Origin of the sequence: Azospirillum canadense, from assembly GCF_025961225.1 — a bacterium.
Lineage (GTDB): Bacteria > Pseudomonadota > Alphaproteobacteria > Azospirillales > Azospirillaceae > Azospirillum > Azospirillum canadense.
On record NZ_JAOQNG010000001.1, the window covers coordinates 1,120,750 to 1,175,975 of the forward strand.

At 68.0% G+C, this 55,226-nt stretch carries 55 protein-coding genes, 1 other RNA gene, 1 pseudogene and 1 riboswitch (2 of these 58 only partly in view); of the genes and pseudogenes, 34 read left to right on the plus strand and 23 right to left on the minus strand.

Annotated features, from left to right (window positions below; genetic code table 11):
- The 3 genes from M2351_RS45055 to tldD all read right to left on the minus strand — a co-directional run.
- On the minus strand, positions 1-1,138 hold the 5' portion of the coding sequence (locus M2351_RS45055; RefSeq protein ID WP_406567362.1) for a CAP domain-containing protein. It extends 263 nt beyond the left edge of the window; 1,138 of the gene's 1,401 nt are visible here — the first part of the coding sequence; it begins with the start codon at positions 1,136-1,138; its stop codon lies beyond the left edge, outside the window.
- A gap of 217 nt (positions 1,139-1,355) precedes the next feature.
- Entirely contained in the window at positions 1,356-1,883 is a 528-nt protein-coding gene (locus M2351_RS05295; RefSeq protein ID WP_319801869.1) for a glycine cleavage system protein R, read from the minus strand.
- A gap of 107 nt (positions 1,884-1,990) precedes the next feature.
- Positions 1,991-3,424, minus strand: coding sequence for a metalloprotease TldD (gene tldD / locus M2351_RS05300; protein WP_264655085.1), 1,434 nt, complete (start codon positions 3,422-3,424; stop codon positions 1,991-1,993).
- 171 nt (positions 3,425-3,595) lie between these two features.
- On the opposite strand from tldD, the gene M2351_RS05305 reads away from it, so the two are divergent.
- The 10 genes from M2351_RS05305 (at position 3,596) to M2351_RS05350 (ending at position 13,335) form a co-directional block, all read left to right on the plus strand.
- Entirely contained in the window at positions 3,596-4,939 is a 1,344-nt protein-coding gene (locus M2351_RS05305; RefSeq protein ID WP_264655086.1) for a DUF3422 family protein, read from the plus strand.
- 478 nt (positions 4,940-5,417) lie between these two features.
- Positions 5,418-6,260, plus strand: a complete 843-nt coding sequence (gene coxB, locus M2351_RS05310) for a cytochrome c oxidase subunit II (RefSeq protein ID WP_264655087.1) — start codon at positions 5,418-5,420, stop codon at positions 6,258-6,260.
- A 69-nt stretch (positions 6,261-6,329) separates the two neighbouring features.
- Positions 6,330-7,952 carry a cytochrome c oxidase subunit I gene (gene ctaD / locus M2351_RS05315; protein ID WP_264655088.1) on the plus strand — a complete coding sequence of 541 codons (1,623 nt, stop codon included), beginning with the start codon at positions 6,330-6,332 and terminating at the stop codon, positions 7,950-7,952.
- Between the two features lie 63 nt (positions 7,953-8,015).
- Complete coding sequence (cyoE, locus tag M2351_RS05320; protein WP_264655089.1) at positions 8,016-8,945, plus strand: heme o synthase; 930 nt, start codon at positions 8,016-8,018, stop codon at positions 8,943-8,945.
- Positions 8,942-9,079 (plus strand): hypothetical protein, encoded by a 138-nt coding sequence (locus M2351_RS05325; RefSeq protein WP_264655090.1) that lies wholly within the window; start codon positions 8,942-8,944, stop codon positions 9,077-9,079. Before cyoE ends, M2351_RS05325 begins: the two co-directional genes overlap by 4 nt.
- 24 nt (positions 9,080-9,103) lie before the next feature.
- A complete protein-coding gene (locus M2351_RS05330) occupies positions 9,104-9,706 on the plus strand; it encodes a cytochrome c oxidase assembly protein (protein ID WP_264655091.1) in 603 nt (200 codons plus the stop codon).
- Between the two features lie 90 nt (positions 9,707-9,796).
- Entirely contained in the window at positions 9,797-10,666 is an 870-nt protein-coding gene (locus tag M2351_RS05335; protein ID WP_264655092.1) for a cytochrome c oxidase subunit 3, read from the plus strand.
- 58 nt (positions 10,667-10,724) lie between these two features.
- A complete protein-coding gene (locus tag M2351_RS05340) occupies positions 10,725-11,108 on the plus strand; it encodes a DUF983 domain-containing protein (RefSeq protein WP_264655093.1) in 384 nt (127 codons plus the stop codon).
- A 2-nt stretch (positions 11,109-11,110) separates the two neighbouring features.
- Positions 11,111-11,845 carry an SURF1 family protein gene (locus M2351_RS05345; protein ID WP_264656840.1) on the plus strand — a complete coding sequence of 245 codons (735 nt, stop codon included), beginning with the start codon at positions 11,111-11,113 and terminating at the stop codon, positions 11,843-11,845.
- Complete coding sequence (locus M2351_RS05350; protein WP_264655094.1) at positions 11,842-13,335, plus strand: carboxypeptidase M32; 1,494 nt, start codon at positions 11,842-11,844, stop codon at positions 13,333-13,335. Before M2351_RS05345 ends, M2351_RS05350 begins: the two co-directional genes overlap by 4 nt.
- 34 nt (positions 13,336-13,369) lie before the next feature.
- On the opposite strand, the gene M2351_RS05355 is transcribed toward M2351_RS05350, so the two are convergent.
- Positions 13,370-14,050: a regulator of G-protein signaling domain-containing protein gene (locus tag M2351_RS05355; RefSeq protein ID WP_264655095.1), complete on the minus strand. Its 681-nt coding sequence runs from the start codon at positions 14,048-14,050 to the stop codon at positions 13,370-13,372.
- 426 nt (positions 14,051-14,476) lie between these two features.
- On the opposite strand from M2351_RS05355, the gene M2351_RS05360 reads away from it, so the two are divergent.
- The 5 genes from M2351_RS05360 to M2351_RS05380 all read left to right on the plus strand — a co-directional run bounded on the left by M2351_RS05360 (position 14,477) and on the right by M2351_RS05380 (position 19,667).
- Positions 14,477-15,856 carry a glycoside hydrolase family 5 protein gene (locus tag M2351_RS05360; protein ID WP_264655096.1) on the plus strand — a complete coding sequence of 460 codons (1,380 nt, stop codon included), beginning with the start codon at positions 14,477-14,479 and terminating at the stop codon, positions 15,854-15,856.
- A 195-nt stretch (positions 15,857-16,051) separates the two neighbouring features.
- Positions 16,052-17,461, plus strand: a complete 1,410-nt coding sequence (gene thrC / locus M2351_RS05365) for a threonine synthase (protein ID WP_264655097.1) — start codon at positions 16,052-16,054, stop codon at positions 17,459-17,461.
- Positions 17,458-18,714, plus strand: a complete 1,257-nt coding sequence (locus M2351_RS05370) for a M16 family metallopeptidase (RefSeq protein WP_264655098.1) — start codon at positions 17,458-17,460, stop codon at positions 18,712-18,714. Before thrC ends, M2351_RS05370 begins: the two co-directional genes overlap by 4 nt.
- A gap of 30 nt (positions 18,715-18,744) precedes the next feature.
- Complete coding sequence (locus tag M2351_RS05375; RefSeq protein WP_209765699.1) at positions 18,745-19,335, plus strand: GNAT family N-acetyltransferase; 591 nt, start codon at positions 18,745-18,747, stop codon at positions 19,333-19,335.
- Positions 19,336-19,463: 128 nt separating this feature from the next.
- Positions 19,464-19,667: a hypothetical protein gene (locus M2351_RS05380; protein WP_264655099.1), complete on the plus strand. Its 204-nt coding sequence runs from the start codon at positions 19,464-19,466 to the stop codon at positions 19,665-19,667.
- A gap of 214 nt (positions 19,668-19,881) precedes the next feature.
- Here M2351_RS05380 and M2351_RS05385 read toward each other — a convergent pair whose 3' ends face one another.
- Complete coding sequence (locus M2351_RS05385) at positions 19,882-20,457, minus strand: YqgE/AlgH family protein (RefSeq protein ID WP_264655100.1); 576 nt, start codon at positions 20,455-20,457, stop codon at positions 19,882-19,884.
- Positions 20,458-20,613: 156 nt separating this feature from the next.
- Between M2351_RS05385 and M2351_RS05390 the strand changes: the two genes are divergently transcribed.
- Together M2351_RS05390 and M2351_RS05395 are read left to right on the plus strand one after the other, a co-directional pair.
- Positions 20,614-22,719 carry a protein-disulfide reductase DsbD family protein gene (locus M2351_RS05390; protein ID WP_264655101.1) on the plus strand — a complete coding sequence of 702 codons (2,106 nt, stop codon included), beginning with the start codon at positions 20,614-20,616 and terminating at the stop codon, positions 22,717-22,719.
- 62 nt (positions 22,720-22,781) lie between these two features.
- Complete coding sequence (locus M2351_RS05395; protein WP_264655102.1) at positions 22,782-23,264, plus strand: peroxiredoxin; 483 nt, start codon at positions 22,782-22,784, stop codon at positions 23,262-23,264.
- Between the two features lie 109 nt (positions 23,265-23,373).
- Here the strand turns inward: M2351_RS05395 and rnhA are convergent, their stop codons facing one another.
- The 3 genes from rnhA to ispH form a co-directional block, all read right to left on the minus strand.
- Entirely contained in the window at positions 23,374-23,865 is a 492-nt protein-coding gene (rnhA, locus tag M2351_RS05400; protein WP_264655103.1) for a ribonuclease HI, read from the minus strand.
- Between the two features lie 4 nt (positions 23,866-23,869).
- Complete coding sequence (locus M2351_RS05405) at positions 23,870-24,853, minus strand: homoserine kinase (RefSeq protein WP_264655104.1); 984 nt, start codon at positions 24,851-24,853, stop codon at positions 23,870-23,872.
- A gap of 86 nt (positions 24,854-24,939) precedes the next feature.
- Positions 24,940-25,920 (minus strand): 4-hydroxy-3-methylbut-2-enyl diphosphate reductase, encoded by a 981-nt coding sequence (gene ispH, locus M2351_RS05410; protein WP_264655105.1) that lies wholly within the window; start codon positions 25,918-25,920, stop codon positions 24,940-24,942.
- A gap of 237 nt (positions 25,921-26,157) precedes the next feature.
- Here ispH and M2351_RS05415 point away from each other — a divergent pair, with 237 nt between their 5' ends.
- Positions 26,158-26,643, plus strand: a complete 486-nt coding sequence (locus M2351_RS05415; protein ID WP_264655106.1) for a hypothetical protein — start codon at positions 26,158-26,160, stop codon at positions 26,641-26,643.
- 71 nt (positions 26,644-26,714) lie between these two features.
- Here M2351_RS05415 and M2351_RS05420 read toward each other — a convergent pair whose 3' ends face one another.
- On the minus strand, positions 26,715-27,548 hold the full coding sequence (locus M2351_RS05420; RefSeq protein WP_264655107.1) for a hypothetical protein: 834 nt from the start codon (positions 27,546-27,548) through the stop codon (positions 26,715-26,717).
- A 265-nt stretch (positions 27,549-27,813) separates the two neighbouring features.
- A riboswitch (glycine riboswitch) is annotated at positions 27,814-27,927 on the plus strand.
- Positions 27,928-28,108: 181 nt separating this feature from the next.
- On the opposite strand from M2351_RS05420, the gene gcvT reads away from it, so the two are divergent.
- The 4 genes from gcvT to gcvPB are packed head-to-tail and all read left to right on the plus strand — an operon-like array spanning position 28,109 to position 32,555.
- Positions 28,109-29,221, plus strand: a complete 1,113-nt coding sequence (gcvT, locus tag M2351_RS05425; RefSeq protein ID WP_264655108.1) for a glycine cleavage system aminomethyltransferase GcvT — start codon at positions 28,109-28,111, stop codon at positions 29,219-29,221.
- A gap of 49 nt (positions 29,222-29,270) precedes the next feature.
- Positions 29,271-29,645, plus strand: coding sequence for a glycine cleavage system protein GcvH (gene gcvH / locus M2351_RS05430; protein ID WP_264655109.1), 375 nt, complete (start codon positions 29,271-29,273; stop codon positions 29,643-29,645).
- 1 nt (position 29,646) lies between these two features.
- Complete coding sequence (gene gcvPA, locus M2351_RS05435) at positions 29,647-30,990, plus strand: aminomethyl-transferring glycine dehydrogenase subunit GcvPA (protein ID WP_264655110.1); 1,344 nt, start codon at positions 29,647-29,649, stop codon at positions 30,988-30,990.
- 2 nt (positions 30,991-30,992) lie between these two features.
- Positions 30,993-32,555 carry an aminomethyl-transferring glycine dehydrogenase subunit GcvPB gene (gene gcvPB / locus M2351_RS05440; protein WP_406567390.1) on the plus strand — a complete coding sequence of 521 codons (1,563 nt, stop codon included), beginning with the start codon at positions 30,993-30,995 and terminating at the stop codon, positions 32,553-32,555.
- 62 nt (positions 32,556-32,617) lie between these two features.
- Here the strand turns inward: gcvPB and M2351_RS05445 are convergent, their stop codons facing one another.
- The 5 genes from M2351_RS05445 to efp all read right to left on the minus strand — a co-directional run bounded on the left by M2351_RS05445 (position 32,618) and on the right by efp (position 37,928).
- Complete coding sequence (locus M2351_RS05445) at positions 32,618-34,021, minus strand: peptidoglycan -binding protein (RefSeq protein WP_264655112.1); 1,404 nt, start codon at positions 34,019-34,021, stop codon at positions 32,618-32,620.
- Between the two features lie 181 nt (positions 34,022-34,202).
- Complete coding sequence (locus tag M2351_RS05450) at positions 34,203-35,402, minus strand: DNA repair protein RecN (protein WP_264655113.1); 1,200 nt, start codon at positions 35,400-35,402, stop codon at positions 34,203-34,205.
- A gap of 36 nt (positions 35,403-35,438) precedes the next feature.
- Entirely contained in the window at positions 35,439-36,194 is a 756-nt protein-coding gene (locus tag M2351_RS05455; RefSeq protein ID WP_264655114.1) for an OmpA family protein, read from the minus strand.
- Positions 36,195-36,428: 234 nt separating this feature from the next.
- Positions 36,429-37,271 carry an inositol monophosphatase family protein gene (locus M2351_RS05460; protein WP_264655115.1) on the minus strand — a complete coding sequence of 281 codons (843 nt, stop codon included), beginning with the start codon at positions 37,269-37,271 and terminating at the stop codon, positions 36,429-36,431.
- 90 nt (positions 37,272-37,361) lie between these two features.
- On the minus strand, positions 37,362-37,928 hold the full coding sequence (gene efp, locus M2351_RS05465) for an elongation factor P (RefSeq protein ID WP_264655116.1): 567 nt from the start codon (positions 37,926-37,928) through the stop codon (positions 37,362-37,364).
- A 232-nt stretch (positions 37,929-38,160) separates the two neighbouring features.
- Between efp and epmA the strand changes: the two genes are divergently transcribed.
- Positions 38,161-39,222 carry an EF-P lysine aminoacylase EpmA gene (gene epmA / locus M2351_RS05470; RefSeq protein WP_264655117.1) on the plus strand — a complete coding sequence of 354 codons (1,062 nt, stop codon included), beginning with the start codon at positions 38,161-38,163 and terminating at the stop codon, positions 39,220-39,222.
- Between the two features lie 63 nt (positions 39,223-39,285).
- Here epmA and M2351_RS05475 read toward each other — a convergent pair whose 3' ends face one another.
- Complete coding sequence (locus M2351_RS05475) at positions 39,286-40,632, minus strand: OmpP1/FadL family transporter (RefSeq protein ID WP_264655118.1); 1,347 nt, start codon at positions 40,630-40,632, stop codon at positions 39,286-39,288.
- A 258-nt stretch (positions 40,633-40,890) separates the two neighbouring features.
- Here M2351_RS05475 and M2351_RS05480 point away from each other — a divergent pair, with 258 nt between their 5' ends.
- Positions 40,891-41,895, plus strand: a complete 1,005-nt coding sequence (locus M2351_RS05480) for a hypothetical protein (RefSeq protein ID WP_264655119.1) — start codon at positions 40,891-40,893, stop codon at positions 41,893-41,895.
- A 25-nt stretch (positions 41,896-41,920) separates the two neighbouring features.
- Here M2351_RS05480 and M2351_RS05485 read toward each other — a convergent pair whose 3' ends face one another.
- The 5 genes from M2351_RS05485 to M2351_RS05505 form a co-directional block, all read right to left on the minus strand.
- Positions 41,921-42,742, minus strand: coding sequence for a TSUP family transporter (locus M2351_RS05485; protein WP_264655120.1), 822 nt, complete (start codon positions 42,740-42,742; stop codon positions 41,921-41,923).
- A 10-nt stretch (positions 42,743-42,752) separates the two neighbouring features.
- Positions 42,753-43,403, minus strand: coding sequence for a thiamine phosphate synthase (thiE, locus tag M2351_RS05490; protein WP_264655121.1), 651 nt, complete (start codon positions 43,401-43,403; stop codon positions 42,753-42,755).
- Positions 43,404-43,406: 3 nt separating this feature from the next.
- On the minus strand, positions 43,407-44,336 hold the full coding sequence (locus M2351_RS05495; protein ID WP_264655122.1) for a class I fructose-bisphosphate aldolase: 930 nt from the start codon (positions 44,334-44,336) through the stop codon (positions 43,407-43,409).
- A 354-nt stretch (positions 44,337-44,690) separates the two neighbouring features.
- Positions 44,691-44,918 carry a hypothetical protein gene (locus M2351_RS05500; protein WP_264655123.1) on the minus strand — a complete coding sequence of 76 codons (228 nt, stop codon included), beginning with the start codon at positions 44,916-44,918 and terminating at the stop codon, positions 44,691-44,693.
- A gap of 125 nt (positions 44,919-45,043) precedes the next feature.
- Positions 45,044-45,481: a hypothetical protein gene (locus M2351_RS05505; protein ID WP_264655124.1), complete on the minus strand. Its 438-nt coding sequence runs from the start codon at positions 45,479-45,481 to the stop codon at positions 45,044-45,046.
- 109 nt (positions 45,482-45,590) lie between these two features.
- Here M2351_RS05505 and M2351_RS05510 point away from each other — a divergent pair, with 109 nt between their 5' ends.
- A complete protein-coding gene (locus M2351_RS05510; RefSeq protein WP_264655125.1) occupies positions 45,591-45,950 on the plus strand; it encodes a type II toxin-antitoxin system HicB family antitoxin in 360 nt (119 codons plus the stop codon).
- Here the strand turns inward: M2351_RS05510 and M2351_RS05515 are convergent.
- The 3 genes from M2351_RS05515 to tkt all read right to left on the minus strand — a co-directional run bounded on the left by M2351_RS05515 (position 45,937) and on the right by tkt (position 50,206).
- Positions 45,937-46,956: a glycosyltransferase gene (locus M2351_RS05515; RefSeq protein WP_264655126.1), complete on the minus strand. Its 1,020-nt coding sequence runs from the start codon at positions 46,954-46,956 to the stop codon at positions 45,937-45,939. The genes M2351_RS05510 and M2351_RS05515 overlap by 14 nt on opposite strands.
- Before the next feature lie 115 nt (positions 46,957-47,071).
- Positions 47,072-48,079: a type I glyceraldehyde-3-phosphate dehydrogenase gene (gene gap, locus M2351_RS05520; protein WP_264655127.1), complete on the minus strand. Its 1,008-nt coding sequence runs from the start codon at positions 48,077-48,079 to the stop codon at positions 47,072-47,074.
- A 111-nt stretch (positions 48,080-48,190) separates the two neighbouring features.
- Positions 48,191-50,206: a transketolase gene (tkt, locus tag M2351_RS05525; RefSeq protein ID WP_264655128.1), complete on the minus strand. Its 2,016-nt coding sequence runs from the start codon at positions 50,204-50,206 to the stop codon at positions 48,191-48,193.
- Positions 50,207-50,489: 283 nt separating this feature from the next.
- Between tkt and M2351_RS05530 the strand changes: the two genes are divergently transcribed.
- The 9 genes and pseudogenes from M2351_RS05530 to ruvA all read left to right on the plus strand — a co-directional run.
- A complete protein-coding gene (locus tag M2351_RS05530; RefSeq protein WP_264655129.1) occupies positions 50,490-50,714 on the plus strand; it encodes a hypothetical protein in 225 nt (74 codons plus the stop codon).
- A gap of 4 nt (positions 50,715-50,718) precedes the next feature.
- Entirely contained in the window at positions 50,719-51,033 is a 315-nt protein-coding gene (locus tag M2351_RS05535; protein WP_264655130.1) for a cell division protein ZapA, read from the plus strand.
- 13 nt (positions 51,034-51,046) lie between these two features.
- Positions 51,047-51,206, plus strand: a non-coding RNA gene (gene ssrS, locus M2351_RS05540) — 6S RNA.
- Between the two features lie 34 nt (positions 51,207-51,240).
- Positions 51,241-51,822: a 5-formyltetrahydrofolate cyclo-ligase gene (locus M2351_RS05545; RefSeq protein ID WP_264655131.1), complete on the plus strand. Its 582-nt coding sequence runs from the start codon at positions 51,241-51,243 to the stop codon at positions 51,820-51,822.
- Between the two features lie 11 nt (positions 51,823-51,833).
- Positions 51,834-52,655, plus strand: a complete 822-nt coding sequence (locus M2351_RS05550; RefSeq protein ID WP_264655132.1) for a TIGR00282 family metallophosphoesterase — start codon at positions 51,834-51,836, stop codon at positions 52,653-52,655.
- Positions 52,656-52,901: 246 nt separating this feature from the next.
- A complete protein-coding gene (locus M2351_RS05555; protein WP_264655133.1) occupies positions 52,902-53,654 on the plus strand; it encodes a YebC/PmpR family DNA-binding transcriptional regulator in 753 nt (250 codons plus the stop codon).
- A 31-nt stretch (positions 53,655-53,685) separates the two neighbouring features.
- A pseudogene (gene ruvC / locus M2351_RS05560) lies at positions 53,686-54,195 on the plus strand (crossover junction endodeoxyribonuclease RuvC); the annotation flags it as partial.
- Between the two features lie 9 nt (positions 54,196-54,204).
- The gene (locus M2351_RS05565; protein ID WP_264656841.1) at positions 54,205-54,771 is read left to right on the plus strand and encodes an endonuclease domain-containing protein; all 567 of its coding nucleotides are present in this window, start codon (positions 54,205-54,207) and stop codon (positions 54,769-54,771) included.
- Positions 54,768-55,226 carry the 5' portion of a Holliday junction branch migration protein RuvA gene (gene ruvA / locus M2351_RS05570; protein WP_264655134.1) on the plus strand. The gene runs 174 nt beyond the window's last position, so only the first 459 of its 633 coding nucleotides appear in the window; its start codon is at positions 54,768-54,770; its stop codon lies beyond the right edge, outside the window. The genes M2351_RS05565 and ruvA overlap by 4 nt, the downstream gene beginning before the upstream one ends.

Consider the following 55,226-nt stretch of genomic DNA (forward strand, 5'->3'; position numbering starts at 1 on the left):
TCCACCACATGCCCGACTGGCCCTTCACCACGTCCTTCCCGTCCAGCGCGCCCTTGTCGTAGGTGACGATGCTGTCGGTGGGGGACACGGCGTGGCCGTTGATCATCACCTTGTTGACGTACAGCGTTCGGTCCTGGCCGTTGATCAGGGCGTCGTTGTCGTACTGGATCTGCACCTTGTGCGCGGCGTCCGGCAGCACGTTGGCATTGAAGGCGAAGTCCTTGGCCGTGGTGCCCGCGACGCCCTCGCCGATCTTCTTGCCGTCCATCAGCAGGTTGAAGTGCGCGTTCACGCCGCCGGCCGCCGTGCCCGACGCGTTGACGACGATCGTCGCACCCGTGGTGGACGGAAGTTCCATCGGCGGCGGTAGCGTGCTGGTCGGGGTGGCGACGTCCTGGTTCAGGTCCAGCTTGACGTTGCCGGTGCCGATGGTCGCCGTCTTGGTGATCGTGCTGGGCAGCCCGGCCCCGGAGAAGGAGACGGTGTAGGTGCCCGTCGGCAGATCCATCTGATAGCCGCCGGCGTCCCAGCTGGTGGTCTGGTAGGTGGTGCCGGTCGCGGACACGGCCTTGATCGTCACGCCGCCGAGGCCTTCGCCCGGATCGTAGAAGTTGTCGCCGTCCTTGTCGTCGAAGGTGACGCCGGTCAGGAACGGGTTGCCGGCCGTCTTGGCGAAGTCCTGGGTGCCGGTCATGCCGGTGGAGCCCTGGTACTCGCCGGTCTTCAGGCCGACGCCAACCTCGCGGAAGCCGTCGTTCAGGATGTTGGTGCGGTGCCCGGCCGACTTGAACAGGCCGCTCTCCATCGCCTCGACGGTGGAGGCGTTGATGGCTGTGCCCGAGCCCCAGCGGATGGCGATGTTCTCGCCCCAGCTCCAGCTGCCGGAGAAGCCGTAGCCGGCATCGGTCATGCGGTCGCCGGGCGAGCTGCCATTGACGCCGGTGTGGCTGAAGGTGTCGGTGTCGAGCATCCACTGCGAATGGGCGCGGGCCGCGTCGATCAGGGCGGGATCCCAGGCCAGCGCCGCCTTGGCGGCCGTGGAGATGGTGCCGGCCGTCAGCCCCTGGTTCAGGTCGATCCCCTGGCGCGCCGCCTCCGCCGTCGGGTTGGCGCGGGCCCGGTTGATCAGTTCCAGCATATATTGTTCGTATGCGGTCGGCGTAGCCATCGCGCGATCCTTCCCCTATCCATGGTCATATTGCCTTCTCCTTACACGGGAGGAAGGGGATGGGATTGGGTGAAGAATGGAGGCAAAAAGAGGCGCGGCGGATGGAACGAAAGTCTTCGTTTTGCCAAACAAAAAGCCGGTTGAGTCGGGGTGACCCAGCCGGCTTTTATTCACACTTGTCGGACGGTCAGTCCTCTTCGACCTCGCAGATCAGACCCATGGTCTCGGCCGTGTTGGTGACGGCGGACATACAGGTGGCGGAGCGTTCCGGCGGGATGGAGACGGCGAAGCGAATGGTGTAGCGCCCGCCCTCACGGTCCGGCAGGGTCTGTGCGTCCAGGCGGACGATGTTCGCCTCGAACTGGGTGAAGATCTCCGACAGGCGGGCGATCAGGCCGGGCTGGTCCCCGCCCGACACTTCGATCCGGTGGGTGATGCGCGCCAGCGGGCCGGGTTCCGGATCGAAGTCGAAGCGCGTGACCTTGATCTGCGCGCCGGCCAGCTCCGGCAGGCTGGCCAGTCCGTCCTGCACCTCGTCAACCGTGACGCCCGCCGGCAGTTCGCACACCGCCGAGAACTCGGCGCCCGAGCCCATGACGGCGAAGGTCGCGTCGCGCAGGTTGGCGCCCAGCGCGAACAGATGGCCGGTGACGGCGGACACCAGCCCGACCCGGTCCGGGCAGAAGGTCGAAACGAGCGCGAGCGTCGCCATCATCAAGCTCCCTGGAATTTCGTCACCACAGAGGCACGGAGACACGGAGTTTGGATCAACGCCAACTCCGTGTCTCCGTGCCTCTGTGGTTCCAATGTTTTTTCTTGCGATCAGGCCGCCGTGCCGCCCACCGTCAGCCCGTCGAGCCGCAGCGTCGGCTGGCCGACGCCCACCGGGACGCCCTGGCCCTCCTTGCCGCAGGTGCCGACGCCGGGGTCGAGCTTCGTGTCGTTGCCGATCATCGACACGCGGGTCAGGCTGTCCGGACCGTTGCCGATCAGGGTGGCGCCCTTCACCGCGGGGCCGAGCTTGCCGTCCTCGATCAGGTAGGCCTCGTTGGCGGAGAAGACGAACTTGCCGTTGGTGATGTCCACCTGCCCGCCGCCGAAGTTCTTGGCGTAGAGGCCCTTCTTGACCGACTTGATGATCTCCTCCGGCGAATGGTTGCCGGGGCGCATCACGGTGTTGGTCATGCGCGGCATGGGGTGGTAGGCGAAGCTCTGGCGGCGGCCGTTGCCGGTCGGGCGCACGCCCATCAGACGGGCGTTCATACGGTCCTGCATGAAGCCGACCAGGACGCCGTCCTCGATCAGCGTGGTGCACTGGCCGGGCGTGCCCTCGTCGTCCACGGTGATGGAGCCGCGGCTGTTCTCGATGGTGCCGTCGTCCACGATGGTCACGCCGGGGGCGGCGATGCGCTGGCCCATCAGCCCGGCGAAGGCGGAAGTCTTCTTGCGGTTGAAGTCGCCCTCCAGCCCGTGGCCGATGGCCTCGTGCAGCAGGATGCCCGGCCAGCCGTTGCCCAGCACCACGGTCATCTCGCCGGCCGGGGCGGGGATGGAGGACAGGTTGACCAGCGCGGTGCGCAGCGCCTCGTCGACGAAGGCGCGCCAGGTGTCCGGCTGCATGTAGTGCTCGTAGGTCACGCGGCCGCCGCCGCCGTGGCCGCCGGTCTCCATGCGGTCGCCCTCGGCCACCACGACGGAGACGTTCAGCCGCACCAGCGGGCGCAGGTCGGCGACGCGCACGCCGTCGGCGCGGATGATCTGCACCGCCTGCCACTCGCCGCTGATGGAGCAGGAGACCTGCCGGACGCGCGGGTCCTTGGCGCGGGCGTAGGCGTCGATCTCCGCCAGCAGCTTCACCTTCGCCTCGAACGGCACGATGGGCAGCGGGTTGTCGGGGATGTAGAGCGCGCGGTTGGTGCCGCCCGGCGGCTCCGCCACCGTCCCGGCGTGGCCGGCCTGCACGGCGCGCACGGTCGCGGCGGCGCGGCGGATGGCGTCCTCCGACAGGTTGGAGGCGTGGGCGTAGCCCGCCGCCTCGCCCGCGATGGCGCGCAGGCCGAAGCCCTGGGTCGTGTCGAAGCTGGCCGACTTCAGCTTGCCGTCGTCCCAGCCCAGCGATTCGCTCTGCGAATATTCCAGGTAAAGCTCCCCGTCATCGGACCCGCGGAGGGCTTCCGCGACGATCCCTTCGACGCGGGACCGGTCCAGGCCGGCGCGGTTGAAGAACAGGTCGTCGGTGGTGGCGAGCGCGCTCATGAGGACTCCGGGGTATCGGACTTTTGACGGAGGGCGAAGGATGCCGGCGCTCTCGCGCCCACACCCGGGATGTGGTCTAAGATCGACTCAATAGTGTGGCGACGGGCGGGGCATCCGGCAAGGCTCCTCACCCTCGTCGCCAGGGCCTTTTGACGAGGAAAGGGTGACGCCATGACCGGGGATACCGCAGCGCTCGGCCAGAGCCTGGAGGCCGCCGCCCGCCCGCTGAAGGATCATGCCCTGCGCGTGGCCCTGACCAACGAGGTGCACACCCGCCCGCCGGAGGTGCTGGCCGCCCCGGTGCGCGCCACCATGCTCGCCATGCTCTCGGGCGAAGGGGCGGCCGACGCCGACCGGAAACAGCTGGAAAAGCTGTGCGACTGGGCGGGCGTGCCGCGGCCGCCGGGCGGGGCGACGCACTACAGCGGCTCCTTCGGCAGCTTCCGCCTGAAGTGGGAGCGGCACACCGAATTCTCCACCTGGACCATCTTCCGGCCCAGCGCCGCCGTGCCCGGCGTGCTGGCCGACCCGTTCCAGGAGCCGGCGCTGAACGCCGTGCCGCGGGAATGGCTGGCCGGGCTGCCGGGCGAACTGATGGTCGGCGTTCATGTCGCCCTTCTGGACGCCGATTCGCCGGAGCCGTCGGCCAACATGCTCGCCGCCATGTTCGGGTCGCAGGGCTACATCGGCACGCGGGTGTCCGGACGCGCGGCCACGGCCTGGACCGACTTCCGCATCCATGGCGACGGCTTCTCCCGCATCCTGATCGCCGACCACAGCATGACCCCGAACCAGGCCGGCCGCACCGTGCAGCGGCTGCTGGAGATCGAAACCTACCGGGTCATGGCCCTGCTGGCCCTGCCGGTGGCGCGCGGGGTGCTGCCGCGGATCGGCCCGATCGAGGCGGATCTGGCCGACCTGACCGCCCGGATCGCCACGCTGGGCGGGCTGGACGACGAGCGCGACCTGCTCGACCGCCTGACCCTGCTGGCCGCCCAGACGGAGCAGATCGCCGCCGAGACGGCCTACCGCTTCGACGCGGCGCGCGCCTACTACAAGCTGGTGGAGAAGCGCATCGAGGAGCTGCGGGAGGTCCGCATCGAGGGCCTGCCCACGGTGGGCGAGTTCATGGACCGCCGCCTCGCCCCGGCGATCCGCACCTGCGAGGCGGCCCACGCGCGGCTCCAGGCCCTGTCGCAGCGGGTGGCCCGCGCCAGCAACCTGCTGCGCACCCGCGTCGAGATAGCCGTGGAAGGGCAGAACGCGGAGCTGCTGGCCTCCATGGACAAGCGCGCGCAGATGCAGCTCCGCCTCCAGGAAACGGTGGAGGGCTTCTCGGTCGTGGCGATCAGCTACTATCTGGTGGGCATCGTCGGCTACGCGGCGAAGGGGATGAAGGGCTTTGGCATGAAGGTCGATCCGGACCTGATCGTCGGGCTGATGATTCCCGTCGTCATCGCCTTCGTCTGGTCCGGCGTGCGCCGAGTCCGCAAGGCCATCACCGGCGGGCACTGATCGAGCACTGATTCCGAGGATGGGGCGAGTCGCCGGTCGGAGCCGGCGGTAAGCCTCGTCTTGACCGTGTCGGCGGCCCCGACGGGGCGCGCCGCGCCGGCGCCGGACTGGCGCTAGGCCCTTGTTCTGTCGATACAATTCGCAGCACGAACAAAGTGCGACAGGATGTCGCAGTGCTAAACCCCTCCGTGGGCTCAACCTCTAGCGATGACTGAGCTTCAACGCCGCACGGCGCCTATGTCCTTCGTGTGAGGACGGCGTGCTTGTTCCCAAGCGCAATGCAGGGTTAAGCTCGGGCTGCAGCGAAGTGTCGCGCCACGAACGGCATGATCTCTGCAGTATCCGGCCCTCGCCGGAACGCCCGACTGTGCGCCGCGCTGATAGTTCGGTACACAAACAATATGGGCGACGGAGGGGCCGGCGGGAAGGGTAAACCGCGGCCTATGACCACCGGTTGCGGCCAACGAGAGGGTTGGGGATGAAGACGCAGACCCTGAACGCCGCCACTTTGGCGGCGCTGACATCTTTGTGCGGTTTTTCCGGGGCCGGCTCTGCCGCCGAACCCCATCCCTGGCAGCTTGGGCTCCAGGAGGCGGCGACGCCGGTCAAGCACGCCATGGACTCGTTCCACAGCCTGCTGACCGTCATCATCTTCGCCATCGTCCTGTTCGTGGCGGCCCTGCTGATCCTGTGCGTCGTGCGCTTCAGCGCGAAGAAGAACCCGGTGCCGTCCAAGACCTCGCATCACACGCTGCTGGAGGTCGCTTGGACCGTCGTCCCGGTCATCGTCCTGATCGTCATCGCGGTGCCGTCCTTCAAGCTGCTGTACCAAGCGGAACGGACGCCCGAAGCGGAGATGACCATCAAGGTCACTGGACGGCAGTGGTACTGGGACTATGAGTATCCCGACCACGGCAACATCACCTTCTCCAGCTACATGATTCCGGAAAGCGACCTGAAGCCCGGCCAGCGCCGCCTTCTCGAGGTGGACAACCGCGTGGTCCTTCCGGTCGACACCACGGTCCGCGTGCTGGTCACCGGCGGCGACGTCATCCACTCCTGGGCGGTTCCGTCCTTCGGCGTGAAGAAGGACGCCGTGCCCGGCCGCACCAACGAGACCTGGGTGAAGATCGAAAAGGAAGGCACCTACTACGGCCAGTGCTCCGAGATCTGCGGCGTCAACCACGGCTTCATGCCGATCGCGGTCGAGGCCGTCTCGAAGGAGAAGTTCGCCGAGTGGGTCGCCAAGGCCAAGGTCGCCTACGGCACGCCGGAGAAGCGCGACGTCGCCCAGGTGCCGGCCAACGGCACGGTTCAGTAAGTCGCAGCACGTTCCTGAAGACGATATTCGGCCAAGAAAAAACCATTCCGCCGACGCGAGGTTAGAGACATGGCAAACGCCAATCCGGGGGAGGCGCAGGGACACGGCGCCCATGGACATGAGCACGGGCACGACCACCACGTGCCGGGCTTCGTCCATCGCTGGTTCTACTCCACCAACCACAAGGACATCGGCACGCTCTACCTGATCTTCTCGGTCATCGCCGGGCTGATCGGCGGCCTGTTCTCCGTCATCATGCGCCTGGAGCTGCAGTCTCCGGGCATGCAGATCGTGGCGGACGGGCAGGTCTGGAACGTGCTGATCACGGCGCACGGCCTGATCATGGTGTTCTTCGTGGTCATGCCGGCGCTGATCGGCGGCTTCGGCAACTGGTTCGTGCCGCTCATGATCGGGTCGCCCGACATGGCCTTCCCGCGCATGAACAACATCAGCTTCTGGCTGATCGTCCCGGCCTTTCTGCTCCTGCTGGGCTCCGCCTTCGTGGGGCAGGGCGCCGGCACGGGCTGGACGATCTACCCGCCGCTGTCCTCGCCGCTCGGCCACAGCGGCCCATCGGTGGACATGGCCATTTTCGCGCTGCACCTCGCCGGCGCGTCGTCGATCCTGGGCGCGGTGAACTTCATCACCACGATCTTCAACATGCGCGCGCCGGGCATGACGCTGCACAAGATGCCGCTGTTCGTGTGGGCGATGCTGGTGACGGCCTTCCTGCTGCTGCTGGCCGTGCCGGTCCTGGGCGGCGCCATCACCATGCTGCTGACCGACCGCAACTTCGGCACCACCTTCTTCAATCCGGAAGGCGGCGGCGACCCGATCCTGTTCCAGCACCTGTTCTGGTTCTTCGGCCACCCCGAAGTCTACATCATGATCCTGCCGGCCTTCGGGATCATCAGCCACATCGTCTCGACCTTCTCCAAGAAGCCGGTGTTCGGCTACCTGGGCATGGCCTACGCGATGGTGGCGATCGGCGTGGTCGGCTTCGTCGTGTGGGCGCACCACATGTACACGGTCGGCCTGGACGTGAACACGAAGGCCTACTTCACGGCGGCGACGATGATCATCGCGGTGCCGACGGGCGTGAAGATCTTCTCCTGGATCGCCACGATGTGGGGCGGCTCCATCGAGTTCAAGACGCCGATGCTCTGGGCGCTCGGCTTCATCTTCCTGTTCACGGTCGGCGGCGTCACCGGCGTGGTGTTGGCCAATGGCGGCATGGACATCGTGCTGCACGACACCTACTACGTCGTGGCGCACTTCCACTATGTGCTGTCGCTGGGCGCCGTCTTCTCGATCTTCGCAGGCTGGTACTACTGGATCGGCAAGATGTCGGGCCGGCAGTATCCGGAGTTCTGGGGCAAGGTCCACTTCTGGACGACCTTCGTTGGCGTGAACCTGATCTTCTTCCCGCAGCACTTCCTGGGGCTGGCCGGCATGCCGCGCCGCATCCCCGACTACCCGGACGCCTTCGCCGGCTGGAACATGATTTCCTCGCTCGGCGCCTACATCTCCTTCGCGTCCACGCTGTTGTTCGTGTGGATCGCGATCAAGACGCTGCGCAGCGGCGAGAAGGTGGACGCCGCCTATTGGGGCCCGGAGGCCGGCACGTTGGAGTGGACCGTCAGCTCCCCGCCGCCGTTCCACGCCTTCGAGACGCTTCCCCGGGTGAAATAATTAGTACACGTGAGTATGTAGGCCGGGGGCTATGAGCAGGCCCCCGGTTGGAGGGCAGAGAGAATGACGGACCTGAGCCTGGAACGGGTCGCGGACGGGCGGTTTGCCGACAGTGGGTTGGGCGGATCGACGGCGGGCGACTACATCGAGCTGCTGAAGCCGCGCGTGATGTCGCTGGTGGTGTTCACCGGCCTCGCCGGAATCGTGGTGGCGCCGGGGCATATGCACCCGGTGCTGGCGGCGGTGGCGGTGCTGTGCATCGCGGTCGGGGCGGGCGCGTCCGGTGCCATCAACATGTGGTACGACCGCGACATCGACGCGATCATGTCCCGCACGATGAAGCGCCCGATCCCGTCCGGCCGGGTGGAGCCGGACAATGCGCTGGCCTTCGGCGTGATCCTGGCCTCGGCCTCGGTCGTGGTCATGGGGCTGGCCGTCAATTGGGTGGCCGCGGCGCTGCTGGCGCTCACCGTCGGCTTCTACGTCTTCGTCTACACCATGTGGCTGAAGCGCCGCACGCCGCAGAACATCGTAATCGGTGGTGCCGCCGGCGCCTTCCCGCCGATGATCGGCTGGGCGGCGGTGACGGGCGGCGTCGAATTGCCCTCCATCCTGCTGTTCCTGCTGATTTTCCTGTGGACGCCGCCACACTTCTGGGCGTTGGCGCTGTTCCGCAATGGGGACTACACCCGCGCCGGCGTCCCGATGATGCCGGTCGTCGCGGGGCCGGAATCGACGAAGCGCCAGATGCTGCTCTACACGCTGGTGCTTCTGCCGGTGGCCGCGGCGCCCTACGCCGTCGGGATCGGCGGGCTCGCCTACCTGATCGGGTCGAGCCTGCTGGGCCTGCTGTTCGTGCTGTGCGCCGTCCGCGTCCTGCGGGCGACGGACGACAAGCCGGCCAAGCAGATGTTCGGCTTCTCGATCCTCTACCTGTTCCTGCTGTTCGCCCTGCTGGTGGGCGAGCACCTCGTCACCGGAGGTGGGGCATGACCGTCATGGACGATTCTGAACTGGAACGGCGCCGGCGTCTGCGCGGCCGCAATTACGCGGTGCTGGCGGCGCTGATCGCGCTCGTCGTGCTGTTCTACATCATCACCGTCGTCCGCATGAGCGGCGCGCATTAGGCGAAAAGCAGGGGAGGGGCTGCCATGAACGACAAGATCCGGCGGCGCAACCGTCTGTTCGGCATCGCCCTGTTCGGGCTGGTGGCGGGCATGGTCGGGCTGGCCTTCGCGTCGGCCCCGCTCTATTCGCTGTTCTGCCGGGTCACCGGCTTCGGCGGGACCACCCAGCGGGCGGAGGCCGCCTCCACGCGGATCGTCGACCGCACCATCACCATCCGCTTCAACTCGGACGTCAACGACGCGCTCCCCTGGAATTTCCGGCCGGAGCAGCGCGAGGTGAAGGTGAAGCTGGGCGAGACGGGGCTGGCCAACTACCGGGCGGAGAACCGCTCGGCCAAGCCCACGGTCGGCACGGCGGTCTACAACGTCACGCCGGACAAGGCCGGCATCTACTTCAATAAAATCCAGTGCTTCTGCTTCAACGAGCAGGTGCTGGAGCCGGGGCAGCAGGTGGACATGCCGGTCGCCTTCTTCGTCGATCCGGCGCTGGCCGACGACCCGAACATGGAGGACGTCAGCACCATCACGCTGTCCTACACCTTCTTCCGCGCGAACGACGAAAAGCAGGTTCTGGCGCAGCATACGGCAAAGCCGGAGGGCGCGAAGCCGCAAGGCACAACCAATTGAGCAACGAAAACACATAAAAAGCGACGGGTGGCGGGCAACCGCGAACCAAGAGACAAGATCGGCGAAACAAATCGGGGTTGGAAAGAGACGATGGCCGACATCACGCACGCGCAAGTGCCGCATCCGCCTGCCTCCGCGCATGGCGCCGGGGCCGGCATTCCGCATCCCTACCATCTGGTGAAGCCAAGCCCCTGGCCGCTGCTGGGCGCCTTCGCGGGCGGCCTGTTCGCGCTGGGCATGGTCATCTACATGCACGGGGGCACAAAGCTGGTGGCCATCCTGGGCTTCGCGTCCATCCTGGGCGTGATGTTCGGCTGGTGGCGCGACGTCATCAAGGAGGCCGTGCGCGAGAAGGCGCACACCCCGGTGGTGAAGATCGGCCTGCGCTACGGCATGTCGCTGTTCATCGCGTCAGAGGTGATGTTCTTCGCGGCCTTCTTCTGGGCCTTCTACGACGCCGCCCTGTTCCCGAAGGTCTTCGCCGAGAATCCGCAGGGCGTCTGGCCGCCGCCGAACATCGAGCCGCTGGAAACCTTCCACCTGCCGCTGATGATGACGCTGATCCTGCTGCTGTCGGGCGTCACCGTCACCTGGGCGCACCATTCCATCATTGAGGGCAAGAACGGCGAGGCCGCCAAGGCGCTGGGCCTGACAGTCCTGCTGGGCGTGATGTTCACCTTCTTCCAGGGCTGGGAATACGCCCACGCCGCCTTCGGCTTCAAGGGGGGCATCTACCCGTCCACCTTCTTCATGGCGACGGGCTTCCACGGCTTCCACGTCATCGTCGGCACGATCTTCCTGGCCGTCTGCTGGTTCCGCACGATGAAGGGCCACTTCACCCCGCAGAGCCACTTCGGCTTCGAGGCGGCGGCCTGGTACTGGCACTTCGTCGACGTGGTCTGGCTGTTCCTGTTCGTGTCGGTCTACTGGTGGGGCTCGCACGGCGGCGGCGCCCACTGATCCGCGCCTTTTCCCCTCTCCCTGCTCCGCAGGGCGAGGGGGAGTCGTCCACGAAAGGATGGGTGTGGTGAGCACCTATTATCCGAACGTCTCGCCGATGACCGCGGGCATGCGTTGTGCCTGCCCGCGCTGCGGCCGGGGGAAGCTGTTCAAGGGCTTCCTGACCATCAACGAGCGCTGCTCCGTCTGCGGGCTGAACCTCGCCCGGCAGGACAGCGGGGATGGCCCGGCCGTGTTCCTGATCTTCATCCTGGGTTTCCTGGTCGTTCCCGTCGCGCTGTGGGTGTCGATGACCGTGGACTGGCCGCTCTGGCTTCACGCCATCGTCTGGAGCATCGTGATCCTCGGCCTGGCGTTGGGCATGCTGCGGCCGGCCAAGGCCTATGTGGTGGCGCTGCAATACCGCCACCGGCGCGACGAGCTTGAGGACACCGACGCGTGACGATGACGGCGACCGCCGAACCCCGCCGCTTCCGCCCGTCGCTGTGGGCGACGCTGACCACCGTGCCTGCGGTGCTGGTCATGCTGGCGCTCGGCACGTGGCAGGTGCAGCGGCTGCACTGGAAGGACGACCTGATCCACCGGGTGGAGCAGCGCCTGCACGCCGCCCCGGTGCCTTTGCCCGCCACGTTCACGGACCCCGCCGACTTCGAATTCCGCCCCGTGACGCTGTCCGGCCGCTTTCTGAACGACAAGGAGATGCGGCTGATCGCCCGGCCCCACCAGGGGCAGGTCGGTTACGAGGTGCTGACCCCGCTGGAGCGCGCCGATAATGGTGGCGTGGTGCTGGTGAACCGCGGCTTCGTCCCCATGGACAAGCGCGACCCAGCCACCCGCCCGGACAGCCGCGTCGAGGGTCCGGTCACGCTGACCGGCATGGTCCGCCTGCCGCAGCCCGCCGGCTGGCTCCAGCCCGACAATAGGCCGGGCGCCGACGCCTGGATGCGCATTGACCCGCCGGCCATGGCGGCCTCCGTCGGGCTGAGCAACATCGCCCCACTGGTGGTGGAGGCGTTGCCGGACCCGTCCCGCGGCTCCGCCCCGCTCAACGGCATTCAGCCGCAGGTGGAGCTTCCGAACAATCACCTGCAATACGCGATCACGTGGTATAGCCTCGCCGCGACGCTGATCGCCGTCTATGTCCTGTCGCAACGCCGCCGGATCGGGACCCGCTCATGACCGCATACCAGGACCTGGAACGCCGCTTCGCCCGCATCGCCGCCATCGGGGATGCGCTGGGCATCCTGAGCTGGGACACCCAGACCACCATGCCCGACGGGTCCAACGACGCGCGCGCAGAGCAGACGGCGACGCTGACCGTCCTGGCCCACGAGCTGGAAACCGACCCGCGCGTCGCCGACTGGCTGGCGGAGGCGGAGGGCGACGCCGGCCTCGACGACTGGCAGCGCGCCAACCTGCGGGAGATGCGGCGCAGCCACCGGCACGCCACCGCTGTTCCCACGGACCTCGTGGAGGCGACCAGCAAGGCGATCTCCGCCTGCGACATGATCTGGCGCACCGCGCGGGCGGAAAGCGACTACGCCATGCTGCTGCCCTCCCTGACGGAGGTGCTGCGCCGGGTGCGGGAGTGCGGGGAGGCCAAGGCCGCGGTCATGGGGCTGTCGCCCTACGACACCATGCTGGACGAGCACGACCCCGGTGCGCGGGCCGAACGCATCGACGCGCTGTTCGACGACCTCGCCGGCTTCCTGCCCAGCCTGATCGAGCGCGTGCTGGAGAAACAGGCCCGCGACCCGGACCCGATCCGGCCGGAGGGCCCGTTCGCCGTCGAGGCGCAGAAGGCGCTGGGCGTGCGGCTGATGGAGCAGGCGGGGTTCGACTTCAACCGCGGGCGGCTCGACGTCTCGCTGCACCCCTTCTGCGGCGGCGCCACCGACGACGTGCGCATCACCACCCGCTACGACGAGGCCGACTTCACCAAGGCCTTGATGGGCGTGATGCACGAGACCGGCCACGCCCTGTATGAGCAGGGCCGCCCGCGCCCCTGGATCCACCAGCCGGTCGGTTCGGCGCGCGGCATGGCCGTGCACGAGAGCCAGTCGCTGATCGTGGAGATGCAGGCCTGCCGCTCCGCGGAGTTCCTGTCCTACCTCGGCCCCGTGGCCCGCGAGGCCTTCGGCGGCTCCGGTCCGGCCTGGGAGCCGGAGAACCTGCGGCGTCTCTACACGCGCGTGGAACGCGGCTTCATCCGCGTCGACGCCGACGAGGTCACCTATCCGGCGCACGTCATCCTGCGCTTCCGGTTGGAAAAGGCGCTGGTCGGCGGCGACCTCGACTTGCAGGACCTGCCCGGCGCCTGGAACGAGGGCATGCGGGCCCTGCTTGGGGTGGAGCCGCCCAACGACCGGCTGGGCTGCCTCCAGGACATCCACTGGCCGTCAGGCGGCTGGGGCTATTTCCCCAGCTACACGCTGGGCGCCATGACGGCCGCGCAGCTGTTCGACGCGGCGACCCGCGCTGACGCGTCGATCAAACCGGCGCTCGCCCGCGGCGACCTCGGCCCGCTCGTGGCGTGGCTGCGCGCGAATGTGCACGGCAAGGGCTGCCGCTACGCCTCCGGCGACGAACTGCTGACAGCGGCCACCGGCCGGCCGCTGGACGTGTCGGTCTTCAAGCGGCACCTGGAGACGCGCTACCTGGGGGCATGAGTGGGGGCATGAGGTCCCCGGCGGCGTCCCGGCGTCACAGCGCCGATTTGACCTTCGGGACCTTCAGCGTCGCCGAATAGCGGATCAAGATGTCCGCCATGTTCACCCGCGCCTTGTGCTCCAGCTTTTCCAGGGCCTTCTTCAGGTCGTACTCGCCCCGGATGGCCTCCAGGTAGATTTTGCGGGTGGCGGAGTCCAGGTTCACCTCCTTGGAGCCGCCCTTCGCGATGTAGTCGTCGAGCAGCGCGCGCAGATCGGTGACCTTCTTGACCTTCTGGATCGCCTCCAGGAAGTCCAGGTTCTCCGTATTGAACTCGCCTTCGCAGAATTTCCGGACGGATTTCAGTTTGCCGGCCTTGACCAGCTGGTCCAGGGTCGCGACGGTCTCCTTGGTTTCCACCACGATCCGGTTGGAAATCGCCTCGATCCCGTCGGCCATGGCCTTCAGGGCCTTGAGGTAGTCCGCATCGTCCTTCTTGTCGCAAGCATCGGCCTCGGCCTTCAGTGCCTTCATGTAGGCGGTCGCCTGGGCGACGAACAAATGAACGGCGACGTTCTTGGTCTTGTAGCCGCCCGCCTTTTCGAACAGCGAAAGCGATTTCGACAGGCCGGTCGCCTTGACCGAGACGCCGAAAATCTTCGTCTTCGGTTTGTGTTTGCCCGTGGCCTTCTCGAATTTCTTCTTTTCCGTCTGCCAGTCGGCAAGGGCGCCCATGATCCACCTTCGTCGTCGCTCTGTTTTCCGCTGATTAGCATGACGCCGAACGTTGCCAAAGATCCGGATGGTTCAATTTGAAGTGGGTGCAGCGAGCCGCGGCGGTGCCGGCAGCCCCCGGGCCGAGAGGATGATTGCCGGTGGGCCGCGCGAAAAATTATTCAGCGCAAAAGGCTAATGCCTAATCCAACTTTGCTCCCGGCAAGCTTTGTACGTGTCCGATCCATCATCCTGCAAAATACCGTTCAAAACAGCGCAAACTCTCGCATCGCGCTTATTGCTGAAAAAGCTGGATAAATTCTATGGACCGCATTTGGTCACAACCCCGAACAAATGCGGCAAAAGCTCGGCGCAATTGGCAATGTTTCGTTAACTATAAACGACCAGCCTCGGGACCAACGCGAACGGCAACCGAGGTTCTGAACAATGACCATCGCCAACGGCTTCCTGCACACGGACGGCAACCAGATCGTCGACTCGTCGGGCCAGAACATCAAGCTGACCGGCGTGAACTGGTTCGGTGGCGAGGGCTTCGTCTTCAACCCCAACGGCATGGACATGCGCGGTTACTGGGGGATGATGGACCAGATGAAGTCCCTCGGCTTCAACACCATCCGCCTTCCGTGGAGCGATGCGGGCCTTGACGCGGACCGTGCGACGGGCATCGACACCTCCAAGAACCCCGACCTCGAGAACAAGACCCCGCTCGAGGTGATGGACAAGGTGATCGACTATGCCGGCCGCATCGGGCTGAAGGTCATCCTGGACCACCATCGCTCCAGCGACGGTGCGTCCGCCAACGAGAACGGCCTGTGGTACGACGACAAGTACCCCGAGTCGAAGATGATCGAAAACTGGAAGATGCTCGCCGAGCGCTACAAGGGCAACGACACCGTCATCGGTGCCGACCTGCACAACGAGCCGCACGGCGACGCGACCTGGGGCGGCGGCGACCACGCCACCGACTGGGCCTGGGCCGCGGAGCGCATCGGCAACGCCATCCAGTCCGTGAACAAGGACTGGCTGCTGATGGTCGAGGGCGTGGAGGTCCAGGACAACAAGTGGGATTGGTGGGGCGGCAACCTCGCCGGCGCCAAGGACCGCCCGATCGAGTTCGACACGCCGAACAAGCTGGTCTACTCGGTCCATTCCTACGGCCCGTCGGTCAACGAGATGTCCTGGTTCAAGGACTCGAACTTCCCGAACAACATGCCGCAGCAGTACACCGACAACTGGGGCTGGGCGCTGAAGGACAACAAGGCGCCGGTACTGGTGGGCGAGTTCGGCGGCAAGCTGGACACGGACCAGGACAAGGCCTACATGGCCAAGCTCGTCCAGTACATGAACGGCGACTTCGACGGCAACGGCACCAACGACCTGGGTGCGGGCAAGCAGGGCGCCAGCTGGACCTACTGGTCGTGGAACCCGAACTCGGGCGATACGGGCGGCATCCTGAAGGACGACTGGCAGTCCGTCGACCAGACCAAGATGAACGCCATCAAGGCCGGCCTGTACGCCGGCGGCGCCAGCGCCGGCAAGGCCGCCTGGGCTCCGGCTTCCGCCCAGTCCCTGTCGGAAGGCGTCCATCAGGTCGACGGCCAGCAGGATGCAGGCCATGACAACGTCAACGTCTGGACCCACGCCGCCATCCAGGCGCAGCCGGCCGCTGCCGCGGCCGTTGTCGCCCCAACGGCCGACGTGGCTGCCGCGCTGCACGATCTGACGGTCACCGGCCTGGGGCATGTGGACGCCGCGCACGACCCGTCGCAGATCCACTACACCGCGCTGGACCACTCCGCCGGCTGAACGGCGGCCTGATCGGGCGAACCTCGGGAGGGGCCGGCGTTCCATCGCCGGCCCCTTTCGCCCGTTCAAAAGGGTCCGTTGCGGGGATCCGTTGCTGCATCCTTGCGCGGATGGGGGGCAGCGGCTAACTATGCCGCTTCCATGATTGTTGTCGGCCTTGCGTGGGCGTCGGCTTTAAGCGTCGGAGTGTGTGCGGTGCAGTACGTCAGCACGCGGGGCCAGGCCCCGGTCCTCGGTTTCGAAGATGTCCTCCTGGCCGGTCTGGCGCGCGACGGCGGCCTGTATGTGCCGCAGAGTTGGCCGCAGTTCACCCACGACGACATCCGTGCCATGCGCGGCCTGCCGTACAGCGAGATCGCCATCCGCGTGATGCTGCCCTTCCTGGGCGGCGCCATCGCGGAGGACGAGTTCCGCGCCATCGTCAAGGACGCCTACGCCACCTTCGACCACGCCGCCGTGACCCCGCTCGTCCAGCTGGACCAGAGCAACTGGGTGCTGGAGCTGTTCCATGGCCCCACGCTGGCCTTCAAGGACGTGGCGCTTCAGCTGCTCGGCCGCCTGTTCGACCATGTGCTGGCCAAGCGTGGGGAGCGGGTGACCATCGTCGGCGCGACCTCCGGCGACACCGGCTCGGCCGCCATCGAGGCCTGCCGCGACCGCCAGAACGTCGACATCTTCATCATGCACCCAAAGGGCCGTACGTCGGAGGTCCAACGCCGGCAGATGACCAGCGTGCTGTCCGACAACGTGCACAACATCGCCCTGCACGGCACCTTCGACGACTGCCAGGATCTGGTGAAGGCGATGTTCAACGACGTGTCCTTCCGCGACCGGATGGGCCTGTCGGCGGTGAACTCCATCAACTGGGCGCGCATCATGGCCCAGATCGTCTATTACTTCACGGCCGCGGTGGCGCTGGGCGCGCCGGACCGCAAGGTGGCCTTCACCGTGCCGACCGGCAACTTCGGCAACGTCTACGCCGCCTACGGCGCGCGGGCGATGGGGCTGCCGATCGAGAAGCTGGTCGTAGGCTCCAACTCCAACGACATCCTGGCGCGCTTTTTTGCCAGCGGGACCATGTCCGCGGCTCCGGTCGTGCCTACTTTGAGTCCCAGTATGGACATCCAGATTTCCTCCAACTTCGAGCGGCTTCTGTTCGACCTGTTGGGACGCGACGGCGCGGCCGTGACCGCGTCCATGAACCGTTTCCGGGCAGAGGGCAAGTTCGAGGTGACCGAGGCCCAGTTGGCCGAGGCTCTGGCCATCTTCTCCGGCCACCGCGTGGACGAGGCCGGCACCATGGGGACCATCGAGGCGGTCTGGACGGGCTGCGGCTACCTGCTCGACCCGCACACCGCGGTGGGCGTGGCCTCGGCGAAGGCCGCCGGGCTGCCGGCCGACGTCGCCACGGTTATCCTGGCGACCGCGCATCCCGCCAAGTTCCCCGACGCCGTGGAAAAGGCGACCGGCCACCGGCCGGACCTGCCGCCGCGCCTGTCCGACCTGTATGTGCGCGAGGAGCGCCTGTCGGAGCTGCCCAACGAACTGGGCGCCGTGCAGGCCTTCGTCGCCGAGCGCGCCCGCGCCGCCAAGGAGGCCGCATGAGCATCCGCGTGACCACGCTGCCGAACGGGCTGCGCGTCGCGACCGACACCATGCCCGATGTGCAGTCCGTGTCGCTCGGCTGCTGGGTCGGCGTGGGGACGCGCAACGAGCAGGCCGACGTCAACGGCGTGGCGCACCTCGTGGAGCACATGCTGTTCAAGGGGACGGCGCGCCGCTCGGCCTTCCGCATCTCCGAAGAGATCGAGAATGTCGGCGGGCAACTGAACGCCTACACCACGCGTGAGCAGACGGCCTATTACGCGAAGGTGCTGCACGAGGACGCGCCGCTGGCGCTGGACCTGATCGCCGACATGCTCCAGCACTCCACCCTGGACGAGGAGGAGCTGGCGCGCGAGCGGACAGTGGTCCTGCAGGAGATCGGGCAGGCGGCCGACACGCCCGACGACATCATCTTCGACCATTTCCAGGCGACCGCTTATCCTGGGCAGGCGCTGGGCCGGTCGGTGCTGGGCTCGTCGGAGATCGTCGGGGCGCTGTCGCGGTCCGCGCTGGTGGACTACATCGGCGGCCACTACAGCGCGCCGGGCATCGTGCTGTCCGCCGCCGGACGTCTTGACCACGACCGGCTGGTGGACATGGCGCTGAAGGCGTTCGGGCAGCTGTCCGACCGGCCGGTGCCGGAGTCGGAGGACTCGCGCTACGCCGGCGGCGATTACCGCGAGGCGCGCGATTTGGAGCAGATGCACCTCGTGCTCGGCTTCGACGGCGTCGGCGTCCACGACCCGGACTATTACGCGCACTCCGTCTTCTCGACCCTGCTCGGCGGCGGCATGTCGTCGCGCCTGTTCCAGGAGGTGCGGGAGAAGCGCGGGCTCGTCTATTCCATCTACACCTTCGCGGGGGCCTATCGCGACGGCGGCCTGTTCGGCGTCTACGCCGGCACCGGCGAGGACGAAGTGGCGGAGTTGGTCCCCGTCGTCTGCGACGAGCTGATGAAGGTTGCCGAGGACGTCACCGATGAAGAGGTCGCCCGCGCGGCGGCGCAGCTGCGGGCCGGCACGCTGATGGCCATGGAAAGCACCATGTCGCGCTGCGAGCAGCTCGGCCAGCAGCTGCTCGTCTACGGACGGCCGGTGCCGGTTGAGGAGATCGTGCAGAAGATCGGGGCGGTGGACCGCGACGCCGTGGTCCGCGTGGCGCAGCGTCTGCGCCAGAGCCGCCCCACCGTGGCCGCGCTCGGCCCCATCAGCCGGCTGGAGGAGTATGACCGGATCGTCGCCCGCCTGCAGTAACGCAGCCGTCCTCGACAGCGGAGCCGGGGCATGATCCGCCTCCTGGGCAGCGGTCTCATCAGCCCGCCGGCCGTGCGGCTTGACGGTCCGAAATGCTACATCCGCCCGCCCTTGCCCCGCGACTGGCGGGAATGGGCGGATTTGCGGGCGGAATCCCGCGACTTCCTGACTCCCTGGGAACCGACCTGGCCGACCGACGCGCTGACCCGCGCTGCCTTCGGCCGGCGCCTGCGGCGGCAGGCCCAGGAATGGCGCGACGACCAGGGCTACAGCTTCCTCGTCTACGACCGGCAGACCGACGCGCTGGTCGGCGGCCTCGGCCTGACCAACGTGCGGCGTGGCGTGGCGCAGATGGCGACCCTCGGCTATTGGGTTGGCTTGCCCTACGCCCGCAACGGCTACATCTCCGGCGCGACGCGGCTGGTCCTGGATTTCGCCTTCGGGCAATTGGGCCTGCATCGGGTCGAAGCCGCCTGCCTGCCCACCAACGCGGCCAGCCGTGGTTTGCTGGAAAAGGTCGGCTTCACGCACGAAGGCTACGCGCGCGGCTATCTGCGCATCGACGGCGCGTGGCGCGACCACGTTCTCTACGCGATCCTGCGGGAGGAGTGGCGCGGGTAGGGCGTCGGGCCGCGCCGAAAGAGGTGCGTCGCGCCCATTTCGCAGACCGCCGGTATGATCCGCTTAACTGACGATTAACCCACTTCCCGCAACCTTGCGCAATCACATGCGCTTTGAGCGAGGCGAAGATGTCGGGCAAGCCAACCTGGACGAAAGAAAATTCCCACAGCTACGCGGTCGAGCATGCCGGCCAGCGCGTCGACCTGCGCTACGAGCCGGCTGGCTTCCAAAGCGGGTGGGCGGTCTACGCCGGCGACCGGCTGGTGGAGCGCTGCGCCGAACTGATGCAGGCCCGCGGCCTTGCCATGGCGCTCGCCACGAAGGGAGCGTGAGGACGGTTGGAAGGGGCTTGTCGGGTTTCACCCGACCTACGGCCAAAGGCGCTCACCGGTAGGTCGGGTGGAAACCCGACGTCAGGTGCTTTCGGCGTCCGCTCAGCACACGTCAGGCCATCCGCCGGGCGAGTCCGATGTCCATCGTCAGCTGATCGATGCGGCCGCCGAGCCGCAGCAGCGACACCGCCTCGTCGTTCACGATCGACCTCCTCTACGCGTGGCCGGCTTCGCCGGACAGCATCGACAGGCTGACGCCGAGCTTGGCGATCGACCGTTCCCACTTGGTCTCCAGGTCGGGGTCGAACAGCAGCGACTCGTCGCAGGGGACATTCAGCCAGCCGTTGGCCTGGATCTCCGCGTCCAATTGCCCCGGTCCCCAGCCGGCATAGCCCAGCAGCAGGATGTTGCGCCGCGGGCCGCGGTCTTCGGAGATCGCGCGCAGGATATCGATGGTCGCGGTCAGCGCGACCTCATCGTCGACCACCAGCGTGCCGTCCCGCACATAGTCGGTGGAGTGCAGCACGAAGCCGCGCCCCGATTCGACCGGACCGCCGTAATGCACGGGCATGTTCGTGGCCGGCTGCTGGATATCCATCTCCAGCTGCTCCAGCAAATCCTCGAAGGTGATGGAGCCGAACAGGCGGTTGACCACAAGGCCCATGGCGCCGTCCTCGTTGTGGGCGCACATATAGATGACCGTGCGCTGGAAACGTGGATCCATCATGCCCGGCATGGCGATCAGCAACTGGCCGGTCAGATAATCCGAGGACTTGGTCAGGTGCGGCATGGGCGGTTATCCTTGTGTCCGGGGGGCGGGAAGCCCAAATGGGCCGGAGCCTGCAACCGTCTTCACCCGAGTGTGACAGCACGGGCCAAGCTTTGTCATCCATTATAGCGGCGGCGTATTGCCGGATCGCTACTTGATATGAGAACAGTCCGCGCGATGAAAAGGCTTGTCCCTCTGCTGTTTGCCATCCTGGCCTTGACCGCACCCGCAAGGGGGTGGGCGGAGGAAGGCGCGTGGTCCAAGGCCGGCCCGGTGGAGGCGCGGCTCGTGTCCTCCGTGCAGGGAACGGGCGACCTGAAGACGGTGCCGCTGGGGCTGGAACTGCGGCTGGAGCCGGAGTGGAAGACTTACTGGCGCTCGCCGGGCGACGCCGGCTTCGCCCCGCGGCTGGACTGGTCGGGCTCCGACAACCTGGCGCGGGCCGACATCGCCTACCCGGCGCCGCAACGCTTCACGGTGCTGGGCTTCGAGACGGCCGGCTACCACGACGAGGTGCTATTCCCCATCGCCGCCGTCCCCACGGAGCCCGGCAAGCCGCTGGACCTGTCGCTGAACGCCGAGGTGCTGGTCTGCTCGACCATCTGCGTGCCGCAGTCCTTCACGCTGTCCCTGTCCATCCCCGCCGGGCCGGCGGCTCCCGGAGCTTCGGCCAACGACATCGCGCGGGCGCAGTCGCAGGTGCCCGGCGATGGCCGCGCCTCCGGCCTGACCATCACCAGCGTGCGCGCCGAAGGCGGCGCGCTGGAGGTGGAGGTCACCGCGCGCGACCCCATGGTGTCGCCGGACCTGTTCGTGGAAACCGACCCGCCGGTGTCCTTCCCCGCGCCCAAGCGGACCTTCTCCGACGACGACCGCCACGTGCGCCTGCGGCTCGACGCCACGGACGCGCCCGCCGACCTGAACCTGGCCGGGCGCGCGATGACGCTGACCCTGGTGGACGGGGATCGGTCCATGGAGACGGCGGCGACCACCACGGCCGGCCTGTCCAGCGCTGCCGGAGGCGCATCCCGGGGGATGGCGGCCATGCTGGGCGTCGCGCTTCTCGGCGGGCTGATCCTGAACCTGATGCCCTGCGTGCTGCCGGTGCTGTCGCTGAAGCTGCTGTCCATCGTGCAGCACGGCGGGCGGGCGCCGCGGGCGGTGCGCGCCGGCTTCCTCGCCTCGGCGGCGGGCATCCTCGTCTCCTTCATGGTGCTGGCGTCGGCCCTGGTCGCGGTGAAGTCGGCCGGCGGAGCGGTGGGCTGGGGCATCCAGTTCCAGCAGCCGCTGTTCCTCGTCTTCATGGTCGTGCTGGTGACGCTGTTCGCCGCGAACCTCTGGGGCCTGTTCGAAGTCCCGCTGCCGCGTGCCGTCGCCGACCGGCTGGGGGGAGGCGAGGGAGGAGGGCTAGCGGGCCAGTTCGCCACCGGCACCTTCGCCACTCTGCTCGCCACCCCCTGCTCGGCACCCTTCCTCGGGACGGCGGTGGGCTTCGCGCTGGCCGGCGGGCCGGCGGAGGTGTTCGCCATCTTCGCCGCGCTGGGGATCGGGCTGGCGCTGCCCTACCTGCTGGTCGCGGCCTTCCCGCGCGTCGCTCGACTGCTGCCCAGGCCCGGACGGTGGATGGTGGCCCTGCGCCGCGTCCTGGGCGCAGCGCTCGCTCTGACCGCGGCGTGGCTTCTGTCGGTGCTGGTGGTCCAGCTGGGGGAGGTCGCGGCGGTCGCCGTCGCCGTCCTGATGGGTGGGCTGGTCGCCGCGCTGTGGCTCAGCCGCCGCCTGCCGCCCGCGACCCGCTGGACGGGGGCGGCGCTGGCCGGGCTGCTGGCCGTTGTGGCCTTCGCGATTCCCGCCGCCTTCGGCCCGTCGGCCGGCGCGGCGCCGTCCGCCGTGATCGAGGCATCGACCCGCTGGACGCCCTTTGCCGAAGCGGCGATCCGCGACCACGTCGCGGCCGGGAAGGTCGTCTTCGTGGACGTCACCGCGGACTGGTGCATCACCTGCCAAGCCAACAAGAAGCTCGTCCTGCACCGGGGCGAGGTTGCCAAGCGGCTCGACGACGCGGACCTCGTCGCCATGCGCGCCGACTGGACGCGGCCGGACGACGGCATCGCGCGCTATCTCGCCAGCCATGGCCGTTACGGCATCCCCTTCAACATGGTCTACGGCCCCGGTGCGCCGGAGGGCATCGCGCTTCCGGAACTGCTGACCGAGGGCGCCGTGCTGGAGGCGCTGGACCGGGCGCGCGGGCAGGACGGCCTTGCCGGGGCCCCGGCCAGAAGCTAGAAGCTCAAGCCTGGAACGCTTCTATCCCGGAGCGCTCCAACAACAATGGGAGGGCACAAGACATGACCATCCAGGTCGGCGACCGCATTCCGTCGGTCACCCTGAAGCACCTGACCGACAACGGCATGCAGGACATCACCACCGATTCGATCTTCCAGGGCAAGACGGTCGCCCTGTTTTCGGTGCCGGGCGCCTTCACCCCGACCTGCTCCGCCAAGCACCTGCCGGGCTTCGTCCAGCAGGCGGAAGCGCTGAAGGCCAAGGGCGTCGACACCATCGTCTGCCTCGCCGTCAACGACCCGTTCGTGATGCGCGCCTGGGGCGAGAAGAACAACCCCGAGGGCAAGGTGATGATGCTGCCCGACGGCAACGCCGCCTTCACCCAGGCCCTGGGCCTGACCATGGATGGTTCGGGCTACGGCCTCGGCACCCGCGGCCAGCGCTTCGCGCTCGTCGCCAAGGACGGCAAGGTTACCCACCTCGCCGTGGAGAAGCCGGGCCAATTCGAGGTCTCCTCGGCCGAAGCCGTCCTCGGCGCCCTGTAAGGGCTGCAAATTCGTAGGTTGGGTGGAGCGAAGCGCAACCCAACAGCCTTCCCACGGCGACGCTGTTGGGTTTCGGCTGTGCCTCCACCCAACCTACGCCTCCGCCATGTCAGCCGCGCCCGGCGCTCCGGATGTCGGCGATGCCCTGGCGGGCCAGCGCGTCGGCGCGCTCGTTCTCCGGGTGGCCGGCGTGGCCGCGCACCCAGTGGAACTCGATGGCGTGTCGCTGCTTGGCCTCGTCGAGGCGGCGCCAGAGATCCTCGTTCTTCACCGGCTTCTTGTCGGCGGTCTTCCAGCCCCTGGCTTTCCAGCCATGGATCCACTGGGTGATGCCGTTCTTCACATACTCGCTGTCGGTGTAGAGCCGCACCGTCATGGGCCGCTTCAGCGCCTCCAGCGCCTGGATGGCGGCCATCAGCTCCATGCGGTTGTTGGTGGTGGCGGGATCGCCCCCGTACAGCTCCTTCTCCACGGCGCCATAGCGCAGGATGGCGCCCCAGCCGCCCGGGCCGGGGTTGCCGCTGCAAGCGCCGTCGGTGAAGATGTCCACCACCTTCGGGCCGTCTTCTCCGGACGCGCCGGTCTTCGTCTGCTCGGTCATCGGTTCAGACGTCGTAAGAACCGCCGTCGCCCAGGCAATAGCCGCCCAGCCCCCGAACGGTCTGGTGGAAGCGCAGCTTGCGCAGATACTCCAGCGGGTCCTTCGGCTTGACGAAGGCGCCCGGCGGGTGGTTCAGCCAGTCGTAGAGGCGCGTCAGCAGGAAACGCACCGCGCCGCCGCGGCACAGCCAGGGCAGGGCCTCCAACTCCTCCTTCGACAGGGGGCGGACCTTCTGGTAGCTGGTCAGCAGAAGCCGCGCCTTGGTCGCGTTGAACGAACCGTCGATCTCGAAGCACCAGGCGTTCATGCAGATTGCGATGTCGTAGACCAGGAAGTCGTTGCAGGCGAAGTAGAAGTCGATCAGGCCCGACAGCGTATCGCCACGGAAGAAAACGTTGTCCGGGAACAGGTCGGCGTGGATGACGCCCGCCGGCAGATCCTTCGGCCAGTGGGCCTCCAGCTCCGCCAGTTCGGCCTCCAGCGTGGCGCGCAGGTTGTGGCTGACCTCGTCGGCGCGCGGTGCGCATTTCTCGAACAGGTCCTTCCAGCCGCCGAGCGACAGGGCGTTCGGCCGCTCAAGCCGGAAGTCGGCCACGGCGAGGTGAAGGCGGGCCAACGCCTGACCAAGTTCCGCGCAATGCTGCGGCATGACGCGGCGCGGCCACATGCCGGCCAGGAAGGTGACGATCACCGCCGGCCGCCCGCAAAGCTCCCGCAGGGATTGCCCGTCCATCCCCTGGACCGGCAGCGGGCAGGCGATGCCCTTGTCCGCCAGATGCTGCATCAGGCCCAGGAAGAAGGGCAGATCCTCGCGCCGGGTCCGCTTCTCGTAGAGCGTGAGGATGTAAGGACCCTTGCCGGTCACCAGGAGGAAGTTGGAGTTCTCCACCCCCTCCGCGATGCCCTTGCACGACAGCACGCCGCCCAGATCGTACTGGGCGACGAAGGCGTTCAGATCCTCGTCGGAAACTTCGGTGTAGACGGCCATGGGACCAGCGCCTTACCGGGATTCGGGGCGCCGGTCAATGGCCGTGGGCGGCGTTGCCCGGACCGCGTCGATCACCCGTCGGCGATTTATGCGTCAGCGGGCGCCAGACGGGAAGGGGCGTCGCCGTCCAGCAGGTTCTTGGGAAGCTTGAACGTGATGTCCTCGAAGGCGGTGCGCAGCTCTTCGATCGTCACGTCGAATCGGTCGCGCGCGGCGGCGACGACCTCCTCCACCAGCACCTCCGGTGCGGATGCCCCGGCGGTGATGCCCAGGACGCCGACGCCTTCGTACTGCGACCAGTCGATGTCGGCGGCGCGCTGGACCAGCTGCGCCTTCATGCAGCCGTTCTGCTTCGCCACCTCCACCAGCCGCTTGGAGTTGGAGGAGTTCGGCGCGCCCAGCACCAGCAGGGCCTCCACCTTCGGCGCGATGGCCTTCACCGCCTGCTGGCGGTTGGTGGTGGCGTAGCAGATGTCCTCCTTCTTCGGCCCCGCGATGGTCGGGAAGCGGGCCTGGAGGGCGGCGACGATGCTGGTGGTCTCGTCCACCGACAGGGTGGTCTGCGTGGCGTAGGCGAGGTTGTCGGGGTTCGGTACCTCCAGCGTCGCCACCTCATCCGCCGTCTCCACCAGCAGGACGGCGCCTTCCGGCAGTTGGCCCATGGTGCCGATCACCTCCGGGTGGCCGGCGTGGCCGATCAGGATGATCTGGCGCCCTTCGCTGAAGTGGCGCTCCGCCTCGCGGTGCACCTTGCTGACGAGCGGGCAGGTGGCGTCGAGATAGAACAGCCCGCGCCGCTCCGCCGCCGCGGGAACGGTCTTCGGCACCCCGTGGGCGGAGAAGACGACCGGCACGCCGTCCGGCACCTCGTCCAACTCGTCCACGAAGACGGCGCCCTTGGCCTCCAGGCTCTGCACGACGAAGCGGTTGTGCACGATCTCGTGCCGGACGTAGACCGGCGCGCCGAACCTCTCCAGGGCCACCTCGACGATCTGGATCGCGCGGTCCACGCCGGCGCAGAAACCGCGCGGCGCGGCGAGCAGGATGGTGAGGGGCGTCTTGGTCATGCGGATGTTCCGATATCTGGAAAATAGGGGTGCCGAACGGAGGTGTCGCAACGCTGGCGCGGCCTTGTGCCGGCCCGGCCGCTTCTCTACAGTCGCCGCCAGACGCACCAATCCAACCGTTAGGCCAGACCGATGGACCGCCGCCGCGACCGTAATATAGGAACCCCCGACCGGAAAAGCCCGCTGGCACCCCTGTTGATCACACTGGGTGCTCTTGCGGTCACCGGATGCTCCGGGATGGGGCTGAACGGGGCGCCCCAGGCCTCCACGGCGGCCTACGCCTGCCCGAAGGTGAACATCGTCCGCGACCTCCAGGAGGTGACGCAGTTCCGCAACGGCGGCGGGCGCGACCTGACCGACATCACCTCGCGCGCCGCGCTGGCCGACTTCAGCGGCCATTGCGACTACGCCGACGACGGGGTCACGGTGAACGTGAACCTGTATTTGGTGGCGGAGCGCGGTCCGGCGCTCCAGGGCAACGAGGCGACCTACCGCTACTTCGTCGCCGTCGCCAAGCCGGGCGAGGAATCGCCGGCCACCAAGAGCGAGTTCGAGACGACGGTGACTTTCGAGCCCGGCAAGGCCCGCTCCGGCAGCCGCGAGGAACTGGCCCCGCGTATCCCGCTGCCGAAGGACGCGAACGCCAAGGACTGGAAAATTTTCCTCGGCTTCCAGCTGACACCGGAGCAACTGGCGTTCAACCGCGCGCAGATGAAGCAATAGAAATCAAATTGCGGGTGTCGGAATTGCACCGACACCCGCGTTGCGCATTTATCGGCTAAGGCTGCAAGCGCTTAGCCAACCTTCGCGGCGGTGAACCAGTTCAGGACGGACGAACCGTGGAGGTAAGGGCTGGAACCGGCGGAGCACCAGCCGCGAATGTCGACATAGTCGGTGTCTCCATTCAAGTACACGATGTCGAAGGCACCAACGGCACACACGTTGTTCGCCGCGTTCGAGTCGATGCCATGCTGGGCCTGAGTCACGCCATTCTTGTGGACATAGGCGTAGATGAGCGCCCCGCTGGTCAGATTGCGGTATTCCAGCGACGCTTGAACGGCGTAATAGCCGGGGATCGTGGGCTGGAACCGGTGATTGACCGCATCATACCCGCTTCCGACGCTGAAGTTGGTGGCCGAGAAGTTGACGATGAACGACGTGTTGATCGGAACGGACTGGTTCGTGCCACCAAGGTTTGCACGGCAGATCACCGGTACTTGCTGCGGGGTCTGATCCACCAACGCCCGCTCATCAGCGATGACACCGTTGCCGATCATGTCGGTCGTACCCTCCAGGAATACCCGCGCGACCGGCAGCTTGCCGGCGGGAATGGCTGGCGGGGTCATGCTGTTCGCCGTGCCCGTTACCACGCTCGCCGCACCCGTCGTGCGGTCGACCACCACGCGGTCGATGCGGAAGCCCGACGCCGGCGGCGCGAAGGGGCCGACGACCTGCGCCTTCACCTCGGTCAGGGTGGTGCCGTTCAGCAGACAGCCGGGGTCGAGCGCGATGGTCAGGTCGGGCGACACCTGCGCGTGCGGAGCGAAGGGGCCGACGATGCGCTGGGCGACGGCCCAGTTGGCGGCGCTCTGCGACAGATCGGTGGGGTTGAAGGTCTGAACGGACATGAGTGGGCTCCGTTGTGAATGGATTGGGTGAAGAGCACTTCCGGTTGGGTCGTTGCTCCTCTCGGTGACAAAAATAGGAATATCAGCCTTGAATGGGTCTATCGAGACGCAAATCCACTGAAACAGATAATAATCCTAGTTGACGAGCGGGGAGCGGATCGCCCGTGTTCTGGTCCCCGAGTCGCCTCACGCCGTTCCGCAAGAACCGCCCGCGAGCCCGATTGACTTTCCCCGGCGGCCGGGTAGGGTAGGCCGCATACGCCGATGATCCCTCGCGGGAGAGATCGCGAGCCGGTCCCCAGGAAGCTGGACGCCGGTCCGCGGCGCCGAAGGAGCAACCGCCCCGGAAACTCTCAGGCAAAAGGACCGCAAGGGGATAAGGCAACTCTGGAAAGCAGCCCTGGCCGCACCGTCCCGCAAGGACCGCAGCCCGGTCTCACCGAAGGAGTAAACCGGACGGACGCTCAGGCCGGCCGGTGAATCTCTCAGGTCCAGGACAGAGGGGGCAGGACTCGCGCCGATCCCGGCGCGGGGTCGTGACCCTTTGTCGGAGGACCCGCGTGACCGAGGCAGCCGAGAACCTCAAGACCACCCCGCTGCATGGCCTCCATCTGGAGCTGAAGGGCCGCATGGTGCCCTTCGCCGGCTACGACATGCCGGTGCAGTACCCGCTGGGCATCCTGAAGGAGCACCAGCACACCCGCGACAAGGCCGGCCTGTTCGACGTGTCGCACATGGGGCAGGTGCGCCTGACCGGCGACGACCCGGCGGCGGCGCTGGAGGCCCTGGTCCCCGGCGACATCAAGGGGCTGGCGCGTGGCCGTATGCGCTACACCCTGTTCCTGAACGAGCAGGGCGGCATCCTCGATGACCTGATGGTCACCAACGCCGGCGACCACCTGTTCCTGGTCGTCAACGCCGCCTGCAAGGAGCAGGACGTCGCCCACATGCGCGACCGCCTGAAGGGCAAGGCCGAAGTGGAACTGCTGGACGACCTCGCGCTGATGGCCCTGCAGGGCCCGGCCGCGGCCGGCGTCCTGGCGCGCTTCATCCCCGAAGCCGCGACCATGAAGTTCATGAGCTACCTGCCGGCGACCTTCAACGGCATCCCGGTGGTCATCACCCGCTCCGGCTACACCGGCGAGGACGGCTACGAAATCTCCTGCGACACGTCGGATGCGGAGACCATCGCCCGCGCCCTGCTGGCCGAGGACGAGGTGGAGGCCATCGGCCTCGGCGCCCGCGACTCGCTGCGGCTGGAGGCCGGGCTCTGCCTTTACGGCCACGACATCGACACGACCACCACGCCGGTCGAGGCCGCGCTGGAATGGGCACTGTCCAAGCGCCGCCGCGAGGAAGGGGGCTTCCCCGGCCATGCCATCATCAAGGGCCAGCTCGAAAACGGTGCCCCGCGCCGGCGCGTCGGACTGCGGACTGAGGGCCGCCAGCCGGCCCGCGAGCACACGGATATTTGCGACGCCAGCGGCAACAAGATCGGCGAGGTGACCAGCGGCGGCTTCGGCCCGACCTTCAACGCGCCGGTCGCCATGGGCTATGTGGACCGCGCCCACGCGGCGCTCGACACGCCGGTGCAGCTGATGGTCCGCGGCAAGCCGCTGGCCGCCAAGGTCGCCGCCATGCCCTTCGTGCCGCAGCGTTATTACCGCGGCTGAGAAACCGCGACTGAGAAACACCGAAACATCCGAACGGGGAAATCAGGCCATGACCATCAAGTACACCAAGGATCACGAGTGGGTCCGCGTCGAGGGTGACGTCGGCACGGTCGGCGTCAGCGACCACGCCCAGCACCAGCTCGGCGACGTCGTCTTCGTCGAGCTGCCGGACGTCGGCCGCGCGCTCCAGCAGGGCAAGGAAGCCGCCGTGGTCGAGTCGGTGAAGGCCGCCAGCGACGTCTACGCCCCGGTCTCCGGCGAGGTCGTCGAGGTCAACCACGAGCTGGAGAATGAGCCGGCCCGCGTCAACACCGGCGCGGAGACCGACGGCTGGTTCTTCAAGCTGCGCCTCACCAACCCGGCCGAGCTGGACGGCCTGATGGACGAAGCCGCCTACAAGGCCTTCGTGGAAGGACAAGCCTGAGATGCGTTACCTGCCCCTGACCGAGGCCGACCGGCGGTCCATGCTGGCGGCGATCCGCGCCTCGACCGTGGACGACCTGTTCCGCGACGTGCCGAAGGCCGCCCGCCTCTCCGGCCCGATCGAGGGGCTGCCCAACCACATGGGCGAGCTTGAGGTCGAGCGCAGCCTGTCGGCCATGGCGGGCAGGAACCTGCCAGCCGGCAGCGTGCCGAGCTTCCTCGGCGCCGGGTCCTACCGCCACCACATCCCGGCGACGGTGGACCACCTGGTCCAGCGCGGTGAGTTCCTGACCGCCTACACCCCGTACCAACCGGAGGTGAGCCAGGGCACGCTGCAGGTCCTGTTCGAGTTCCAGACCCAAGTCTCGCTGCTGACCGGCATGGACGTGGCCAACGCCTCCATGTACGACGGCGCCACGGCCTGCGCGGAGGCCGTCATGATGGCCAACCGCGTCACGCGCCGGAAGAAGGCCATCCTGTCCGGCGGCCTGCACCCGCATTACCGCGATACCACCACCACCGACGCCCGCTTCATCGGCTTCGAAACCGTGGTGATGCCCGCGGCCCCCACCGGCGGCGAGGATCTGCTGTCGCAGGTCGACGGCGACACCTCCTGTGTCGTCGTGCAGAACCCGGACGTCTTCGGCCATGTCCGCGACTACACCGAGCTGGGCAAGGCCTGCCAGGCCAAGGGCGTCCTGCTGATCGTCGTGGTGACGGAGGCCGTGTCGCTCGGCCTGCTGACCCCGCCGGGCGAAATGGGCGCCGACATCGTCGCGGCTGAGGGCCAGTCGCTGGGCAACGCGCTGAACTTCGGCGGCCCCTACGTCGGCCTGTTCGCGGTGAAGGAAAAGCTGGTCCGCCAGATGCCCGGCCGCCTGTGCGGACAGACGGTGGACGCCGACGGCCGCCGCGGCTTCGTGCTGACGCTCTCCACGCGCGAGCAGCACATCCGCCGCGAGAAGGCGACATCGAACATCTGCACCAACGCCGGCCTGTGTGCGCTGGCCTTCTCCATCCACCTCAGCCTGCTGGGGGAGGAGGGCTTCACGCAGCTCGCCCGCCTCAACCACGCCAAGGCCGTTCAGCTGGCCGACAAGCTGGGTGCGGTGAAGGGTGTGGAGATCGTCAACGACAGCTTCTTCAACGAGTTCACGGTGAAGCTGCCGAAGCCCGCCGCCGAGGTCGTGGAACGGCTGGCCGAGCGCCGCATCCTGGCCGGCGTCCCGGCCTCCCGCCTGTTCGCGGGCGAGCTTGAGGATCTGCTGATCGTCGCCGCCACCGAGACCAACACCGAGTCCGACATGGACGCCTTCGCCAAGGCGCTCGCCGAGGTTCTGTCATGAGCATGAACAACCAGGGTCGCCCCACCGACATTCGGAGCGCCAGCAACAGCGCCGTTCCGGACACCGTCACCGGCAACCGCGGCCTGCAGATCGAAGAGCCGCTGATCTTCGAACAGGACGCGTCCGGCCGCTGCGGCGTCGACCTGCCGGAGATGCCGGCCGTGGCCTCGCGCCTGGGTGCGGTGAAGCCGCGCGCCAAGGTCGGCCTGCCGGGCCTCGCCGAGCCGCAGGTGGTCCGCCACTACACGCGCCTGTCGCAGAAGAACTACGCCATCGACAGCGGGCTGTACCCGCTGGGCTCCTGCACGATGAAGCACAACCCGCGCCTGAACGAGAAGATGGCGCGGCTGCCCGGCTTCTCCGACGTGCACCCGCTCCAGCCCGAGAGCACGGTGCAGGGTGCGCTGGAGCTGATGGCCGAACTCGGCCGCTGGCTGACCACGCTGACCGGCATGGCGGCGGTGACGCTGGCCCCGGCCGCCGGCGCGCACGGCGAGATGTGCGGCATCATGGCGATCCGCTCCGCGCATGAGGCTAAGGGTGACACGGGCCGCACCAAGATCCTGGTGCCGGAGAGCGCCCACGGCACCAACCCGGCGACCGCCGCCGCCTGCGGTTATTCGGTCGAGGCCATTCCGGCCACCGAGGACGGGCGCGTCGACCTGGAGGCGCTGAAAGCGAAGCTCGGCCCCGACGTGGCCGGCCTGATGCTGACCAACCCGAACACCTGCGGCCTGTTCGAGCGGGACATCATCACCATCGCCGAGGCCGTGCACGCGGCCGGCGCCTACTTCTACTGCGACGGCGCCAACTTCAACGCCATCGTCGGCCGGGTGCGCCCGGCGGACCTCGGCATCGACGTCATGCACATCAACCTGCACAAGACCTTCTCCACGCCGCACGGCGGCGGCGGTCCGGGCTCCGGCCCGGTGGTCTTCGCGGAGTCGCTGGCGCCCTTCGTGCCGGTGCCATACGTCGTGCAGGAGAAGGACGGTTCGTTCCGTCTGGTGGAGCAGGCCGGCGACGGCCCGGCCTTCGGCCGCATGAAGGCTTTCCACGGCCAAATGGGCATGTTCGTCCGCGCCCTGTCCTACATGATGAGCCACGGCGCCGACGGGCTGCGGCAGGTCGCCAACGACGCGGTGCTGAACGCCAACTACGTGCTGGCCAGCCTGAAGGACGTGATGACCCCGTCCTTCGATGGCCCGTGCATGCACGAGTGCCTGTTCGACGACCGCTTCCTGAAGGGCACGGGTGTGACCACGCTCGACATCGCCAAGGCGCTGATCGACGAGGGCTTCCACCCGATGACCATGTACTTCCCGCTGGTCGTCCACGGCGCTCTGCTGATCGAGCCGACCGAGACCGAGTCGAAGGCCGGCCTCGACCAGTTCGTCACCGCGCTGCGCGCGCTGGCGGAGCGGGCCAAGTCCGGCGACGCGGAGTATTTCCAGGCCGCCCCGCGCCTGACCCCGCGCCGCCGCCTGGACGAAACCGCCGCCGCCCGCAAGCCGGTCCTGCGCTGGACGCCGGAAGCTGCCGTGGAGAAGGTTGCGGCGGAGTAACGGGGGGCGCGTTTGCCCATAGTCCCTTCTCCCCGGAAGGGAGAAGGGACTATGGCTCATTGTCACCGCTGATCCAGCTTCACCTCGATGCGCCGGTTCCGCGCCAGCGCTTCGTCGCTGGTGCCGGGGTCGAGCGGCTGGTACTCGCCGAAGCCGGTGGCGGCCAGACGTTCCGGCGGGATGCCCTGGTCGATCAGGTACTTCACCACCGAGATGGCGCGCGCTGACGACAATTCCCAGTTGGACGCGAACTGGAAGCGGACCGGGCGGTTGTCGGTGTGGCCGTCGATGCGCAGGACCCAGTTGATGTCCGGCGGGATCTGCTTCCCGATCTCGATCAGCGTGCGCGCCAGTTCCGCCAGACGCACCTTGCCGCCTTCCTCCAGCGTCGCGGAGCCCGACGGGAACAGCAGCTCCGACTGGAAGACAAAACGGTCGCCGACGATGCGCACGTCCGGCCGGTTGCCCAGCGTCTCGCGCACGCGGCCGAAGAACTCCGACCGGTAGCGGGCGAGGTCCTGCACCTTGGCGGCCAGCGCCTGGTTCAGGCGGGATCCCAGCTCGGCGATCTGGACCTTCTGCTCCTCGGCCTTCTTCTCCGACACGTCCAGCACCGCGCCGATCTTGGCGAGTTGCTCGCGCAGCGCGGCGATCTGCTGGTTCAACACGTCCACCTGCTGGCGGGCCTTGCCGGTCTCGCCTTGCTCGCCGGTCAGCGAGGCCATCAGCTCATTGATGCGGATGTCGCGCTTTTCGATGTCCTTCTGGGCGAGCATGGTCTTCTCGCCAGCGTCGGCGAGCTGCGATTGCAGCGCCTTGGACCGGTCGCGCTCGCTGCCCAGCTGGGCCAGCAGCGCTTGGCGCTGCTCTTCCGACAGGCGGAGGCCAGTGGAGGTCTCGGCCAGCTTGCCTTCCAGCGTCTTCCGGGCCTCACCCAAGGCTTGCCGCTGCTCGTCGGATTGGCGGAGCGCAGCCGCGGCTTCGGCCAACTCGCCTTCCAGCTTCTGTCGGGCCTCGCGCAGGGCCTTCAGGTCGGCCTGAAGGCTGGCGGCCTCGCGCAGCTTCAGCTCGATCGTCTCCTTGTCGGCGCGGACGGTGCGCTGAAGCTCCTCGGCGGCGCGGTTCGCCTTCTCCAGGTCGCCTTGCAGAGCGCTCATCTTGGTCGTCATGTCGTCGCGCGCGGCGACGGAGCCCTGGAGTTCGGCGGACAGCTGGGCGACGTTCACACGCAGGTCGGCGTTGGCGTCGCGTTCCAGCGCCAGCAGGTCGTTCATCTCCGCGACCTTGCGGTTCAGGCTGGACAGTTGCTCGTCCCGGCCGGTCAGGGCGGTCGCCATGTAGAACTGGGCGACGACGAAGACCATCAGCAGGAAGATGACCACCATGACGAGGGACGACAGCGCGTCCACCCACCCGGGCCAGGCGCTGACCTCGCGATGCCCGTTGCGGCGGCTGATGCTGGGCATGGTGGCGTGTTCCTTCCGCTTTCAAAACCCCTCTCCCGTCCCGGGAGAGGGAGGGGCCTGCCGCCTTGCGGCGGGAGGGTGAGGGTGCTGCCGAAGATCGAGACGCTGACCCTTGGCGTCACCCTTACCAGACGCCTTTGGCGTCACCCTCTCCCGGGACGGGAGAGGGATTGGGCGGTCGTCACCGCTGCTCCGACTCCTCCGCCAACGCGGCGATGGTGCGTGCCAGCAGCTTGATCTCGCTGCGGATTTCCTGCACCGCCTGGACCCGGCCGCTGGACGACTCCTCGACGATGCGGGCGAGGTAGATGTCCATGTTGCGCAGATGCTGCCGCGACGCGTCGTCGAAGCCGCCGATGGCCGCGTCCGACAGCCGGTCGAGTAGGCTCTTCATCTCCAACTGGTTCTCGCCGAGGCGGAGGAGCAGTTGCTGCTCCGCGCGCATCTGGTCGGTCAGCGTGCTCAGCCGCTCGGTCAGCGCCATCAGGTTGGCGTTGGCGGCGCGCCGGCCTTCCTCCGACGTGGCGACGGTGCGCTGGAGCGAGTCCAGGTTCTCCGCCGTCTGTTCCAGGAGTGCCGTCAAATAGGCCGGCACCGACTGGTCGCCGGTTTCCAGCCCGCCGGTGCCGCTCGACAGGCGGGTGGCGCCGGACAGCCAGTCCTCCACGTCCTGGAAGAAGCGGTTGTGCGCCTGGCTGGCCTGAAGTTCCAGGAAGCCCAGAACCAGCGACCCGGCGAGGCCGAACAGGGAGGAGCTGAAGGCCGTGCCCATGCCGGTCAGCGGTGCTTCCAGCCCCTGCTGCAGGTTGGTGAACATGGAGCCGACGTCGCCGCCCTGAACCGACAGCCCGCCGATCACCGACCCGACCGACTGCACCGTGTGCAGCAGGCCCCAGAAGGTGCCGAGCAAGCCCAGGAAGATCAGTAGGCCGATCAGGTAGCGCGACAGCTCCCGCGATTCGTCCAGGCGCGAGGCGATGCCGTCGAGCAGGGAGCGCATCGACAGCGCCGACAGGGTCAGGCGCCCGCGCCGCTCGCCCAGCATGCGCGCCATCGGCGCCAGCAGCACGGGCTCGGGGCCGGTGCCCCCAGGACCATTTGTCTGCCCGCTGGTCTGGTAATGCTCCAGCCAGGCGACCTCGGGCCGCAGCATCAGCACTTGGCGGAAGATAAACAGGATGCCGGCCAGCAGCGTGCCCAGGATCAGCCCGTTCAGCGCCGGGTTGTTCATGAAGGCCGCTCGCAGCGCCGGGAACAGCAGAGCGGCGACGCTCCCGACGACCACCAGAAAGAGGATCATCCGTGTCAGGAAGCGCTGCGGGCGCGTCATCGGGGAGGGCTCCTCCAGCGTTCGATACGGGGACGGGGCGATGGCGGCCATGGGCACACTCGTCCAGTGGGGGAGGCGGTCAGCACGTCACTCGTTCAGAAACTCGATATCCACGCGGTCTGACGGGCCGCCCGCGGCATCCATGCCCAGCGCGCGGATGTCCACCCGCGTGCTGGCGATGCCCGCGGCCCCCAGCCGTTCGCGCACGGCCAATGCACGGGCGAGCGACAGCTGCCGCGCCTCCCGCACCGTGTCCGGCGTTCCCTCGGCGTAGGCGCGCAGTTGCAGGCGCAGCGTCGGGTTGGCGCGCATCCGCTCGGCGATCCCCGATAGCGGCGCTTCCGCCGAATCGGGCAGACTGTTGGCCGTCGGGTCGAAGACGAGGCTGAGCGGGGCAGTCTTCGCCGGGCGCGGCGCCTGGGAAGGCGGCTGCGCAGCGGGGGGTAGGGCCGCCGTCTGCGTACGAGATTGCGCGGGCGGAGTGGCCGGCCCGGGAGCGGGGGCGGCGTTCGGCGTCGGGGACTTCGCGGCGCTCTGCACCGGCGGCGCGCCGGCTGGCGGCGGGGGCGGAGCCGGAGTCGCCCCGACCTGGATCTGCGGCAGTTCCGGCGCGGTCAGCACGGTGGGGGCCTTGAAGCGCGGCGGCGCCGACGGGGCCTTGCGGGCACCGACGTCCGGCCGCGGCGGAACGGGCAGGGGCTGCGCGTTTTCCAGCGTCAGCTTCGCCGACCCGGATTGGGGCTGCGCCGATTGCGCGGCGGCCGGGTTGATCTCGGCGTCGGCGGGCGCCGACAGGGCCACGCCGAAGGTCGCCGCGACCGCGGCGGCGGAAAGGACGCGCACCCATGCCGCCCGCCGCAATGGCTGCCTTGATGGCCGCCCTGACGGCGCATTCGGAGAACGGCTCATGCGTCCTGCAATCCCCATGATGACCAACGCAGAGTTTCCAATTACACGGAAAAGCGTTGGTACCATAGCCCTTCGATTGGCGTAGCGACAACGCCCTTTGGGCCGCGCGGCGGGTTTCCCCACCAAAGCGCGGCCTGAATACCCCGTTGGGCACAGGGGCTTATAGGATCAGACGCCCGTCGTACCCGGGGCAGTGGGGGCGCCGGTGACCTTGCGGTCGGTAGCACCGCGCAGGATCTTGGCGATCGGCAGATGCAGGTGGGCGTTGGCCGCCAGGATGGAGCCGCCGAACACCGGGTTGCGGCCGCCGCCGATCTCGCCGACGAAGCCGCCGGCCTCGGTGACCAGAAGCTGGCCGGCCGCCGCGTCCCACGGGGCCAGCCCGCGCTCCCAATAGCCGTCGAAGCGGCCCGCCGCGACAAAGGCGAGGTCGAGCGACGCGGCACCGAAGCGGCGGATGCCCGCGACCTCCTTCATCAGCGCCTCGGCCTCGACCAGGAAGCCCTGGTGGTCGCCGCGACCCTTGAAGGGGATGCCGGTGGCCAGCAGCGCGTCTGCCATGTTGCGCCGCTCCGACACGCGCAGGCGCTGGTGGTTCAGGAAGGCGCCCTGGCCCTTTTCCGCCCAGAACATCTGGTCGTGCACCGGCTCGTAGACCACGCCGGCGACGATCTCGCCGTTCTTCTCCGCGGCGATGGAAATCGCCCAGTGCGGCAGGCCGTGCAGGAAGTTGGTGGTGCCGTCCAGCGGATCGACGATCCAGCGCGCGGTCGGGTCGCTGCCCTTGCTGCCGCCCGTCTCCTCCATCAGGAAGCCGAACTCGGGGCGGGCCCGCTGCAGTTCTTCGCGCAGCAGCTTTTCCGCCTTCAGGTCGGCTTGGGAGACGAAATCCGCCGGTCCCTTGCGCGACACCTGGAGGTGCTCGACTTCGCCGAAGTCGCGGACAAGGCCGCGGGCGGCCTTTTCGGCGGCGCGGACCATCACGTTGATAAGGGCGGAGCGGGTGGCCATGGGCGGTGCTTTATCTCGTGCGAAACCGGAAAAAGAATACACCGGCCCCTGCCATAAGCGAGAGCCGGTGCGCAAAAACTCGAAGGACGATCAGTCCTTGGCGCGCTCGACGTACGTGCCTTCCTGGGTGTCGACGACGACGCGGGTGCCGGTGTCGATGTGCGGCGGCACCAGAATCGACACGCCGTTCTCCAGCTTCGCCGGCTTGTAGGAGGAGGAGGCCGTCTGGCCCTTCACCACCGGGTCGGCCTCGACGATCGTCAGGGTCACCTTGCCCGGGATCTCGACGCCCAGCGGCGAACCCTCGAAGGACTGCACGGTGACTTCCATGCCGTCCTGGAGGAACACCTTCTGGTCGCCGACGATCTCGCCGGGGATGGCGATCTGCTCGTAGCTTTCCTTGTCCATGAAGGTGTAGCTGTCGCCCTCGGCGAACAGGAACGTCATTTCGTGCTCGTCCAGGCGGGCGCGCTCGACCGTCTCCTGGGTGCGGAAGCGCTCGATCGACTTCGTGCCGGTGCGCACGTCCTTCATTTCGAGCTGGATGAAGGCTCCACCCTTGCCGGGCTGGACGATGGCGGTCTTGGTGATGACCCAGAGCTTCCCGTTGTGCTCAAGCACATGGCCGGGACGCATCGTGTTGGCGTTGACCTTCATGACGTACTCGTGATTTCCAAGAGACAGGCGGCGCGGAACCTAGCAGCTTGCCAGCCCCGAGGCAACGCCGGGTGGAGGCAAATTCGGCGCGATGCGCCTTCTTTGTGCGGCTTTACCCGTCCGAAACAGCCCAGAGCGTGCATCGGGACCGCCGCGCGGCACCAGATTGTCCGTTTTCCGCGGGCGCCGTCCCTGCTAAGCAGCGGCATAACTCTCCATCCGGATCAGCGCCATGCTCGCCACCCCGCCGCCCGGCATCTCCCCCTGGCATCCCGACACCTTCGCCCGCCGCCGCCCGCATCTGGCGGTGCGCGGCCGCGTGCTGGGCGCCGTCCGCTGCGTCTTCGAGGAGAACGCCTTCGTCGAGGTGGACACGCCGGCGCTCCAGGTCTCTCCGGGCATGGAGCCGCACCTCCAGGCCTTCGCGACCGACCTCCAGGGGCCGCACCCGGACGACCGCCGACGGCTGTACCTGCACACCAGCCCCGAATTCGCCATGAAGAAGCTGCTGGTCGCCGGGATGCCGCGGATCTACCAGATCGCCCACGTCTACCGGAACGGGGAGCGGTCAGGGACCCATTCGCCGGAATTTTCCATGCTCGAATGGTACCGGGCGGGGGAGGGCTATCGGACCCTGATCCAGGATTGCGAGGATCTGGTGCGCGCCGCCGCTAACGCGGCCGGGCGGAGCCGGTTCGACTTCCGCGGCATGGTTTGCGATCCCTTCAAAGCATGGCGCGTGCTGACCGTGCAGGACGCCTTCCTGGACTATGCGGGAATCGACCTGCTGGCGACCTTCGACGGAACCCACGACCCGGACCCTGCGGCCCTGGCGGCCGAGGCGGAGCGCATCGGCGTTCATCCGCACGCGGGCGACCGGTGGGAGGACATCGTCTTCCGCATCATGTTCGACCGGATCGAGCCGCACCTGGGCGAAGGCGTGCCCTGCGTCCTGACCGACTATCCCGTCTGCATGGCCGCCCTGTCTCGCCCCAAGCCGGAGGATCCGCGGCTGGCCGAGCGGTTCGAGTTGTACGCCTGCGGGCTGGAGTTGGCGAACGCCTTCGGCGAACTGACCGACGCCGCCGCCCAGCGCGCCCGTTTCGAGGCCGACATGGACCTGAAGCAGCGCCTCTACGGGGAACGCTTCCCTGTGGACGAGGACTTCCTCGCGGCGCTGGAGCACGGTATGCCGGAAAGCAGCGGCATCGCGCTCGGTTTCGACCGCCTTGTCATGCTGTGCAGCGGGGCGGAGAGCATCGACGACGTGCTCTGGCTGCCCGTCGCCCTATAGAAAACCCGTAGGTCGGGTGGAGCAACGCGGAACCCGACAGGTCCCGCGTTGCGAAGCCCGTGATCAGAACGAAATCTTCGTCTGCAGGGCGACGATGTCCACGCTCGCCTTGTAGTCGGCGCTCAGGTTGCCGCGGAAGGCGTCGGTGCCGGTCAGGTTGTCGGTCAGGTTCACCTTGGTCGTGTTGGCGAACACGTGGGTGTAGCCGATGTCCGTCCGGATGTTGTCCGTCAGCTGGTAACCGGCGCCGACCGAAAGCCAGTAGCGGTCGCCGTCGGGGATGCGCGGCGTGCGGTACTGGTCCTGGACCGGGGTCTGGTCATAGGCGACGCCGGCGCGCAGCGTCAGCTTCTCGTTCACCTTGTAGGCGGCACCGAGTGCGAAGAACCAAGCGTCGTCCCACTGCTCCTCGGTCACCGAGTCGGTGCGCAGCGGATTGCTGTAGCGGATCCGCAGTTCCTTGAAGCGCGACCAGTTGGTCCACTGGACGTCGGCCATCACCGCGAAGTCGCTGGTGATCTCGTGGTAGGCGCCGAACCCGATGATGTCCGGGGTCGTGACCTTCGCCTTCACGAAGGTGTTGGCGAAGCTGGCGCGCAGCGCCGGGACCGCCGGGACGCCTTCGAACTTCGCGTCGCCTTCCAACTCGTGCGAGACGGAGGAGCGGTAGGATAGGCCGAAGCGGGTGCCCTTCGCCGGCTCGTACAGAAGGCCGGCGGTCGCACCGAAGCCCCAGTCGCTTCCCTTCACCTCGCCCATGCCGTCGCGCGACCCCGGCAGGACCGCCGCACCGGTCGCGGCGAGGATCGAGCCGAAGTCCACGGCCTGGCTGAGGCGCGCCTTGGCGTACTGGAACTGGATGCCGCCGGCCACGGTCAGTTCGGGCAGCAGCTTGTAGGCGACGGTCGGAGTGATGTTCAGCGTCAGCAGGCTGGAATGGACGCCGTGATAACGGCCGACCCAGTTCTCCGGATAGTCCGTGGACAGGCCCCAGGGGGAGTTGATGGACAGGCCGAGCTTCACGTCCGGAGACACCGTGTAAGCGACATAACCCGACGGCAGCGCCGCGTCGATGGCGAGATCGTCCGAATCGGACGTGCCGCTGATGCGCCCGCCGCCCAGCCGCGCCGCGCGCGTGCCCACGGCGTTGGACGTCTTCACCGATGGGAAAATCCCCGACACGACGCCAACCGCCTCGTTCCCGTTCACCGCGCCGAGGGCGGCGGGATTGAAGAAGAGGGCGGTGGCGTCGCCGGCGGCGTTCGCGGTCACGCCGGCGAAGGAGGTCCCCTGGCCGGATGCGCTCTGTTCCTTCAGCAAATAACCCGAGGCCAGCGTCGGCAGTGGGGCCGAGACGGCGGCCACGGCCACGGCGGCCAGCAGATACGCCTTTAGATCATTCTTGGGCAATTGTTTCTCCCCCGAATTGTTGTTAACGCAATGATACACAAATTGACGTTAACGTAAAGCCCCCGGCGCCTGCTGGCGATCGACGAAAGATGTATGCCACCGACGGTTTACGGATTCCACGCGAAAGCCCTCCGTATGCGACAGAAGTTCTAAGATGATCCGGAGAGGGGAATAAGATTGCTCGGCAATCCGCAGGGGCGCCCGTGACGGGCCGCCGCCGCCGGTGTTTGCGTGGGCATGCAAGGAACGGCAGCGTTGGTGCTTTGGTTCGCCCTCATCCTCGTCGGGATCGGGGCGATGCAATGGGGATCGCAGCGGGTGTGCGCCCTGCTTGGCGAACTGCGCAAGCATTGGGGGATCGCGGAAACCGGCGGGGGCGCTCTCCTCGGTTTGGCGACGGCCAGCCCGGAGATTTCGGTCAACATCGCCAGCGTCGCGCTGGGCTGGCCGGACATCGGGCTGGGCACGGCGCTCGGCTCGAACGTGCCGGCGCTGCCGCTGGTCTTCGTCATCTCCTACGTCTCGACTCGCTGGCATCGCCGCCGCGCCATGGCGGAGCACCGTCAGGCCCCCGACTCGGCGCCGCCCCCGCCCATGCCCCAGGTGAAGGAACAGGCGGTGTGGCTCCAGATGCTGCCCTACCTGCTGGTCGTTGCACTCCTCGCCGCGCTGACGCTGACGCCGGGCTGGGAGGGGTTGCAGCCGCTGGACGGGCTCGTCCTGGCGGTCGCCTGCGGCGCCTATATGGTGCGGGCGCTCAGGGCGCCGGGGGAGCGGGTGCCCTGCCAGTCGCCCGGGCGCAAGACGCTGGCAGCACTGCCGGGCTTCGCGGCGATTGCGGCGGGCGCGCTGGTCGCGGTGCTGGCCTCCCGCCAGCTGAACCAGGCGCTGGGCATTTCGGACCTCGTCGGTGGGCTGTTCATCACCGGCTTCCTGTGCGCCCTGCCGGAAAGCTTCAGCGCGTGGCGGCTGTCGCGGTCGGGGCGGGCGACGTCAGCCGTGTCGGCGGCGGTGGCCGACGGAATCTACTCCCTGACGCTGGCCATGCTGCCGCTGTCGATCGTCGGCGCCGCTGTTGGGAACGTGGCGCTCTACGCCCTGAACCTCGGGTTCCTCGGCGCCGTGCTGCTGGGCTACATGGCGTTGAACCGGCGCGTCGTGGCGGGGGAGGCGCGCAGCAGCTTGCTGACGCCGGCGCGGGTCGGCGTCTTCGCGGTCGGCTACTGTGCCTACGTGATGGTGGCGGTGCGGCTGATCGCTTGACTGCGGGTCGCCTGACGCCGGAATGTCAGGCGAACCAGGCGGCCAGTGCGCCGATGGCGGCGCGGATGTAGCCCTGCTCGTCGGTCCAGACCAGTTTGGCGGTGATGGCGAGCGAGGCGACGACCAGCATCGGCCGGACGATGGCCGCCCCGTTGCGGATGACCATCTGCGCGCCGAGCTGCGCGCCCAGCGACTGCCCCACGCCCATCAGCAGGCCGGCGACCCAGACGATGTGCCCGCCCATCAGGAAGAACAGCAGCGCTGCGATGTTGCTGGTGAAGTTCAGCACCTTCGTGTGCGCCGTCGCCTTGCGCAGGTTGAAGCCCAGCAGCGAGACGAAGGCGATGGCGAAGAAGGTGCCGGTGCCCGGCCCGAAGAAGCCGTCGTAGAAGCCGATACCCGTCCCGGCGAGCAGGGCGAAGGCGCGCTCCCCGATGCGCTGATGCGCGTCGATCTCGCCGGCCTTGGGCGTGACCATCAGCCAGACGGCGATGCCGACCAGCAGGACCGGGATGACGTTGCGCAGGAAGCCGGGGTCGAGCATCTGCACGATGATGGCGCCGATCGCCGACCCGGCGAAGGTGCAGGCGATCATCGACGCCATCTCGCGCGGCTTCACCTCGCCGTCGCGCGTGAACTTCAGCGCCGCGGAGAAGGACCCGAAGCTCGACTGGACCTTGTTGGTGGCCAGCGACTCGGCGGGCGACAACCCGGCCCACAGCAGGGCGGGCAGGGTCAGCAGCCCGCCGCCGCCGGCGATGGCGTCCACGAAGCCGGCGAGCAGGCCGACGCCGAACAGCATGCCCAGCGTGTCGAGCGCCAGGCCGTGGAAGGAGAACAGGTCCATGTCGTCGCGCTCAGTCCGCCGAGGCCTCGGCTATGGCCGTGTTGAAGGCCTTCACGGCGGCGCCGGGGCCGCCCGGGTGATGCCACACGGCGCTGACCACCGCCAGGAAATCCGCCCCCGCCGTGACCAGCGGGCCGCAGTTTTCCGGCGTGATGCCGCCGATGGCGACGCAGGGGACCTCCATCAGCTCCGACCACCAGCGCAGCAGCTCCGGCTCGGCCTTGTAATCCGCCTCCTTGGTGGAGGTCGGGAAGAAGGCGCCGAAGGCGACGTAGTCCGCCCCAGCCTCGCCCGCTTCCATGGCGAGATGGCGGCTGTCGTGGCAGGTCACGCCGACGATGGCGTCGCGGCCGAGGATCTTGCGCGCCTGGTCGTAGGGCGTGTCCTTCTGCCCCACATGCACGCCGTCGCAGCCGGTCTCGCGCGCCAGCTGGGGATGGTCGTTCAGGATGAAGGCGACTCCGCGGTCCTGGGCGATGGGACGCAGCGCGTCGCAGGCCCGGCGGATGGCGTCGTCGGAACAATCCTTCATGCGCAGCTGCACGCAGGCGACGTCGCCGGCGTCCAGCGCCTCCGCCAGCAACGGCGCGAACGCCGCCGGCTCCAGGGCCGGCGGCGTCACGAGGTAGAGCCGACAGGTCGGTTCGTTACCTTGGGGCAACCCTTACTCCTTGCCCTGATAGATCTTCATGATCCGGTCGAGCAGCTTCAGGGCGTCCTCACGCGGACGCTGGAAGGCGTTGCGGCCGATGATCGAGCCGTTGCCGCCGCCGTCGCGGATGGCGCGGGCGTCCTCGAACACCGCATCCTCGCCCTTGGTGGCGCCGCCCGAGAAGACCACGATGCGGCGGCCGTTGAAGGCGCACTGCATGATGTGGCGGACGCGGTCGGCCTGGGTGGCGATCTGGATGCCCTTGGACTCGTAGACCTTCTTGGCTTCCGCCTGCTCCAGATGGGCCGACGGCAGCTTCACCTTGATGATGTGGGCGCCCAGTAGCGCGGCCATGTGGGCGGCGTAGCCGATCACGTCCATGGCCAGCTCGCCGTCCTTGGAAATGTTGCCGCCGCGCGGGTAGGACCACAGCACGGTCGGCAGGCCGACCGACTTGGCCTCCTTCGACAGCTCGCGGATCTCCTCGTACTGGTTGTACATGGAGTCGGAGCCGGGGTATATCGTGAAGCCGATGGCCGACGCGCCGATGCGCAGGGCGTCCTGGACGGAGGCGGTCACGGCTTGGTCGGCCGCTTCCTTCTGCGTGGACAGGCTGTTGGCGCTGTTCATCTTCAGGATCAGCGGGATCGAGCCGGCGAAGGTCGACGCGCCGGCTTCCAGCGAACCCAGCGGAGCGGCGTAGGCGTTGCAGCCCGCGTCGATGGCCAGCTGGTAATGGTAATGCGGGTCGTAGCCCGGCTCGTTCGGCGCAAAGCTGCGCGCCGGGCCGTGCTCGAAGCCCTGGTCGACCGGAAGGATCACCAACTTACCGGTGCCGCCCAGCTTGCCTTCCATGAGAATGCGGGCGAGGTTGGCCTTCACGCCCGGGTTGTCGCTCTCGTAGTTCGCAAGAATTTCTTTAACGCGGCGAGTGAGCTTCATGTGGCTCTTCCCCTTGGGGCTTTGTTCGGAAATGCGGCCCTAATAGCCCAGCGTGGCCCCATTTGCAACGTCGGGAGGGGTGTAATGCGGCGTTTCACGGCGGCAAACGGGCTTATTCAGTCTGTCTAGCCGCTTCGGCCAGGGGCCCGCCGATGTCACGTTCATATGAAGTATACAAACGAAATTCATATCAAACAGCGAAGGTACCCAAGAATAGACCGTTCGATCTCCGCCAGCGTTGGGGGCGGCGCGCATCGGTGTCTTGCGGGTGCTGCATCAACGCGTGCAAAGGCGCGCCGGCGTCCCGGCGCACCTTTGGGTGAAGCAAGCAACCGCCGGCCGGAAGACGGCTGATCAAAGAGCGGAATGCACCGCGACGTAGAGGCCGTAGCCGACGCCCGCAACGACGCACCACGCCCCGGCGGCGAGGCCGACCCAGAGGGCGATCAGCTTCACGCCGCGGATTTTGTCGACGTGCGGTTCGGGGAAGGGGATGGCGCGGCTCAGCCCATCCGGGCGCTCGTGGCGCGGGGGGTGATCGTCGAAGCCGGTCTCGGAGCGCAGGGGAGTCGTCGTCGTCATCGGGGTGAGTACCGCTTCATGTCCGTTGGTGTAACAGTACACCACCTTTGATCGGGTTGATTCGGGGAAAAAGCGGTATCCTTTAGTGATAGACAAAGGCGCCGAGGGGCGCCGAAGTGCGCCGATCACCCCGCGGACGTTTGGCCGGGGCTCCCTTTCGCCAGATGCTGCCGGCAGGCCGCGACCGGATCGCGGGCGCCGCGCAGGTCGAGCGCCGCGGGCGGTTCAGTGAGCACGGTCGACCCCATCCGTTCGGCGATGCTTGTCAGCGTCGCGGCGACTGGCGCCGGGCCGGTGAACAGGATCGCCTTGATCCCGGCGGCGAGCGCGCCCTGGGCGTCGCCCGCCCGGTCGGCGCAGTCGAGCACGGCGGTCAACCCGACCGACGGCCACTCCGCCGCCGCCCGCGCGACCAGCTCGCGGAACCACAGGGCCCCGCCGTGCGCCGCCCCCGCCGGAGCGCTGACCAGCCGCACGGGCACGCCGAGGTCCGCCGCCGCCGCGCAGGCCGCGCGGGCGTCGTCGAGGCTGTGAACGCGAATAGCCGGTGTGGTCGTGGTCATCGGGCGGCCCATGATCCTGTTGAGCGTGCGCGAATTGAGGCAGGTCAAACCCCTGCATCACCGGCGAGGCTATCCTCGCAACCGAACGCATCCCCTGGGGTCGCCGCCGATGATGGACTATAAGGGCTACAAGGCCCAGATCGACTTCGACAACGAGGCCGGCATTTTCGTCGGGGAGGTCATCAACACGCGCGACGGGATCACCTTCACCGGCCGCTCGGTGGACGAGTTGAGGACCGCGTTCCGCAAGGCGGTGGACGACTATCTGGAGATGGCCTGCGATATGGCCGGCAACACCGACCAGCCGCTGTCCGGCAAGCTCGCCATCCGCGTCAACCCGACGCTGCACCGCGCCATCGCCACCTGCGCGGAGCGGGAAGGGAAGAGCGTCGCCGCCTGGGTCGCCGACCGGCTGAGCGAAGCGACCGGCGTGAATTCCGTCAAAATCGGTGCTGTCAAGATCGGCTAGCGCGGGTCTCCATCACGTCCCGGTAGAAGGCCTCGATCTCCACGAGGCGGCCGTCCTGGTCGAAGCGGCTGAGGTCCGCGTCGTAGCGCGGCGGGCGTCGCGCGTGGGCATGGCGCAGCGCCGCGGCAAGCGCGTCCACGTCGTCCAGCGCCACAAGCTCCGCCGGGTAACCGGGCAGCAGCGCCATCGCCCCCTGCGACCGCGTCGCGACGATGGGCGTCCCGGCGTCCAGCGCCTCCAGGAACACCAGCCCGAAGGGCTCGTCCCGCGACGGCGAGACGAACAGGTCGAAGGCCTGGAACAGGTTGCGCGCGTCGCCACGGAAACCGGTGAAGTGGACGTCGGCCGGCGCCGTGCTTTCCAGGGCCGCGCGCTCCGGTCCGTCACCAACGACCACCAGCCGCGCGTCGGGCAGGGCGGCGCGGCGGAAGGCCTCGATCAGCAGGTCGCAGCCCTTGGCCGGGATCAGGTGGCCGACAAAGCCGATCAGGAAACCCGTGCCGTCGCCGGCCAGCGCGCACCGCTCCCGCGCGACGGCGTCCGGAGTGAGGCGCGGCTGCGGCCGGTACCACAGGTCGATGCGCGCCGTCCGCCCTTGGTAGCCGGTGGAGACGCCCGTCCGCTGCCAGTCCGTGGTGCAGATCAGCCCATCAACGCGCTTGTAGCTGTCGTGGCGGTAGTCGAGGTGGATGGTGGACACCACCGGCACCCGGCCGGCGACCCGCGGCAGCAGGCGGCTGGCCCGCCCGCCATGCGCGTGGACCACATCGGGGCGGAAACGCCGGACCGTGGTCCAGGCTTTCCAGGACCAGAAAGGGCGCGTCAAGGTTTCGACGCGGACGGCCGGGTCAAGCCAATCCCGGATGGAGACGCCGTTCCCATCCACGCAGTCCCGGCGCAGGAGCAGAAGCACTTCGTGCCGCCGCGCCTGCGCGTTCGCCAGCTCCGCCACATGCCGCTCGGCGCCGCGGAAGCCCTTCGACAGGATGGTTTGCAGGATCCTCATAAAGCCCGGGCGCCGTTGTTGCCGACTGATGCGGTTGTAGTCGCTCTGCTCCGCTCCACAAAGAAAAAGGCGCTCCGTTGCCGGAGCGCCTTTCCCTTGGTCAAAGAGCGTGAGCTTACTTCGCGTTCGCCATGGCGACGGCGGTGTCGCTCATGCGGTTGGAGAAGCCCCACTCGTTGTCGTACCAGGTCATGATGCGGACGAAGGTCCCGTCGATGACCTTGGTCTCGTTCAGCGCGAAGATCGAGCTGTGCGGGTCGTGGTTGAAGTCGGTGGAGACCAGATCCTCGGTGTAGACGCCGAGGATGCCCTTCAGCGGGCCGTTGGCGGCGTCGCTGATCGCCTTGCTGATTTCCTCCGCGCTGGTGGCGCGCTTGGTGGTGAACTTGAAGTCCACGACCGACACGTTGGGCGAGGGAACGCGGATCGAAGTGCCGTCCAGCTTGCCCTTCAGCTCCGGCAGCACCTTGCCGACGGCCTTGGCGGCGCCGGTGGAGGTCGGGATCAGGTTCAGGGCCGCGGCGCGGGCGCGGTGCAGGTCCTTGTGGTTCGTGTCCACGATCCGCTGGTCACCCGTGTAGGAGTGGATCGTGGTCATGAAGCCGCGCTCGATGCCGATCAGGTTGTTCAGCACGAAGGCGACCGGAGCCAGGCAGTTCGTGGTGCACGACGCGTTCGACACGATGCGGTGCTCGGCCTTCAGCTGGTCGTGGTTCACGCCGTAGACGACCGTGATGTCCTCGTCCGTCGCCGGGGCGGAGATCAGCACCTTCTCCGCGCCGGCTTCCAGGTGCTTGGCGGCGTCGGCGCGCTTGGTGAAGATGCCCGAGCATTCCATGGCGATCTGGACGTTCAGATCCTTCCACGGCAGCTTGGCCGGGTCACGCTCCTGCACGACCTTGATCGAGTGGCCGTTCACGATCAGCTCACCATCGCGGGTCTCGATGGTGCCGGGGAAGCGGCCGTGGACGCTGTCGTACTTCAGCAGGTGGGCGTTGGCCTTGAGGTCGGCGAGGTCGTTGATCGCCACGACCTCCACATCCTTGCGACCGCTCTCGTAAATGGCCCGCAGGACCAGACGGCCAATGCGGCCAAACCCGTTGATCGCAACCCGAACAGCCATTGTATTCCTCCAGTCTGGCTTTCCCCGACCCCGGGCGCTCGGCCCGGGGCGGCAACTCTCCGCCCCCGGGCCAGCGGCCCCGGGGCGCTGAACCGATAATGGTCGGTCTTTTTACAGGCGCGCCTTCGCGGCGGCGACCACAGCCTCGGCGGTAATGCCGAAGTGCTTGTAAAGCTCCTGATAGGGGGCCGACTCGCCGAAGCCGGTCATGCCGACGAAGGCGGTACCGGTGGCGCCCGGATATCCCAGCCAGCGGTCCCAGCCCTGGCGGATGGCCGCCTCGACGGCGACGCGCACGCCGGTGCCCAGCACCGACGCCTTGTAGGCGTCGTCCTGCGCCTCGAACAGCTCGAAGCTCGGCAGCGATACGACGGCGGTGCCGACGCCCTCGGCCTGGAGCGCCTTGCGGGCCTCCATGGCCAGCGACACCTCGGACCCGGTGGCGAGCAGCGTGACCTTGCGCTCACCCTCGGCCTCGGCCATCACATAGCCGCCTCGGGCGGAGCGGTTCTCCTCCGTGTGCTCGGTGCGCAGGGTCGGCACGTTCTGGCGGGTCAGCGCCAGGACCGACGGGCCGTTCACCCGCTCCAGCGCGATCTGCCAGCACTCCGCGGTTTCCACGGCGTCGGCCGGACGCAGGGTCAGCAGGTTCGGGATGGCGCGCAGCGCGGCCAGATGCTCGACCGGCTGGTGGGTCGGGCCGTCCTCGCCCAGGCCGATCGAGTCGTGGGTCATCACGAAGATCGAGCGCTGCTTCATCAGCGCGGCCAGGCGGATCGACGGGCGGCAGTAGTCGGCGAACTGCATGAAGGTGCCGCCGTAGGGAATGACGCCGCCGTGCAGCGCCATGCCGTTCATGGTGGCGGCCATGCCGTGCTCACGCACGCCGTAGCGGACGTAGCGGCCGTGGAAGTCGCCGCGTCCCTTCACGTCGGCCGTGTTCTTGGCCTTGGTGTTGTTGGACGGGGTCAGGTCGGCGGAGCCGCCGATCATCTCCGGCACGCCCGGGACCAGCACGTCGAGCGCGTTGCCCGACGCGACGCGGGTCGCCCAGCTCGGCTTGTCCTCGGACACCTTCTTCTTGAAGGCGGAGACCAGTTCGCCGAGGCCGGCCGGAACGCCGCGGCCGACCGCAGCCTCGAACGCCTTGCGGGCCGAGTCGTCGAGGCTGGCGAGGCGCTTCTCCCAGGCGGCGAAGGCGGTGTCGGCGCGGAACCCAGCGGCGCGCCAGGCGTCCAGCACGTCGGCCGGAACGACGAAGGGCTCGTGCGACCAGCCGATGTTGGCGCGGGTCGCGGCCACCTCGTCGGTGCCCAGCGGCGCGCCGTGGGCGGCGTGGCTGTTGGCCTTGTTGGGGGAGCCCTTGCCGATTACGGTGCGGCAGGCGATCAGCGTCGGCTTGTCGGTGCTGCGCCGCGCCTCCTCGATGGCCTTGGCGACCGCCTCCGGGTCATGGCCGTCGACCGACAGCGTGTTCCAGCCGTAGGAGCGGAAGCGGGCCGGCGTGTCGTCGGTGAAGCTGAGGTCAGTCGGGCCATCGATGGAGATGTGGTTGTCGTCCCACAGCACGATCAGGCGGTTCAGCCCCAGATGGCCGGCCAGCGAGCAGGCCTCGTGGCTGACGCCCTCCATCAGGTCGCCGTCCGACGCGATCACGTAGGTGTAATGGTCGACCAGATCGTCGCCGAAGCGGGCGTTGGTGATGCGCTCCGCCAGCGCGAAGCCGACGGCGGTGGACACGCCCTGGCCCAGCGGTCCGGTGGTCATCTCGATGCCCAGCGTCGGGTCGACCTCCGGGTGGCCCGGCGTCAGGCTGCCGAGCTGGCGGAAGCGCTTCAGCTCGTCGATGGTCATCCGCTCATAGCCGGTCAGGTAGGCCAGCGAGTAGATGAGCATCGAGCCGTGGCCGGCCGACAGGATGAAGCGGTCGCGGTCGGCCCAGGTCGGCTGCTTCGGGTTGAACTTCAGGAACCGGGTGAACAGGACCGTGGCGACGTCCGCCATGCCCATGGGCATGCCGGGGTGGCCGGACTTGGCGGCCTCGACCGCGTCCATGGCGAGCGCGCGGATGGCGTTGGCCATGGTCTGGACGGAAGCGGACGAGGAGACGGCGGGAGCAGCGGACATCGGGCAATGTTCCTGAAGACGGGCGCGCGAGCCAGTGGGATTGACGCAAGCGGGGTGGAAGCAACACCGATCGGGCGGGAAACCAGGGTTTCCCGCAGAACGCGCGCACCATGCAGAAGCCTTCCGCCGAGGTCAACATGGGAATGGGGATGGCACATTGCCGTAGGGCGCATTTCAGGTTGACGGCGCGGTGCAAGCGGCCCAACTGTAATGCACAAGATTTTATGCATGTGCGAAGCAATCGACCGCCTGCCCATCGGACTTTCGCCAAGGTTTTCAGCCCATGGATTCTCTGAAAGACGCGCTCGCCCGATTGTCCAAGGCAGTCGACCGGCTGGAGCACGCCGCGGCCGCCCGGGAGGAGCGGGTGGTCCGGCACGAGCAGGACATGGCCGAGGCCCTGCGCGAGGCGCGCACCGAGCAGGCGCGCGCCCAGGAAACGGCGGACAGCGTGTCGAAACGGCTGGAGGCGGCCATCGGCCGGCTCGAAGCGGTGCTGGAGAACTGATTCCATGGCCCAGGTCGATATCGAGGTGAACGGTCGCGCCTACCGCGTCTTCTGCGAGGACGGGCAGGAGGCGCGCCTGCGCGAGCTGGCCGCCTATGTGGACATGCGGCTGAAGCAGGTGACCGGCGGCGGCAAGTCGGGGTCGGAGGCGCAGATGCTGGCGCTGACCGCCATCGTGATGGCCGACGAGATGCAGGACCTCATGGCCGGGCGCGGCATCGCTCCGGTCACGTCCGTGGACGAGGCGGAGGTGGCTGCCGCCGTCGATCATGTCGCCCAACGCATTGAAGAGGTTGCCGCGCGGCTCGAACGCGCCTAAGTTAGTGCACGGAAGGTCGCTGCCTGGTTCGTCAGGTCGCAATAATCCCCAGGGCCGATAATCTTAGACTCTCGGGAGCTGTCCCTGTCCGGACCCTGGTCCGGGTACACGGCGCCCACCTGCTCTGCAGGTCATGGAGGATAAGCAATGCCAACGGCCGAGGCGGCACCTTCCGCCTTCCCATTCCCCACCGCATCTCCGGCGACGATGACCGACCCGCGCGCGATCAAGGACGCCGCCCGACTCCAGGCGCGCGCCGTGCGCGACGCCATCGTCGACGACGCTCTGCGTCAATCGGCCGCAGCCGTTATCCGGGACCGCGTGCTGGCCGACGTTGAACTCCCCGACGGTCCGGTGGCCGGTTATTGGCCATTGGGGTCGGAACTCGACGTTCGCCCCGTTCTCATCCATCTTCATAGTCTCGGCCGCTCGGTGGCGCTGCCCGTGTCGGGGCCGCGCGGGCAGGCGCTGACTTTCCGCGACTGGGATCCGGCGCTGCCGCTGGCCGCCGGGCGCTACGGAATTCACGAGCCCGGCGCCGATCGGCCGGAGGTTGCGCCGGCGGTGCTGCTGGTGCCGATGCTGGCCTTCGACCGCACCGGGCACCGGCTCGGCTACGGGGCCGGCTACTACGACCGGACACTGGACGCCCTGCGGGCGGTCCGCCCGGTGCTGGCGGTTGGCGTCGCCTTCGCCGCGCAGGAGGTGGAGGCGGTGCCCTGCGCCGACCACGACGAGCGGCTGGATTGGATTGTCACGGAGCGTGAGTCGCTCTGCATTTCGCACTGAAGGTTTGGACGATGCGGCTTTTGTTTCTGGGTGACGTGGTGGGGCGGTCGGGACGCGACGCGGTGATCGCGCACATGCCGGCGCTGCGGGAGCGTCTGGACCCCGACCTGACCGTGGTCAACGGCGAGAACGCCGCCGGCGGCTTCGGCATCACCGTCAAGATCGCCCAGGACTTCTTCGAGGCCGGCGTGGACGTGGTGACGCTGGGCAACCACAGCTGGGACCAGAAGGAACTGGTGGCGGCCATCGACCAGCATCCGCGCATCGTCCGCCCGCTGAACTACCCGGAAGGCACGCCGGGCCGCGGCTTCGTGCTGCTGCAGGCGCGCGGCGGGCGCAAGGTGCTGGTGATGAACGTCATGCTGCGCCTGTTCATGGATGCGCTCGACGACCCCTTCGCCGCGGTCGACCGGGTGCTGCGTGCCCACCGGCTGGGGGCGGGCGGGGTGGACGCCATCCTCGTGGACATGCACGGCGAGGCGACCAGCGAGAAGATGATCATGGGCCATTTCTGCGACGGCCGCGCCTCGCTGGTGGTCGGCACCCACAGCCACGTGCCCACGGCCGACCACATGATCCTGCGCGGCGGCACCGCTTACCAGAGCGACGCCGGCATGTGCGGCGACTACGACAGCGCCATCGGCATGAAGAAGGAAGTCGCCATGGCGAAGCTGATCCGCAAGCTTCCCACCGAGCGGCTGAGCCCCGCGGAAGGGGAAGCGACCGTCTGCGGCTGCTACGTCGAAACCGACGACCGCACGGGCCTCGCTATCCGCATGGAGCCGTTGCGGCTCGGCGGCCGCCTGAGCCAATCCATGCCGACGCGGAGCTGACCGCGGGCGCCGCGGGGCGGCTTCGTCCCCAGGCCCCGTGTCTGCGGCGCAACGGTGGGGCGAGTGCCTTGGGAACGCCGGAGAGGTGCCCCAATCTCGCCATATTGACTTTCTAAATGGGTAAGTGTCGTCTCCGCCGCTCAACGCGTGCGGTGGCGCACAAGAACTGGTACATGTGTCCCACCGCTTTCCAAGCTGTTTCACTAGACCTTGTATCTTTGATTCCATCTGGGGCTCGTTCGACGCATGGCCGGTCATAGCCAATTCAAGAACATCATGCACCGCAAGGGCGCGCAGGACGCCAAGCGGTCGAAGATCTTCAACAAGCTCGCCCGCGAGATCACCGTGGCGGCCAAGGGCGGGCTGCCCGACCCGGCGGCCAACCCGCGCCTGCGCGCGGCCATCCTCGCGGCCCGCACCCAGAACATGCCGCGCGACCGCATCGACCGCGCGATCAAGCAGGGCACGCCGGGCGGCGGCGACGATACCAACTACGACGAAGTTCGCTACGAGGGCTACGGCCCCGGCGGCGTCGCGCTGATTGTCGAGGCGCTGACCGACAACCGCAACCGCACCGCCTCGGAAGTGCGCTCCGCCTTCACGAAGTACGGCGGCTCGCTGGGTGAGACGAACTCGGTCAGCTTCATGTTCAGCCGCGTCGGCGCGATCTACTACCCGGCGTCGGCCGCGGCGGCGGATGCCGTGTTCGAGGAGGCGCTGGAGGCCGGTGCGGAGGACGTGGCGTCCGACGAGAACGGCCACGAGGTCACCACCACGGTGGAGAACTTCGCCGCCGTGCGCGACGCGCTGGAGGCCAAGTTCGGCGGCGCGGAGAGCGCGCGCCTGACCTGGAAGCCGCTGAACACCGTCGCCCCGTCGGAAGACGCCGCCGCCAGCCTGCTGAAGCTGCTGGACGTGCTGGAGGACAACGACGACGTCCAGACCGTCGAAGGCAACTTCGACATCTCCGACGAGCTGATGCAGAAGCTGACGGCCTGATCGCCGGCTCGAAGAAGCGGAGGACTGTGGAGTGCTCGGCCAGGCCGGACGGACCGGGGCGGTTCAACAGCCGCCCGTACGCCTCTTGGGGCTGGACCCCGGCCTGCGGCACACCGGCTGGGGCGTCATCGACGTGGCCGGCAACCGCCTGACGCATGTCGCCGACGGTGCGGTCCATTCCGAGGACGGCCGCCCGCTGGCCGAGCGCCTGTGCCAACTCCACGACGCCCTGACCCAGGTGCTGGAGCGCTACCGCCCCGATGAGGCGGCGGTGGAGGAGACCTTCGTGAACAACAACGCGGTTTCCACGCTGAAGCTGGGGCAGGCGAGGGCCGTGGCGCTGCTGGTGCCGGCCCAGGCCGGGCTGTCGGTCGCCGAATACGCCAACAACATGGTGAAGAAGGCCGTGGTCGGGCAGGGCCGCGCCGACAAGACGCAGGTCCAGGCCATGGTGCGCCTGCTCCTTCCCGGCTGCGCCATCACCACGCCAGACGCCGCGGACGCGCTGGCCGTGGCGATCTGCCACGCGCATCATCGCGCCAGCTGGCAGATGTGGAAAAAGGGCTCCGGGGTTCAGTCCCTCTCCCCTCTGGGGAGAGGGTGGCCCGAAGGGCCGGGTGAGGGGGTCCGGCACAGCACGGCGTCCGGCATTCGCGGGACCCCCTCACCCCAACCCTCTCCCCAGAGGGGAGAGGGAGTGATTCCGCCGGTCGCAAAGGACAAGCCGACACCGCTTCAGACCAACCGGGCTGTCCAACTTCGCCGTGACTCCACCGAGGTGGAGAAGATCATCTGGCAGAAGCTGCGCAACGCGCAGATGGGCGCAAAATTCCGCCGTCAGGAGCCCATCGTTGGCTTCATCGTGGATTTCGTCGCCCATGACCATCGCTTGGTGATCGAACTGGACGGTGGGCAGCACGCCGACCAAGCGCAGTATGACGAGCGCCGCACGCGCATGCTCGAACAGGCTGGATTCCGTGTGCTGCGTTTTTGGAACAACGACGTGAACGACAATCTGGAGGGCGTCTTGGAGACCATCCGCACGGCGCTTTCCACAACCGCCGTCCGGCGCCGCGACCCTCTTCAGCCACAGAGGGATAAGGAGAATTCCCCATGATCGCCAAGCTCACCGGCGTTGTGGATTCGGTCGGGACCGACTGGGTGGTCGTGGACGTCAACGGGGTCGGCTATCAGGCGGCCTGCTCCAACCGCACGCTGTCGCGCATGGCGGTGGGGGAGCGGGTGGCGCTGGTGGTGGAGACCTTCATCCGCGAGGACCGCATCACCCTGTACGGCTTCGGCGACGCTGCGGAGCGCGACTGGTTCCGCATGCTGACCACCATCCAGGGCGTCGGCTCGCGCCTTGCCCTGTCGATCCTCGGCGTGCTGGACCCGGACCAGCTGACCCGCTCCATCGCCGCGCAGGACAAGACGGCGCTGACCCGCGCCGATGGTGTGGGGCCGAAGGTCGCCGCGCGCATCATCAACGAGCTGAAGGACAAGGTCGGCAACCTCGCCCTCGGCGCCACGGCCACGGTCACCCCCGCGGGCGGCAAGGCGGCGCCGACGGGC

Bases quoted from the DNA above. Each gene is read 5' to 3' on its own strand.
- M2351_RS05295 (WP_319801869.1), bottom strand. From the start codon at position 1,883: ATGATGGCGACGCTCGCGCTCGTTTCGACCTTCTGCCCGGACCGGGTC.
- tldD (WP_264655085.1), bottom strand. From the start codon at position 3,424: ATGAGCGCGCTCGCCACCACCGACGACCTGTTCTTCAACCGCGCCGGC.
- M2351_RS05305 (WP_264655086.1), top strand. From the start codon at position 3,596: ATGACCGGGGATACCGCAGCGCTCGGCCAGAGCCTGGAGGCCGCCGCC.
- coxB (WP_264655087.1), top strand. From the start codon at position 5,418: ATGAAGACGCAGACCCTGAACGCCGCCACTTTGGCGGCGCTGACATCT.
- ctaD (WP_264655088.1), top strand. From the start codon at position 6,330: ATGGCAAACGCCAATCCGGGGGAGGCGCAGGGACACGGCGCCCATGGA.
- cyoE (WP_264655089.1), top strand. From the start codon at position 8,016: ATGACGGACCTGAGCCTGGAACGGGTCGCGGACGGGCGGTTTGCCGAC.
- M2351_RS05325 (WP_264655090.1), top strand. From the start codon at position 8,942: ATGACCGTCATGGACGATTCTGAACTGGAACGGCGCCGGCGTCTGCGC.
- M2351_RS05330 (WP_264655091.1), top strand. From the start codon at position 9,104: ATGAACGACAAGATCCGGCGGCGCAACCGTCTGTTCGGCATCGCCCTG.
- M2351_RS05335 (WP_264655092.1), top strand. From the start codon at position 9,797: ATGGCCGACATCACGCACGCGCAAGTGCCGCATCCGCCTGCCTCCGCG.
- M2351_RS05340 (WP_264655093.1), top strand. From the start codon at position 10,725: ATGGGTGTGGTGAGCACCTATTATCCGAACGTCTCGCCGATGACCGCG.
- M2351_RS05345 (WP_264656840.1), top strand. From the start codon at position 11,111: ATGACGGCGACCGCCGAACCCCGCCGCTTCCGCCCGTCGCTGTGGGCG.
- M2351_RS05350 (WP_264655094.1), top strand. From the start codon at position 11,842: ATGACCGCATACCAGGACCTGGAACGCCGCTTCGCCCGCATCGCCGCC.
- M2351_RS05355 (WP_264655095.1), bottom strand. From the start codon at position 14,050: ATGGGCGCCCTTGCCGACTGGCAGACGGAAAAGAAGAAATTCGAGAAG.
- M2351_RS05360 (WP_264655096.1), top strand. From the start codon at position 14,477: ATGACCATCGCCAACGGCTTCCTGCACACGGACGGCAACCAGATCGTC.
- M2351_RS05370 (WP_264655098.1), top strand. From the start codon at position 17,458: ATGAGCATCCGCGTGACCACGCTGCCGAACGGGCTGCGCGTCGCGACC.
- M2351_RS05375 (WP_209765699.1), top strand. From the start codon at position 18,745: ATGATCCGCCTCCTGGGCAGCGGTCTCATCAGCCCGCCGGCCGTGCGG.
- M2351_RS05380 (WP_264655099.1), top strand. From the start codon at position 19,464: ATGTCGGGCAAGCCAACCTGGACGAAAGAAAATTCCCACAGCTACGCG.
- M2351_RS05385 (WP_264655100.1), bottom strand. From the start codon at position 20,457: ATGCCGCACCTGACCAAGTCCTCGGATTATCTGACCGGCCAGTTGCTG.
- M2351_RS05390 (WP_264655101.1), top strand. From the start codon at position 20,614: ATGAAAAGGCTTGTCCCTCTGCTGTTTGCCATCCTGGCCTTGACCGCA.
- M2351_RS05395 (WP_264655102.1), top strand. From the start codon at position 22,782: ATGACCATCCAGGTCGGCGACCGCATTCCGTCGGTCACCCTGAAGCAC.
- rnhA (WP_264655103.1), bottom strand. From the start codon at position 23,865: ATGACCGAGCAGACGAAGACCGGCGCGTCCGGAGAAGACGGCCCGAAG.
- M2351_RS05405 (WP_264655104.1), bottom strand. From the start codon at position 24,853: ATGGCCGTCTACACCGAAGTTTCCGACGAGGATCTGAACGCCTTCGTC.
- ispH (WP_264655105.1), bottom strand. From the start codon at position 25,920: ATGACCAAGACGCCCCTCACCATCCTGCTCGCCGCGCCGCGCGGTTTC.
- M2351_RS05415 (WP_264655106.1), top strand. From the start codon at position 26,158: ATGGGGCTGAACGGGGCGCCCCAGGCCTCCACGGCGGCCTACGCCTGC.
- M2351_RS05420 (WP_264655107.1), bottom strand. From the start codon at position 27,548: ATGTCCGTTCAGACCTTCAACCCCACCGATCTGTCGCAGAGCGCCGCC.
- gcvH (WP_264655109.1), top strand. From the start codon at position 29,271: ATGACCATCAAGTACACCAAGGATCACGAGTGGGTCCGCGTCGAGGGT.
- gcvPA (WP_264655110.1), top strand. From the start codon at position 29,647: ATGCGTTACCTGCCCCTGACCGAGGCCGACCGGCGGTCCATGCTGGCG.
- gcvPB (WP_406567390.1), top strand. From the start codon at position 30,993: ATGAACAACCAGGGTCGCCCCACCGACATTCGGAGCGCCAGCAACAGC.
- M2351_RS05445 (WP_264655112.1), bottom strand. From the start codon at position 34,021: ATGCCCAGCATCAGCCGCCGCAACGGGCATCGCGAGGTCAGCGCCTGG.
- M2351_RS05450 (WP_264655113.1), bottom strand. From the start codon at position 35,402: ATGGCCGCCATCGCCCCGTCCCCGTATCGAACGCTGGAGGAGCCCTCC.
- M2351_RS05460 (WP_264655115.1), bottom strand. From the start codon at position 37,271: ATGGCCACCCGCTCCGCCCTTATCAACGTGATGGTCCGCGCCGCCGAA.
- efp (WP_264655116.1), bottom strand. From the start codon at position 37,928: ATGAAGGTCAACGCCAACACGATGCGTCCCGGCCATGTGCTTGAGCAC.
- epmA (WP_264655117.1), top strand. From the start codon at position 38,161: ATGCTCGCCACCCCGCCGCCCGGCATCTCCCCCTGGCATCCCGACACC.
- M2351_RS05485 (WP_264655120.1), bottom strand. From the start codon at position 42,742: ATGGACCTGTTCTCCTTCCACGGCCTGGCGCTCGACACGCTGGGCATG.
- M2351_RS05495 (WP_264655122.1), bottom strand. From the start codon at position 44,336: ATGAAGCTCACTCGCCGCGTTAAAGAAATTCTTGCGAACTACGAGAGC.
- M2351_RS05500 (WP_264655123.1), bottom strand. From the start codon at position 44,918: ATGACGACGACGACTCCCCTGCGCTCCGAGACCGGCTTCGACGATCAC.
- M2351_RS05505 (WP_264655124.1), bottom strand. From the start codon at position 45,481: ATGACCACGACCACACCGGCTATTCGCGTTCACAGCCTCGACGACGCC.
- M2351_RS05510 (WP_264655125.1), top strand. From the start codon at position 45,591: ATGATGGACTATAAGGGCTACAAGGCCCAGATCGACTTCGACAACGAG.
- M2351_RS05515 (WP_264655126.1), bottom strand. From the start codon at position 46,956: ATGAGGATCCTGCAAACCATCCTGTCGAAGGGCTTCCGCGGCGCCGAG.
- gap (WP_264655127.1), bottom strand. From the start codon at position 48,079: ATGGCTGTTCGGGTTGCGATCAACGGGTTTGGCCGCATTGGCCGTCTG.
- tkt (WP_264655128.1), bottom strand. From the start codon at position 50,206: ATGTCCGCTGCTCCCGCCGTCTCCTCGTCCGCTTCCGTCCAGACCATG.
- M2351_RS05530 (WP_264655129.1), top strand. From the start codon at position 50,490: ATGGATTCTCTGAAAGACGCGCTCGCCCGATTGTCCAAGGCAGTCGAC.
- M2351_RS05535 (WP_264655130.1), top strand. From the start codon at position 50,719: ATGGCCCAGGTCGATATCGAGGTGAACGGTCGCGCCTACCGCGTCTTC.
- M2351_RS05545 (WP_264655131.1), top strand. From the start codon at position 51,241: ATGACCGACCCGCGCGCGATCAAGGACGCCGCCCGACTCCAGGCGCGC.
- M2351_RS05550 (WP_264655132.1), top strand. From the start codon at position 51,834: ATGCGGCTTTTGTTTCTGGGTGACGTGGTGGGGCGGTCGGGACGCGAC.
- M2351_RS05555 (WP_264655133.1), top strand. From the start codon at position 52,902: ATGGCCGGTCATAGCCAATTCAAGAACATCATGCACCGCAAGGGCGCG.
- M2351_RS05565 (WP_264656841.1), top strand. From the start codon at position 54,205: ATGTGGAAAAAGGGCTCCGGGGTTCAGTCCCTCTCCCCTCTGGGGAGA.